General features: G+C 69.6%; 54 protein-coding genes and 2 pseudogenes (1 of these 56 only partly in view). 16 read left to right on the forward strand and 40 right to left on the reverse strand.

Features of this window, described 5'->3' with window-relative positions; all coding sequences use genetic code 11:
- Together EXE46_RS16845 and EXE46_RS09760 are read left to right on the forward strand one after the other, a co-directional pair.
- Positions 1 to 99 (forward strand): annotated as a pseudogene (locus tag EXE46_RS16845) (IS1595 family transposase); the annotation flags it as partial.
- A 37-nt stretch (positions 100 to 136) separates the two neighbouring features.
- Entirely contained in the window at positions 137 to 1,234 is a 1,098-nt protein-coding gene (locus tag EXE46_RS09760; protein ID WP_158413942.1) for an AAA family ATPase, read from the forward strand.
- A 209-nt stretch (positions 1,235 to 1,443) separates the two neighbouring features.
- Here EXE46_RS09760 and EXE46_RS09765 read toward each other — a convergent pair whose 3' ends face one another.
- From EXE46_RS09765 to EXE46_RS09775, 3 genes are all read right to left on the reverse strand, one after another.
- Positions 1,444 to 2,097, reverse strand: coding sequence for a dolichyl-phosphate hexose transferase (locus tag EXE46_RS09765; protein ID WP_241981530.1), 654 nt, complete (start codon positions 2,095 to 2,097; stop codon positions 1,444 to 1,446).
- 227 nt (positions 2,098 to 2,324) lie between these two features.
- On the reverse strand, positions 2,325 to 3,980 hold the full coding sequence (locus EXE46_RS09770) for a GMC family oxidoreductase (RefSeq protein ID WP_137688208.1): 1,656 nt from the start codon (positions 3,978 to 3,980) through the stop codon (positions 2,325 to 2,327).
- The gene (locus tag EXE46_RS09775) at positions 3,977 to 4,537 is read right to left on the reverse strand and encodes a gluconate 2-dehydrogenase subunit 3 family protein (protein ID WP_137688209.1); all 561 of its coding nucleotides are present in this window, start codon (positions 4,535 to 4,537) and stop codon (positions 3,977 to 3,979) included. The genes EXE46_RS09770 and EXE46_RS09775 overlap by 4 nt, the downstream gene beginning before the upstream one ends.
- A gap of 122 nt (positions 4,538 to 4,659) precedes the next feature.
- Between EXE46_RS09775 and EXE46_RS09780 the strand changes: the two genes are divergently transcribed.
- Positions 4,660 to 6,270, forward strand: a complete 1,611-nt coding sequence (locus tag EXE46_RS09780; RefSeq protein WP_137688210.1) for an iron ABC transporter permease — start codon at positions 4,660 to 4,662, stop codon at positions 6,268 to 6,270.
- Between the two features lie 121 nt (positions 6,271 to 6,391).
- Here EXE46_RS09780 and EXE46_RS09785 read toward each other — a convergent pair whose 3' ends face one another.
- The 6 genes from EXE46_RS09785 to EXE46_RS09805 all read right to left on the reverse strand — a co-directional run bounded on the left by EXE46_RS09785 (position 6,392) and on the right by EXE46_RS09805 (position 11,385).
- Positions 6,392 to 7,447, reverse strand: coding sequence for a sulfite exporter TauE/SafE family protein (locus EXE46_RS09785; RefSeq protein ID WP_137688211.1), 1,056 nt, complete (start codon positions 7,445 to 7,447; stop codon positions 6,392 to 6,394).
- Positions 7,437 to 7,601, reverse strand: a complete 165-nt coding sequence (locus tag EXE46_RS17160; RefSeq protein WP_199234150.1) for a hypothetical protein — start codon at positions 7,599 to 7,601, stop codon at positions 7,437 to 7,439. The genes EXE46_RS09785 and EXE46_RS17160 overlap by 11 nt, the downstream gene beginning before the upstream one ends.
- A 381-nt stretch (positions 7,602 to 7,982) precedes the next feature.
- Entirely contained in the window at positions 7,983 to 9,158 is a 1,176-nt protein-coding gene (locus EXE46_RS09790) for an inorganic phosphate transporter (RefSeq protein WP_137688212.1), read from the reverse strand.
- Positions 9,159 to 9,170: 12 nt separating this feature from the next.
- Entirely contained in the window at positions 9,171 to 9,629 is a 459-nt protein-coding gene (locus tag EXE46_RS09795) for a YeeE/YedE family protein (RefSeq protein ID WP_137688213.1), read from the reverse strand.
- Complete coding sequence (locus EXE46_RS09800) at positions 9,626 to 10,183, reverse strand: YeeE/YedE family protein (protein ID WP_137688214.1); 558 nt, start codon at positions 10,181 to 10,183, stop codon at positions 9,626 to 9,628. Before EXE46_RS09800 ends, EXE46_RS09795 begins: the two co-directional genes overlap by 4 nt.
- 8 nt (positions 10,184 to 10,191) lie before the next feature.
- Complete coding sequence (locus tag EXE46_RS09805) at positions 10,192 to 11,385, reverse strand: MBL fold metallo-hydrolase (protein ID WP_137688215.1); 1,194 nt, start codon at positions 11,383 to 11,385, stop codon at positions 10,192 to 10,194.
- Positions 11,386 to 11,633: 248 nt separating this feature from the next.
- On the opposite strand from EXE46_RS09805, the gene EXE46_RS09810 reads away from it, so the two are divergent.
- Positions 11,634 to 11,879: a sulfurtransferase TusA family protein gene (locus EXE46_RS09810; RefSeq protein WP_137688216.1), complete on the forward strand. Its 246-nt coding sequence runs from the start codon at positions 11,634 to 11,636 to the stop codon at positions 11,877 to 11,879.
- Between the two features lie 2 nt (positions 11,880 to 11,881).
- Positions 11,882 to 12,466, forward strand: a complete 585-nt coding sequence (locus tag EXE46_RS09815) for a DsrE/DsrF/DrsH-like family protein (protein ID WP_137688217.1) — start codon at positions 11,882 to 11,884, stop codon at positions 12,464 to 12,466.
- Positions 12,467 to 12,515: 49 nt separating this feature from the next.
- Here EXE46_RS09815 and EXE46_RS09820 read toward each other — a convergent pair whose 3' ends face one another.
- From EXE46_RS09820 to EXE46_RS09840, 6 genes are all read right to left on the reverse strand, one after another.
- Complete coding sequence (locus tag EXE46_RS09820) at positions 12,516 to 13,169, reverse strand: DUF1641 domain-containing protein (RefSeq protein WP_137688218.1); 654 nt, start codon at positions 13,167 to 13,169, stop codon at positions 12,516 to 12,518.
- 2 nt (positions 13,170 to 13,171) lie between these two features.
- Entirely contained in the window at positions 13,172 to 14,317 is a 1,146-nt protein-coding gene (locus tag EXE46_RS09825; RefSeq protein ID WP_137688219.1) for an NAD(P)/FAD-dependent oxidoreductase, read from the reverse strand.
- The gene (locus EXE46_RS09830) at positions 14,314 to 14,568 is read right to left on the reverse strand and encodes a sulfurtransferase TusA family protein (protein WP_137688220.1); all 255 of its coding nucleotides are present in this window, start codon (positions 14,566 to 14,568) and stop codon (positions 14,314 to 14,316) included. Before EXE46_RS09830 ends, EXE46_RS09825 begins: the two co-directional genes overlap by 4 nt.
- Before the next feature lie 117 nt (positions 14,569 to 14,685).
- Positions 14,686 to 15,279: a class I SAM-dependent methyltransferase gene (locus EXE46_RS09835; RefSeq protein ID WP_137688221.1), complete on the reverse strand. Its 594-nt coding sequence runs from the start codon at positions 15,277 to 15,279 to the stop codon at positions 14,686 to 14,688.
- 2 nt (positions 15,280 to 15,281) lie between these two features.
- Entirely contained in the window at positions 15,282 to 15,422 is a 141-nt protein-coding gene (locus tag EXE46_RS16850; protein ID WP_158413943.1) for a hypothetical protein, read from the reverse strand.
- Positions 15,423 to 15,507: 85 nt separating this feature from the next.
- Complete coding sequence (locus tag EXE46_RS09840) at positions 15,508 to 16,827, reverse strand: M20 family metallopeptidase (protein WP_137688222.1); 1,320 nt, start codon at positions 16,825 to 16,827, stop codon at positions 15,508 to 15,510.
- Between the two features lie 160 nt (positions 16,828 to 16,987).
- Here EXE46_RS09840 and EXE46_RS09845 point away from each other — a divergent pair, with 160 nt between their 5' ends.
- From EXE46_RS09845 to prf1, 4 genes are all read left to right on the forward strand, one after another.
- On the forward strand, positions 16,988 to 17,428 hold the full coding sequence (locus EXE46_RS09845) for a DUF302 domain-containing protein (RefSeq protein ID WP_137688223.1): 441 nt from the start codon (positions 16,988 to 16,990) through the stop codon (positions 17,426 to 17,428).
- Positions 17,429 to 17,502: 74 nt separating this feature from the next.
- Complete coding sequence (locus EXE46_RS09850) at positions 17,503 to 18,438, forward strand: NAD-dependent epimerase/dehydratase family protein (protein ID WP_137688224.1); 936 nt, start codon at positions 17,503 to 17,505, stop codon at positions 18,436 to 18,438.
- A 761-nt stretch (positions 18,439 to 19,199) separates the two neighbouring features.
- Positions 19,200 to 21,008: an arginine--tRNA ligase gene (gene argS, locus EXE46_RS09855; protein WP_137688225.1), complete on the forward strand. Its 1,809-nt coding sequence runs from the start codon at positions 19,200 to 19,202 to the stop codon at positions 21,006 to 21,008.
- A 75-nt stretch (positions 21,009 to 21,083) separates the two neighbouring features.
- On the forward strand, positions 21,084 to 22,334 hold the full coding sequence (gene prf1, locus EXE46_RS09860) for a peptide chain release factor aRF-1 (protein WP_137688226.1): 1,251 nt from the start codon (positions 21,084 to 21,086) through the stop codon (positions 22,332 to 22,334).
- A 32-nt stretch (positions 22,335 to 22,366) separates the two neighbouring features.
- Here prf1 and EXE46_RS09865 read toward each other — a convergent pair.
- From EXE46_RS09865 to EXE46_RS09890, 6 genes and pseudogenes are all read right to left on the reverse strand, one after another.
- A pseudogene (locus tag EXE46_RS09865) lies at positions 22,367 to 22,811 on the reverse strand (metal-dependent transcriptional regulator).
- A gap of 43 nt (positions 22,812 to 22,854) precedes the next feature.
- Positions 22,855 to 23,340 carry a ferritin-like domain-containing protein gene (locus tag EXE46_RS09870; RefSeq protein ID WP_137688227.1) on the reverse strand — a complete coding sequence of 162 codons (486 nt, stop codon included), beginning with the start codon at positions 23,338 to 23,340 and terminating at the stop codon, positions 22,855 to 22,857.
- A 154-nt stretch (positions 23,341 to 23,494) separates the two neighbouring features.
- Positions 23,495 to 24,733, reverse strand: a complete 1,239-nt coding sequence (sufD, locus tag EXE46_RS09875; RefSeq protein ID WP_137688228.1) for a Fe-S cluster assembly protein SufD — start codon at positions 24,731 to 24,733, stop codon at positions 23,495 to 23,497.
- 1 nt (position 24,734) lies between these two features.
- Complete coding sequence (gene sufB, locus EXE46_RS09880) at positions 24,735 to 26,165, reverse strand: Fe-S cluster assembly protein SufB (RefSeq protein WP_137688229.1); 1,431 nt, start codon at positions 26,163 to 26,165, stop codon at positions 24,735 to 24,737.
- Between the two features lie 52 nt (positions 26,166 to 26,217).
- Positions 26,218 to 27,141 carry an ABC transporter ATP-binding protein gene (locus EXE46_RS09885; RefSeq protein ID WP_137688230.1) on the reverse strand — a complete coding sequence of 308 codons (924 nt, stop codon included), beginning with the start codon at positions 27,139 to 27,141 and terminating at the stop codon, positions 26,218 to 26,220.
- 145 nt (positions 27,142 to 27,286) lie between these two features.
- Positions 27,287 to 30,106 carry a DNA-directed DNA polymerase gene (locus EXE46_RS09890; RefSeq protein WP_137688231.1) on the reverse strand — a complete coding sequence of 940 codons (2,820 nt, stop codon included), beginning with the start codon at positions 30,104 to 30,106 and terminating at the stop codon, positions 27,287 to 27,289.
- Positions 30,107 to 30,208: 102 nt separating this feature from the next.
- Here EXE46_RS09890 and EXE46_RS17165 point away from each other — a divergent pair, with 102 nt between their 5' ends.
- The 3 genes from EXE46_RS17165 to EXE46_RS09900 all read left to right on the forward strand — a co-directional run bounded on the left by EXE46_RS17165 (position 30,209) and on the right by EXE46_RS09900 (position 31,381).
- On the forward strand, positions 30,209 to 30,379 hold the full coding sequence (locus EXE46_RS17165; RefSeq protein ID WP_199234151.1) for a hypothetical protein: 171 nt from the start codon (positions 30,209 to 30,211) through the stop codon (positions 30,377 to 30,379).
- 58 nt (positions 30,380 to 30,437) lie between these two features.
- Positions 30,438 to 30,860: a hypothetical protein gene (locus tag EXE46_RS09895; protein ID WP_137688232.1), complete on the forward strand. Its 423-nt coding sequence runs from the start codon at positions 30,438 to 30,440 to the stop codon at positions 30,858 to 30,860.
- 80 nt (positions 30,861 to 30,940) lie between these two features.
- Positions 30,941 to 31,381: a hypothetical protein gene (locus EXE46_RS09900; RefSeq protein ID WP_137688233.1), complete on the forward strand. Its 441-nt coding sequence runs from the start codon at positions 30,941 to 30,943 to the stop codon at positions 31,379 to 31,381.
- A gap of 224 nt (positions 31,382 to 31,605) precedes the next feature.
- Here EXE46_RS09900 and rad50 read toward each other — a convergent pair whose 3' ends face one another.
- The 4 genes from rad50 to EXE46_RS09920 form a co-directional block, all read right to left on the reverse strand.
- The gene (rad50, locus tag EXE46_RS09905) at positions 31,606 to 34,293 is read right to left on the reverse strand and encodes a DNA double-strand break repair ATPase Rad50 (RefSeq protein ID WP_137688234.1); all 2,688 of its coding nucleotides are present in this window, start codon (positions 34,291 to 34,293) and stop codon (positions 31,606 to 31,608) included.
- The gene (gene mre11 / locus EXE46_RS09910; protein ID WP_137688235.1) at positions 34,290 to 35,627 is read right to left on the reverse strand and encodes a DNA double-strand break repair protein Mre11; all 1,338 of its coding nucleotides are present in this window, start codon (positions 35,625 to 35,627) and stop codon (positions 34,290 to 34,292) included. Before mre11 ends, rad50 begins: the two co-directional genes overlap by 4 nt.
- Complete coding sequence (locus EXE46_RS09915) at positions 35,624 to 36,085, reverse strand: hypothetical protein (protein ID WP_137688236.1); 462 nt, start codon at positions 36,083 to 36,085, stop codon at positions 35,624 to 35,626. The genes mre11 and EXE46_RS09915 overlap by 4 nt, the downstream gene beginning before the upstream one ends.
- 75 nt (positions 36,086 to 36,160) lie before the next feature.
- Positions 36,161 to 36,424, reverse strand: a complete 264-nt coding sequence (locus EXE46_RS09920; RefSeq protein ID WP_137688237.1) for a winged helix-turn-helix domain-containing protein — start codon at positions 36,422 to 36,424, stop codon at positions 36,161 to 36,163.
- A gap of 183 nt (positions 36,425 to 36,607) precedes the next feature.
- Between EXE46_RS09920 and EXE46_RS09925 the strand changes: the two genes are divergently transcribed.
- Positions 36,608 to 37,825 (forward strand): proteasome-activating nucleotidase, encoded by a 1,218-nt coding sequence (locus EXE46_RS09925; protein ID WP_137688238.1) that lies wholly within the window; start codon positions 36,608 to 36,610, stop codon positions 37,823 to 37,825.
- A gap of 79 nt (positions 37,826 to 37,904) precedes the next feature.
- Here the strand turns inward: EXE46_RS09925 and EXE46_RS17615 are convergent, their stop codons facing one another.
- The 12 genes from EXE46_RS17615 to EXE46_RS09980 all read right to left on the reverse strand — a co-directional run bounded on the left by EXE46_RS17615 (position 37,905) and on the right by EXE46_RS09980 (position 50,800).
- Positions 37,905 to 38,036, reverse strand: a complete 132-nt coding sequence (locus EXE46_RS17615; RefSeq protein WP_255509524.1) for a hypothetical protein — start codon at positions 38,034 to 38,036, stop codon at positions 37,905 to 37,907.
- A gap of 87 nt (positions 38,037 to 38,123) precedes the next feature.
- Positions 38,124 to 39,299 (reverse strand): bifunctional oligoribonuclease/PAP phosphatase NrnA, encoded by a 1,176-nt coding sequence (locus tag EXE46_RS09930; protein WP_137688239.1) that lies wholly within the window; start codon positions 39,297 to 39,299, stop codon positions 38,124 to 38,126.
- 121 nt (positions 39,300 to 39,420) lie between these two features.
- Positions 39,421 to 40,323 carry an NAD-dependent epimerase/dehydratase family protein gene (locus EXE46_RS09935; protein WP_137688240.1) on the reverse strand — a complete coding sequence of 301 codons (903 nt, stop codon included), beginning with the start codon at positions 40,321 to 40,323 and terminating at the stop codon, positions 39,421 to 39,423.
- A complete protein-coding gene (locus EXE46_RS09940) occupies positions 40,320 to 40,772 on the reverse strand; it encodes a DUF5791 family protein (protein WP_137688241.1) in 453 nt (150 codons plus the stop codon). The genes EXE46_RS09935 and EXE46_RS09940 overlap by 4 nt, the downstream gene beginning before the upstream one ends.
- Positions 40,773 to 40,831: 59 nt before the next feature.
- Entirely contained in the window at positions 40,832 to 44,095 is a 3,264-nt protein-coding gene (locus tag EXE46_RS09945) for a hypothetical protein (protein ID WP_137688242.1), read from the reverse strand.
- Complete coding sequence (locus EXE46_RS09950; protein ID WP_137688243.1) at positions 44,089 to 44,685, reverse strand: hypothetical protein; 597 nt, start codon at positions 44,683 to 44,685, stop codon at positions 44,089 to 44,091. Before EXE46_RS09950 ends, EXE46_RS09945 begins: the two co-directional genes overlap by 7 nt.
- Complete coding sequence (locus EXE46_RS09955) at positions 44,676 to 45,137, reverse strand: hypothetical protein (protein WP_241981527.1); 462 nt, start codon at positions 45,135 to 45,137, stop codon at positions 44,676 to 44,678. The genes EXE46_RS09950 and EXE46_RS09955 overlap by 10 nt, the downstream gene beginning before the upstream one ends.
- 6 nt (positions 45,138 to 45,143) lie before the next feature.
- Positions 45,144 to 45,641 (reverse strand): hypothetical protein, encoded by a 498-nt coding sequence (locus tag EXE46_RS09960; RefSeq protein WP_137688244.1) that lies wholly within the window; start codon positions 45,639 to 45,641, stop codon positions 45,144 to 45,146.
- Positions 45,642 to 45,726: 85 nt separating this feature from the next.
- On the reverse strand, positions 45,727 to 47,559 hold the full coding sequence (locus EXE46_RS09965; RefSeq protein ID WP_137688245.1) for a type II secretion system protein: 1,833 nt from the start codon (positions 47,557 to 47,559) through the stop codon (positions 45,727 to 45,729).
- Complete coding sequence (locus EXE46_RS09970; protein WP_137688246.1) at positions 47,556 to 49,505, reverse strand: ATPase, T2SS/T4P/T4SS family; 1,950 nt, start codon at positions 49,503 to 49,505, stop codon at positions 47,556 to 47,558. The genes EXE46_RS09965 and EXE46_RS09970 overlap by 4 nt, the downstream gene beginning before the upstream one ends.
- 82 nt (positions 49,506 to 49,587) lie before the next feature.
- Positions 49,588 to 50,052: a hypothetical protein gene (locus tag EXE46_RS09975; RefSeq protein WP_137688247.1), complete on the reverse strand. Its 465-nt coding sequence runs from the start codon at positions 50,050 to 50,052 to the stop codon at positions 49,588 to 49,590.
- A 7-nt stretch (positions 50,053 to 50,059) separates the two neighbouring features.
- The gene (locus EXE46_RS09980; protein ID WP_241981528.1) at positions 50,060 to 50,800 is read right to left on the reverse strand and encodes a hypothetical protein; all 741 of its coding nucleotides are present in this window, start codon (positions 50,798 to 50,800) and stop codon (positions 50,060 to 50,062) included.
- 75 nt (positions 50,801 to 50,875) lie between these two features.
- On the opposite strand from EXE46_RS09980, the gene EXE46_RS09985 reads away from it, so the two are divergent.
- Entirely contained in the window at positions 50,876 to 51,955 is a 1,080-nt protein-coding gene (locus EXE46_RS09985) for a tubulin/FtsZ family protein (protein WP_137688248.1), read from the forward strand.
- Between the two features lie 114 nt (positions 51,956 to 52,069).
- Positions 52,070 to 52,777 (forward strand): phosphoglycerol geranylgeranyltransferase, encoded by a 708-nt coding sequence (locus EXE46_RS09990; RefSeq protein ID WP_137688249.1) that lies wholly within the window; start codon positions 52,070 to 52,072, stop codon positions 52,775 to 52,777.
- Positions 52,778 to 52,810: 33 nt separating this feature from the next.
- Here the strand turns inward: EXE46_RS09990 and EXE46_RS09995 are convergent, their stop codons facing one another.
- A complete protein-coding gene (locus tag EXE46_RS09995) occupies positions 52,811 to 53,440 on the reverse strand; it encodes a riboflavin synthase (RefSeq protein ID WP_137688250.1) in 630 nt (209 codons plus the stop codon).
- A 150-nt stretch (positions 53,441 to 53,590) separates the two neighbouring features.
- Between EXE46_RS09995 and EXE46_RS10000 the strand changes: the two genes are divergently transcribed.
- The gene (locus tag EXE46_RS10000) at positions 53,591 to 53,914 is read left to right on the forward strand and encodes a hypothetical protein (protein ID WP_137688251.1); all 324 of its coding nucleotides are present in this window, start codon (positions 53,591 to 53,593) and stop codon (positions 53,912 to 53,914) included.
- Positions 53,915 to 53,950: 36 nt separating this feature from the next.
- Here EXE46_RS10000 and EXE46_RS10005 read toward each other — a convergent pair whose 3' ends face one another.
- Positions 53,951 to 55,315, reverse strand: a complete 1,365-nt coding sequence (locus EXE46_RS10005; protein WP_137688252.1) for a Xaa-Pro peptidase family protein — start codon at positions 55,313 to 55,315, stop codon at positions 53,951 to 53,953.
- Positions 55,312 to 55,626: the 3' portion of a UvrD-helicase domain-containing protein gene (locus EXE46_RS10010; RefSeq protein ID WP_137688253.1), read on the reverse strand. The gene runs 1,530 nt beyond the window's last position; only the last 315 of its 1,845 coding nucleotides appear in the window; its start codon lies beyond the right edge, outside the window; its stop codon occupies positions 55,312 to 55,314. Before EXE46_RS10010 ends, EXE46_RS10005 begins: the two co-directional genes overlap by 4 nt.

The raw sequence follows: 55,626 nt of genomic DNA on the forward strand, positions 1-55,626 counted from the left end.
AGACTCACACCATATCTCCGAGCGTTTCAGCTCCGTCGTGAAGTGTTCCGAAAACCGGGGAAAGAAGCGCTCAAAACCATCCTCGAAACTGCGCTATGACTCACCAACAATCTCCGCCACAAGAGCGTTATTTTTATTGGTTGAAGACGAGATCGAGGAGCAATTCGGAGACTCAAACATTGTTAATAAATCTGAAGACGATTTAGTTGTCTTATACGATAGTCCTGAGGCATATCTTCATCCACAGCTCCAATTGAATTTCTTAAATTATATTAAAGACTATTTAAACCAAAAGTCGGATTCGAACCGTAAGGTACAGATCATCATGTGTACACACTCGAAAATGATCATTGATAATACTCCTGACGATTCACTTTACTTCCTATTTTATCCAGATCAAGTTGAAGAAAATCAATTACGCTCTGCTTCGGAGGTTCCAGACGAACTTCGTAATTTAATCAGTAAAGAAATGGGTTTAACAGCGTTGTCATCTGGTGAAGATATACTACTAGTGGAGGGCAGAGACGATAGGGAGGTTATTCAAAGAATTGATGATGAAATCGAAAAAGAACTCAGTGTCATTGAAATGGGGGGAAAAGACCCGATCGTAAATCTGGATGAGACATTTAATAAAATGGTCCCAAAATTAGATGGAGTTGATCTGTACGCAATTGTGGATCGTGATAGAGGTATGAAATTGAATAAACAAATACCAGATAATATACACGTTCTTCCAGTCACCTCTGTAGAGAATTTAATCCTAAAACCAGATGTTATATTTGAGACAGTTCAAGACATTCTCGGTCGAAAACTAAAAACAGAGGGATACGAATCACCACAAGATATTGAAAACTTGTTATCCAATATTGTATTACACGAGAATTTCATCGAAAAAGAGGCACACACTAGATGGAACGAACAGTTTGGTGAATTACATCTTAGCTATAGAAGTTTTGAAAAATCAAAAGGATTTGATGATATTGGTTCATTCGCAAAAAATGAATTGGGAAATAAATTAGATGATGTGAGTGAGTTTTCAGAGATCCGGAAGGAAGTTGAACAGCTAGCAGAGAATGGAAACATTGATCAACTTCAGGGCAAGGAGATACTCAAAGAACTGTCCAATCAATTTAATATAAAGACAGAGCGCTTGCTCCGTATGTGTGCGAGAAGGTTGGATGTGGAAGATCTCCCTGATGAAACGAGAGACTTCATCCAAGAGGCCAAATCATAATACTTGGCACATGACGTGGTATAATCTCGTGGACTTCCCTCCTCGAAATCCAAGCACAGAGTATCCGTAGTCCACTCCGCCGCTCTTAGTATCGTAATTGTTCAGCGCCGCCGCTCACAAGTGTGAAAACGTCGCCGGCGGCGGTCCACTGTGCCCACAGTGTACCTCCGGACCGCCGTCCGACGACGGCGTCGAGGGGAGAAGTGCCCTCAGAAGCGCCGCAGCTGCTCTTCGAGACAGACGGTGACGATCGACTTCGCGATGGCGGCGCCGCCGCCGATCGGGTCGAGCTTCGTGTCGCCGAGGCGCTCGGCGTAGGCGATCGGGCGCTCCCGCACGTCGTACCCGCGCATCAGGGGCCGGATGAGGAGTTCCGCCGAGAGGCCGGTGTTCTCCGTCCACCCGATCTCCTCGACGACCTCGCGGCGGTACGCGCGCATCCCCGTCGTGGTGTCGTGGACGCGCTCGCCCATCAGCAGGCTCGCGAGCGCGGCGAACGCGTGGTTCCCGAACCGGTTGAACGCCGGCATCGCCTCGGCCCCGTGATAGAGCCGGTCGCCGCTCACCACGTCGGCGCCGTCGTTGACCTCCGCGAGGAACTCCGGCAGCGCCTCCATCGGATAGGTGTCGTCGCAGTCCGTCGTGACGACCACGGGGCGGTCGGGCGTCAAGATCGCCTCGCGGACGGCGACGCCGTACCCCTGCGGCTCCTGTTCGATGACCTGCGCCCCGTGTTCGCGGGCGATCTCCGCGGTCCGGTCCGAGGAGCCGTCGACGCAGACGACCTCCGCCTTCCCGTCGGTCACCTCGTCGATGTCGTCGAGGACGGTCGCGATCGCCTCCTCCTCGTTGTACGTCCCCATCACGACGCTGAGGTCGTCGAAGGTGTACTCGTCGCCCCGGGCCGCCTCGTCGGCGGCGGCGCCGACCGCCGCGTCCGACCCTTCGGTTTGGTCCGTCTTGTCGGCCGAGTCCGCCCCGACCGACGCCGCCGACCCGTTCGTCGCGTGTGCTGAGTCGCTCATTACCCGTCTCTCAGTCCGGACGCACTTGAGTTTTTAGGTTTACCTAAAATAGTGGCAAACGACCGTCAGTTCGTCTCTGAGAGCCGGGCGTCCACGTCGTCGGCGACGCGGAGCGCGAGCGCGGCGATGGTGAGCGTGGGGTTCATCGCCCCGCTCGTCGGGAAGACGGAGCTAGACGCGATCCAGCAGTTGTCGAGGTCGTGGGTCCGACAGTCGGCGTCGACGACGCCGCGCTCGGGGTCGTCGCTCATCCGCGTCGTGCCCATGTGGTGGTAGGCGGGTCCCGTCGCGTCCGGCCCGGCGACCCACTCCACGTCGGCGCCGAGCTCCTCTAAGATCGCGACTTGGACCTCGTTCGCCCGCTCGATCGTGTCGAGCGCGCGGTCGCCGACGGTCCACTCGATCCGCGGCACGGGGTTGCCGCGGTCGTCCGTCCGGTCGTCGGCGAGGGTGATCCGGCTGTCGGCGTCGGGGGCCTGCTCGACGAGTCCGCCCATCGCGACGTGGGTCCCGTACCCGTCGCGGAGCCGCTCCAGCAGGGAGTCGCCCCAGTCGTCGCCGGTGAGCGCCATCTCCACCGGCGAGGGTCCGGCGTAGTTGAAGAACTCCAGCTTGAACGGCGCCTGCGTCTCGTCGGCCTCGTCGTAGAACTGGTCGCAGGCGCTGGTGTAGAAGCCGACGTGGTTCTGTCTGGTCGGCTCGTCGAGCGTGCCGCCCGCGCCCGCGAACAGGTGGTCCATGAAGAACTCGCCGACGTGGCCGCTCCCGTTCGCGAGCCCGTCGGGGTAGCGGTCCGAGGCCGACAGCAGGAGGAGCCGCGGCGTCTCCACCCCGCCGGCGGCGACGACGAACGCGTCCGCCGCCTGCCGGTGCCGCTCCCCGTCCGGCGTCGCGTAGACGGCGCCGGTCACCCTGTCGTCGCTGTCGTGTTCCAGCCGCTCGACCGGGGCGCGGTCGATGACGGTGGCCCCCTGTTCCTCGGCGCGCTCGACGTGGACCGTCGCGTCGTACTTCGCGCCGCTCGGACAGACGGGCTGGCAGGTGCCGTAGCCGACGCAGGGCGAGCGGTCGTCGTACGGCTCGGAGTTGCGCGCGTTCGGCACCGAGTGCATGTCGATCCCCAGCTCCTCGCAGGCCTCGGCGAACAGCGAGTCGCTGTAGGAGGGCTCGAACGCGGGCATCGGGTGGGGCTCCTCGCGAGGCGGCGCGTAGGGGTTGTCCGACGCGCCCGCCACACCAAGCTCGCGTTCCGACTCAGCGTAGTAGGGGCGCAGGTCGGCGTAGTCGATCGGCCAGTCGGGGCCGACGCCCCGCGCCGTTCCGGAGTTGAAGTCGTCCTCGTGGAGCCGCATCACCATCCCCTGCCAGTGGAGCGTCGACCCGCCGACCCCCTTCACGCGGGCGTGGTTGAGGGGGTACGAGCGGTCGCCGGCGTTCTCGTAGGCGTCGCGCGCGCCGCCGCCACCCCATACGTCCGGTCGCCCGTAGAAGGGGCGTATCGCGCGCTCCTGTCTGGCGAGGCGGTCCGCGGGGTCGAACCGCGGCCCGGCGTCGAGGACGACGACCTCGTGGTCGGCCGCCAGCCGGTCGGCGACGAGCGCTCCGGCCGGGCCGGCCCCGACGACGCAGACGTCCGCGTCCGGGACCGGCGTGCGGTTGACGTCGCGGCCGGCGTCGCCGCCGTCCGACCGCTCGTTCCCGACGCTCTCGGCGCCGCTCACGGCGGCCCCCGCCGGTAGCTCTCGGCGCCCCCGGCGTACCCCTGCGGGTTCTCGATGCCGACCAGCTCGCCGCCGGTCGGCGAGGCGTACAGCGCGAGCAGCAGCTCGTTGACGACGAAGAAGCGGACCCGCTCCGCGGTCGTTCCGTCCGGATTCTCGTCGGCCACGTCCGCGCCGAGCTCCCGGAGCAGCCCGTCGCGCTCGGCGGGCGAGAGGTCGGTGACGGGGGAGTCGTACCACGATCGGGCCGCCGACTCGACCTCGGCGGCCGCGGCGCGGACCCCCGCCGCGTGCGCCGACCCGTCGAGGCGCCCGTCGAGGAAGCCGCCGACGAACGCGTCGACGCCGGAGACCGCCTCGGGGTAGACGACTCGGGCGACCGCGGTCATCGCCTCGCGGACCGCCTCGTCGGAGAGCGCCGCGCCGTCCGACGAGGGGTCGGGGCCTCCCGCTCCGCTGTCGGCTCCCCCGGTCGTTCGACGGACACCGAGCGCGACGCCGCCGGTCGCGCCGATCGCGGCCAGCGCGGCCGCCGCGTCGCGTCGCGTCAGTTCCATGGAGTATTTTAGGTAGCCCTAAATTCTTATATCCGTCGGAGCGCGGTCGTTCCCAACGGGCGATCGGAACCCCTAACGCCGGGCGCGACCACGCTCCGACAGACAGCCTCCGTCTCCGCACAATGACCCTGCGAAACCGGCTCCGCGACCGCTTGACCGACGGCGACGACAGGCTCCCGCTCGGGCTGACGCTGCTCTGCGCGGCGATCGCCGCCACGCTCGTGTTCCCGCTGGCGTGGCTCGTCATCGAGGCGGTGGCGGTCGAGCGCGAGCGCGCGGTCGGCCTGCTCTTCAGCGCCGGGACCGCCGACGTGCTCGCCAACAGCCTCCTGCTGATGGCGGGCGTCACCGGCTTCTCGATCGCGATCGGCGTGCCCCTCGCGTACCTCACGGCTCGGACCGACCTCCCCTTCCGCCGGTTCTGGTCGGTCGCGGCCGCCCTCCCGCTCGTCGTGCCGAGCTACGTCGGCGCCTTCTCGTTCGTCTCGGCGTTCGGCCCGCAGGGCGAGTTCCACGAGGTGCTCGCCCCGCTGGGCGTCGAGCGCGTCCCGGAGATCGGCGGGCTCTCCGGCTCGATCCTCGTCATCACGCTGTACACCTACCCGTACGTCTACCTAACGACCCGGGCGGCGCTCCTGTCGTTCGACACGACCCTCCTCGAAGCGGCTCGGACGCTGAACCACGGGCGGCTCGCGGCGTTCCGCCGCGTGACGCTCCCGACCATTCGCCCCGCGATCGCCGCCGGATCGCTGCTCGCGGCGCTGTACGCGGTCTCGGACTTCGGCACGCCGTCGATAATGCGGCTCCCGGTGTTCACTCGGCAGATATACGTCGAGTACAACGCGTTCGGTCGCGACTACGCCGCGCTGTTGTCGCTCCAACTGCTCGTCGTCGTCGTCCTCGTGCTGGCCTTGGAGTGGGCGGTCCGCTCGAACCGAGAGACGAGCGGCGACGACGCGGGCCGCACCGACGACCGGGTGTCGCTCGGGTGGCTTCGCTGGCCGGCGACGCTGCTCCCGGCCGGGGTGTCCGCGTTCGCCCTGTTGGTCCCGCTGTGGATTCTCGGACTGTGGCTGGTCAACTCCGAGGCCGGCCGCCGGCCCTCGCTCGCCTTCGAGCCGATACAGGTGCTCAACTCCGTGTCGGTCTCGGCGGCCGCCGCGGTCGTCGCCGCGCTCGCCGCGATCCCGATCGCGTACTTCGCCGCGAACCACGACTCGCCGCTCGCGGTCGTCTTCGAGCGGGCGACGTACGTCGGCTTCGCGGTGCCCGGCATCGTGCTGGCGCTCGCGCTGGTGTACTTCGGCTCCGGCTACGCGCCGTGGATCTACCAGACGCTCCCCCTCTTGGTGTTCGCGTACGTCGTCCGGTTCCTCCCGCAAGCGGTCGGGTCGACCCGGACGTCGATCCTTCAGGTCGACCGTCGGCTCGTCGAGGCCGGGCGCACCCTCGGCGAGTCGCCGACCGGGGCGTTCAGACGCGTGACGTTCCCGCTCACGCGCTCGGGCATCGTCGCCGGGGCCGCACTCGTGTTCCTCACGACGATGAAGGAACTCCCGGTCACGCTCGTGCTCCGCCCCACCGGGTTCGACACGATCGTCACGCAGATCTGGCGCGCACAGGAGACCGCGCTCTACCAGTACGCGGTGGTGCCGACGCTGATCCTGCTGGCCATCTCCGGGCTCTCGATGGTCGTCCTCCTCGCGCAGGAGGACGGTCAAGAGGGACTGTGAGGACCGAGGCCGACGGCGCGGCGCCGACCGCTCGACGGCGCGCGACGGACCGATCGCTCCCGTTTTGTCATCTGTTTTGGAACAACTGAACAATACCGCGGACGCGACGGCGGAACGTCGGTCAGTCGGCGGTCGACGTCTGCTGTTGCCGCGTCACGCGGAGCGAGGTGACCGTCGTGTAGAGGACCGCGAACGCGACGACGACCGCCGCGCCGATGACGAGCACTAAGCCGAGCAGTTCGAGCGTCGCGTTGCCGAGGTACGAGCCCACCTCGCCGATACCCACGGCGACGGAGCCGACCAGCAGCATCCCGCCGAAGTACACCTTGATCTCGTCGGCGTCGACGACGGCCGTCGCGGCGGACCCGACGCGCGCGCCGAGCGCGCTCCCGAACAGCAGCGGGACGACGATACCGAGGTTCACGCCGCCGCCCTGACCGTAGAGGTAGCTCCCGAGCCCGCCCGAGAAGACGATCTCGAAGAGGTCGGTGCCGACCGCGACGGGCACCGGAACGCCGATCGCGTAGATCATCGCGGGCATCCGGATGAACCCCCCGCCGACGCCGAGGAACCCGGAGAGGACGCCGGTCGCGAAGGCGACGGCCGTGATCACCCATGCGGAGACGCGGACGTCGCCGCGGAGCGTCACCATCGGCGGAATCCGGACTGTCTGCTGAATCTTCTTGGCGATCTCGGGGATCTCGTACTCGTCGAGGTCCTTATCGGCGGTCTCGTGGTCGACGCCGCCCCCGCCGCCGTTGAGGGCGTCGCGGGTCACCATCGCGCCGACGCCGCCGAGCAGGACGACGTAGGCGACGCTGATGACGCCGCCGGCGAGCCCCAGCGATTCGAGGTAGTAGACGCTGGCGCGCCCGGCCTCGATACCGATCGTCGTCCCGGTGATCATGATCACGCCGAGCTTGTAGTCCACCTGCCCGAGGTCGTGGTGTTTCAGCGTCGCGATGACGGCCGTCCCGAAGACGAACGCCATCCCGCTGCCGACCGCGACGGGCGCCGGGTAGTCTAACATTAGCAGGGCCGGCGTGACGAGGAACGACCCGCCCATGCCGAAGAACCCGAACAGGACGCCGACGACGAGGCCGAACCCGGCGAACAGGGCGAGCATCTCGGGGCTCGTCCCCAGGAAGCCGGGTCCGCTGAGGAGGCTACCGAGCACTCGCGTCACCTCCGACGACGAGCCGCATCAGATGGGGGCCGACGAGCCGTTCGAGGCCGCCGTACCCCACGTACAGTACGAACGCTTCGAAGAGGATCGCGCCGATAAGCAGGGCCGTCTCCGGGTCCCACGTGGGTATCTCTAGTCCCGCCATCGACGCTCCCTCCGACTTCCGAACACGGAAATTCGCTTCTGGCACATTTCTGCTCACTCCCCTCTACCTGCTTCGTGCCTATAACGGTTTTGGGCTCGCTGTACAATACTATATTCCGGTAACCTCGGTCGGAGTACCGATAACTTACAGAGAGGATATGGCCTCCGCGAGGACTCCGCGAGGGACCGCGATCGACCGGTGGGCATCGCGGACCGGCCGGCGAGCGTCGCGGACCGGCCGGCGGGCGTCGCGCCCGACACACCTGACCTATCGAACGAAATCGCGTTGTCGCGGTGTCACGCGCTGGCCGCCAGCGACGGAGCCGCCGGCGACGCCGCCGCTTCGGACAGTTCTAAGCGATCGGCGCCGCGGCGTCCCCGGCTATAACAGGAGGAACGCGACACCGTACGCGAGCGCGAACGAGAGGCCGAACGACCCGGCCCACGCGCCGACCGTCGTGAGGATCTTTCCGGCGTCCACCGCGTCGCGCCCCCCGACCGCCGCGCCGCTGCCGATGATGGCGCTGACGACGATCTCGTTGAACGAGACGGGGACCCCGAGCAGCACCGCCAGCTGCGCGATCAGGAACGACGGGACGAGCGCGGAGATGGAGCGACGCGGCCCGAGCGAGGAGTAGTCCTGCGAGAGCGACTTGATCATCCGGGGCGCGCCGGTCCACGAGCCGACGAGCATGCCGAACCCGCCGCCGACGAGGACGGCGGTCGTCGAGGCCATCCCCACCTCGTCGAGCAGCGGTAACAGGGGGCCGACCGCCAGCCCGACCTGACTCCCGCCCGCGGAGAACGCGACGAGCGACCCGAGCGAGAGCAGGACGCGCCGGAGCCCGCCCTGTTCGTCGCGGCGCACGTCCCACCGGACGACGGATGCGACGGCCAGCGCCGCGAGGCCCGTGATCGCGACCGCCGACGCGAGCCCGTCGACCGAGAGGGTCCGCTGCGCGAGTCCGCGGACGGTCCCCGGCGCGGGCCCCTCACCCAGAAAGCTGAACCGGACGTTCACGAGGACTGCGCCGACGAGCCCGGCGAGCGCCGCGACGGTGTACCGCTCGGGAACTCCGGGCCGCGGGAGGACCGAGGCGATCCCGAACGCGATGCCGCCGCCGACGAACGGCGTCAGCAGCCAGACGGCGCCGATCTGCCCGTACTTCGACGGGACCGGCGTCCCCCCGAGCGCGAGGCCGACGCCGATGACGGCGCCGGTCACGGTGAACGCGGTCGCGATCGGGATCCCGGTGATGATGCCGACCGCCATCAGCCCCGCACCGAGGAGGAGTACGAGGATGACGCCGGCGACCGGGAGGCTGATCCCGCCGACGAGGCCGCTGCCGACGGCTTCCGAGACGTTGCCACCTTGGGTGACGGCGCCGGCGAAGCCGAAGACGCCGACCAGGAGCGCGGCCCGCATCGTCCCGATGGCGTTCGCGCCGACCGCGGGGGCGAACGGCGTCGCGCCGCTCGACCCGGCGCCGATCACCCACGCCATGAACAGGCTGGCGAGCGCTGCGCCGACGAAGAGCGCGATAAGAGCGGGGTCCATCGTGCGGGCGTGTCAGTCCGCGCCCGCCGCGGCGGCGTCGCGGGTCTCGCTCCGGCTCCGCCAGTACCCCTGCGCGTACGCGCCGAGGAACATCCCGCCGAGCGCCCAGAGGATGGTGACGTTGCCGACCCCGAGGCTGGCGTACGCCGCCCCCGGACAGATGCCGGAGAGCCCCCAGCCGACGCCGAAGACGGCGCCGCCGACGAGGACGTTCCGGTCGAACGGCTTCAGCCGCCGCTCGTAGCGATCGCCCGTGAGGGGCGCGCCCTCCCGGAGCCGGGGCAGCAGGGCGAACGCGACCCCGGAGACGATCGCGGCCCCGAACATCACGAACGGGAGCCCCAAGTCGTCGAACTGGAGGAAGTTCAACACGACCTCCGGCCGCGCCATGTGGCTGAATCCGAGCCCGAACCCGAAGATCAGCCCGCCGACGAACACCAGGGGCTTGAACAGCGGGTGCCGACCGCTCATGGACTCACCCCCAGCGCGGCGACGACCTGTGCGGTCCCGATCGCCACGGTCAGGAACGTCGCGACGCCGACCAGCGACGTCTTCGACGCCGAGCCGACGCCGCAGACGCCGTGGCCGGACGTACACCCCTTCCCGATCCGGGTGCCGATACCGACCAGTATTCCGCCGAAGAACAGGCGCCACGGCTGGACGTCGGTCGCCCAGAGCGTCACGCCGGCGACCTCGTACAGGCGGCCGGTCGTCCCGGGCTCGTACAGCGAACTGGTGACTACGCCCGACTGGAACGTCGCGGCGAACGCGAGTCCGCCGAGGACGATCCCGGCCGTGAACACGAGCCGCCAGTCGCGCGAGGCGACGTACCGCCGGAACCGCGGCTGGTCGGAGACGTACGACAGCGTCGACTCCAGGAACGTGCTCGCCCCGGCGGGGATGCCGGTACCGGCGTAGATGACGACGGTCCCGAGGCCGACGAGCAGTCCGCCGACGGCGTACCGGCCGATCCCGTTGGGGAACAGATCGGCGATCGCCTGAAGCAGTACTGGGTCAGCAACCATCGGCGTCGTCAGTCACCCGCGAGCGAGTCCTGGCTGGCGGCGCAGTTGTTCGGGCCGAGTTCGAGGGTGAACGCCTCCTCGTCGTCGACGGCCTCCTGGCCGAGGTTCGTCGCAATGATGTCCTCGTAGTTGGCCGGGCGGGGGGGCATGTCCGAGAGGATCAGGTCGACGAACTCGTCTTCGGCCATCGTGAGCGCGTCCATCTCCCCGACGAGCTCGCCGACCGGCGCCGTGTAGGTGCCGTCGGCGGCGGGGTCGGCGGCGTCGCTGAAGTGCGCGCCGCCGATCAGGGTGTCGTCGGGCAGCGTCAGCACGCGCTCCTGAAGCGACTCGTACAGCATGCGCGCGGCGTCGGGGGCGCCGTCGTCGCCCTCTTCGAGGTCCGGGCGGGCGACGCTCTCGACGAACAGCCCGTCGCCGGTCGCGAGGAGGCTCTCGTCGACGAGGTAGGAGGTCATCCCGGTCGTGTGGCCGGGGGTGTAGACGGCCTCGATCGTCGCGTCGCCGACCGCGAACGCGTCGCCGTCGGCCGCCGTGGTCAGCTCGTCGGCGTAGGTGACGCCGCGGTCGACCGCGGCGTCGGGGATGACGCCTTCGACGCCCTCGGCGTCGAGGTCGCGCACGCCCGAGATGTGGTCGGCGTGGACGTGCGTGTCGATGGCGTACGTCAGCTCGACGCCGAGGTCGTCGGCGTCGTCGAGGTAGCGGTCGGTGAAGGCCCGAAGCGGGTCGATGATCGCGGCCTCGCCGTCGTCGTAGAGCAGGTAGCCGAGACAGCCCGAAGAGGGGCGCTGGTACTGGAGGAGCGTGCCGGCGCCGTCGTAGCGGTCGACCTCGACGGCCTCGTAGATGCTCGCCCAGCCGTTCATCCCGTCTTCGAGGTGGTCGACGTCGTAGCCGCGCTCCGCGAGCGTGCCCGCGACGTACTCGCTGGCGCCGCCCTTCGCGCAGAGGACGGTCACCTCGCGGTCGTCGGGGATCCGGTCGAGGACGTCGTCGTCGACGTCGTCTTCGAGGAACTCGAAGTACGGAACGTTGATCGACGTGACGTTCTCGCCGTCGATGCGCCACTCGTCGTAGTCCGACTGCATGCGCGCGTCGAGGATCGCGACGTCCTCGCCGGCGTCGATTCGATGTTTGAGCGAGTCCGGGTCGACGGAGTCGACGTCGACGTCCGGAGTCGGAAAGTCGTCGGCATTCATGTTTCGCACTCGGTTGTACCGGGTCGACGCACAAAAGTATTTTCATAGTATTTCCTTTTCTAAGCAATACTACTACCCGGTCAAACCGTCAGAAAACCTTCTACTGCCTTCTGGTGCGGTTTGTAAACCGCCTAAACCGGTTTTACCTTATACAGTAGTTGGCGCTCTTCACAAGAATCGACAATCTTTTACTGTACCAGGGGGTATTGTGCGCTAGCTCCAATACAGACGACCGGAGCAGATATCCCATGAGTGCCGAATTCGACATCGCGGAGACGCTCGACGTGAAAGGCGCATCGTGCCCCATGCCAGTGGTGAAGACGAAGTCCGCTATCGACGGCCTCGACGCGGGCGAGGTCCTCGAAGTGCTGGCGACCGACCCCGGAAGCATGAGCGATATCGAGGGCTGGGCCGCCGGCACCGAGGGCGTCGAGCTCGTCGACCAGACGGAGGGCGACGACGTGTACAAACACTACGTCCGCAAGACGGAGTAACGATGAGCACGGACACGCCCGACGCGTCGGCCGAGGACGCGTCGACCGACGACGCACCCTCGCGCGCGGAGCTGGCCGCGCGCGTCGACGAGCTCGAGGAGGCGCTCGCGGAGGCCACCGACGACGGGGACAAGAAGATGAGCATCATCGCCACGAAGGGGACGCTGGACATGGCGTACCCGCCGCTCATCCTCGCGAGCACCGCGGCCGCGTTCGGCTACGACGTGACCGTCTTCCACACGTTCTGGGGGCTCGACATCCTCCACGAGGAGCGCTCGAAGAGCCTCAAGCTCAGCTCCGTCGGCAACCCCAACATGCCCGTTCCGAACGCCGTCGCCGCGCTCCCCGGGATGGACCGCGTGACGACGAAGATGATGGAAAAGCGGATCGCGGACAACGACACCGCCACGATCGAGGAGCTCCTCGAGACGAGCCTCGACATGGGCGTGGAGTTCCAGGCCTGTCAGATGACCATCGACCTGATGGGATACGACGAGGCCGACTTCTACGACGGCGTCACCACGGGCGTCGGCGCCGCGACCGCCCTCCAAGACATGGCCGACGCCGACATCCAACTGCTCGTCTGACCACCGCCGACCGTCCCCCGGTTCCGATTCTCGAACGACTGTTCCGCCGTTATCGCGACTCCGCAGCGGTGCCCTCGCGGTCGGCGCGCTCGCGACCGATCGCGCCCGCCACCGCCAGCAGGTAGCCCAGCCCGTACTGGACCTCCGGATCGCGCACGCCGCGGAGCAGTCCGACGGCACCGACCCGCTCGGGCGGCTCGCGCTCCGCCTCGCCGACGCCCGCGAGCAGCGTCTCGACGCCGTCGCGGGTGTCGTCGTCGGCCGCGGTCTGCGCCACCTCACCGAGCGCGGCGCCGGTGCCGGCCAGCGACCGCACCATCTCGTCGTCGAGGGCCGCGGTCGCCAGCGAACCGACCTCGGCGATCTCGGCCAACTCGTCGAGGGTGCCGCTCCGCTGGAGTTCCAGCAGCGTGTCGAGCGCCGCCCGAAGGTCGTCGCCGTTCTCGCCGACGGCCTCGGCCAGCGCTACGGTCTCGTCGGTGGCGAGGCCGTCGGCGGACTCCGCGAGCGTCGACCCCGTGGCCGAGAGCTCGCGGACCATCTCGTCGTCGAGCGCGCCCTCGCCCAATGAGAGCACGTCCAGCAGCTCGTTGACCGCGTCGAGCCGCTCCACGAACGCGGCGACCGCCTCCGGGTTCTCCGCGATCGCCGCTTCGAGGTCTGTCGGCTCGGCGGCGTCCGTCTGGGCGTCCGTCTCGGACATGGTCAGAGCAACCCTCGCGCGGTGAGCCAGTACGACTCGTTGTACGCCAGCTTCGACCAGTGGAGCTTCTCCGAGGGGGGCGCGGGCGACGGCGGGCGCTCGTAGTCGAACTCGACGAACGAGGCCGCGTCCATCCCCGTCTCGATGAAACACAGCGTCTTGCCGTCGTACGTCGCCGTGGCCGGGCGGCCGCGGACCTCGCTCGCGAGCCGCTGTCCGACCACGCCGGCTTGGTAGTGCGCCACGCTGCCCGCGTTCGGGACGCCGGTGTCGGCGGTGTCGCCGAGCGCGTAGACGTTCTCCGCGTTCTCGGCCTCCAGCGTGTGCTTGTCGACGTCGACCCAGCCGTCGTCGCCGAGCCCGGCCGCCTCGATCAGGTCGATGCCGCCGTGGGGCGGGATCGCCACGAGGAGGTCGTAGTCGAGCTCGGTCCCCTCCATCGACGCGAGCGTCTCCGCGTCGGGGTCGACCGACTCGGCGTTGAAGAACGTCTCCACCTCGATATCCCGCTCCTCCATGATGGGCCGGGCCCACTCGGCGATGTGGGGGTTCCCGTGGACGCGCTGGATCGGGTAGGTGTAGGTGACCTCGACGTCGTCGCGCAGGCCGCGCTCGCGGAACCAGTCGTCGGCCATGAAGACGAACTCCAGCGGCGCGGCCGGACACATGTGCGGCGTCCCGATCACGCTCAACACGAACTCGCCCTCGGTGAACGACAGCAGCTCGTCGCGGAGGGCGGTCGCGCCCGACTCGCTGTAGTAGTCGTGCCCGCCCGCCGCGAGACCGGGAATCCGTTCGGGTTCCAGCGTCGACCCGGTCGCCAACACGAGGCGGTCGTACTCCATTGGCGGCCCGTCGCCGTCGAACCGGAGCCGCTGCGACTCGGTGTCGACCTCGGTCACTCGGTCGATCCGGAGGTCGACCGCGTCGTCGATCAGTTCGTCGAGCGCGCGGCGACCGTCCGCCGGCTCTCGCTGGCCGAACGGCACGTACAGCCACACCGGCTTGTACACGTGCTCGGGGTCGTCGTTGATCAGGGTGACCTCGACGTCGCCGGCGTCGAGTTCGGGTTCGAGCCGGTCGGCGAGGTCGTTGGCGAGCACCGACCCGCCGGTCCCGCCCCCCACGATGACGACGCGCTCGGTCATGCTTTCTCCACGTAGAACGCGCTGTGGTCGTCGAGCTCCTCGACGGCGAGCAGCTCGTTGCCGGCCTCCTCGGCCCACTCGGGGACGTCGGTGAGCGACCCGTCGCTGTCGCTCAGCAGTCGGACGACGTCACCCGAGTCGGCGCTCCGAATCGCGCCGATGAGGTCCATCAGCGGGCCGGGACACGCCGCGCCCCTGGCGTCGACGGTGTCGTCGGGCTCGATGTCGGTTGCGGGTTCGGTGTCGGTCATGGCTGTCTCACACGCGGTGGTTACCGACGCGCGGTATTAGTCTTGTGCGTATATTCCACTATTCTGAAAATACTGATGCCCGCCGACCCACCGACGGCCGCGGCGGCGGTCGCGCGGCTACCGTTCGAACACGAGCGCGTAGTGGTACGGCGGCAGATCGACGCGCCCGTTCAACTCGAACGGCGCGGCGCGACTCACGGCGCCTTCGGTTTCCTCGGGACCCATCCGAAGATCCGTGGGCGGTCCCCGGGATTCGTTCCCGACTGTCGTCGCCTCGCGCGGGCGGTCGTGCCAGTTGACGACGATCAGGCGCCCGCCGGGTTCGACCGCTTCGAACGCCTCCTCGACGAACCCGGACCGGTCGTCGACGCCGTGGAAGGTGTTCGCCACGACGAGCGCGTCGACCCGCTCCGGGAGCAGATCGGTCAGGTCCCGGGCGTCGCCGCGGACCGGAACGACGTTCTCGATCGCCTGTCGCTCGGCGAGCGATTCGAGCTCGTCGAGCAGCGCCGCGTCCAGGTCGACCGCGTACACCGGTGCGGGCTCGACGATCCGGGCGGCGGGGAGCGCGAAGTAGCCGCTCCCGCAGCCGACCTCGGCGACCGACCGACCGGCCCCGATACCGAGGTCTCGGAGCGTCGCGCCCGGCGTCGGCCAGAGCTTTCCCCACCAGTCCCAGTCGGGCTGGCCGGTGTTCCGAAAGCGCTCCATCGTCAGCGCGAGCCGGCCGCGTCGGCCGTGTCGGCGTCAGACGGGCGGTGCGAGGGGGAGCGTCGGTCGCCTCCGACGACCGCGGACCCGCGCTCGTCGCCCGCGCGGGACCGTCCGCTCGCCGCATTAGTATTGTACTTCATACCCACTAATGGAACAGTCCGGTATCTAAGTCTTTCCTCCCCGCTTCGGCTCTCCGGCGAGCGCGCCCTCCCGCTCGCCTGCGGACTACTCCCGGTCGATCTCGGTCCGCCACGCCGCCGGAAGCCGGGCGTAGACGACCGCGTTGCCGACGAGTGCGTCGACGGGGACGTGCTCATCGGGCGCGTGGAGCGTGTCGGTCCCAAGCGCGAACTCCACGGTCGATATCCCGGCGTTTCGGAGCTTCTTGGCGTCGCCGCCGCCCGTCGCGCTCCGCCGGAAGACCCGGTCTCCCGTCACGTCCGCCGCCGTCGACGCGACGGCCTCGACGAGGGGGCCGTCGGGATCTTCTGCGGTGCCGACGCTCCAGGACGCGTCCGCGACCGTGATCCCCTCGCAGTCGGCGACGCACTCGCGGATCCGTGCGAGCACCTCGGGCGTGTCGACCCCGGCCGTCAGCCGCACGTCGATCTCGGCGCGCGCGGACCCCGGGACGGCGTTCACCGCGTCGCCGCCCTCGAAGACGCCGAGGTTGATCGACGGGTACCGGAAGAGGTCCCGGGCGGCCGCCTCGCCCATCGACGGCGCGTAGTACGCGACCGACTCCTCGACGATCGGCTCCGTCTCGGCGCCGATCGCCAGCCGCTCGGAACCGAACCGGTCGCGCAACGTCTCGACGGCGTCGTAGAGCCGGTCGACGGCGTTGACCCCGAGCGTCGGCCGGGAGCCGTGCGCCGCCTCGCCCGCCGCTTCGAGCGTCAGCCAGATGCTGCCTCGGTCCGCCACCGTGACCGAGTGACGGCCCCGCTCGCAGGTCGGCTCCCCGATCACGCACGCGTCCGCGTCGAGAATGTCCGCGCCGAAGCTCTCCGCGTCGAGCGCCCCCGCGTCGAGCAGCGCCGGAAGCCCGGCGTCGCCGCCGACCTCCTCGTCGCTCACGAACGCGAACAGGAGGTCGACGGGCGGTTCCGTGTCGGTCGCGGCGAACGCCCGGATCGCGAACAGCATCGACGCGACGGCGCCCTTCATGTCGGTCGCGCCCCGCCCGTAGACGCGGTCGTCGTCGCGCTCGCCGAGCGGGTCGCGCGTCCACGCGTCGGCGTCGAACGGCACCGTATCGAGGTGTCCGTTGTACAGCAGCGTGCGGTCGGACTCGCCGGGAACTCGCACGAGGAGGTTCGCCTTCGCCGGGTCGACGGCGAACCGCTCGACGTCGACCGGAAGCGGGTCGAGGTACCGCTCGATCGCGGCGACGATCTCGCGCGTGTCGCCGGGCGGGTTCGACGTCTCGACCGCGAGCAGGTCGAGAGCCAGCGAGACCAACGCCTCGCGGTTGGTTCGCACGTACTCGGCGGGAGCCTCGCCGCCGGTCGCCGTCGGTGGGGCCGCTCCCGTGTCTTCGGCCATACGTCTCCGTTCGTCGCCCGGCGATTTATTTATTTTGTATATATTAAACAATACTGTGCTGCCGGGGGACAGCCTCGAAGCGATACGACCGGCGGCCGCGCTCCGATATCGACGCGATATCCGAAGGGATTTTGTTACGTAAGCACAAGACAACACACGAATGACGCTCCCAATCGACCCGAGTCAGATCGACCCGGAGGACGTCGGCGAACAGCAGGCGACGCTCGAAATGGACCACGAGGCGGCGATCGAACACGTCCGCGAGGTGTTCACCGACGCCGGGTTCGGCGTCCCCGTCGAGTTCTCGCCGTCCGAGATGCTCAACGAGAAGGTCGACGCGGGTCGCGACCCCTACTACGTGCTGGGCGCGTGTAACCCCGAGGTCGCCGACCGGGCGCTCGACGCGACGGACAACACGCTCGGCGCGCTCATGCCGTGTAACGTCGTCGTCTGGGAGGAAGAACCGGGCACGCAGCGCGTCTACCACGTCTCGATCATGCGCATCGCCCGGCTCGTTGGGATGGCGCCGGACGACGACGAGATGGCGGACATCGTCGCCCACACCGGCGAGCTCGTCGACGAGGCGTTCGAGAACTTATAAACTGCGACGCGCTCGACGCCGCCGATCGCGTTGCGATTCCACACCTACTTACCCGCGACCGCCGACGGGCCGGTATGAACCTCGCCGATTCGCGCGTCCTCGTGACGGGCGGTGCCGGCCTCGTCGGAAGCCACCTCGCCGCCGCCCTGCTCGACCGGGGTGCGACCGTCCGGGTCGCGGACGACCTCTCGAAAGGGACCCGCGACCGCGTGCCCGCCGGTGCCGCGTTCGTCGAGGCGGACGTGACCGACCCGGACGCCGTCGCCCGCGCGGTCACTGCCGACCTCGATATGGTCTTTCACTTCGCGGCGTACACGGACACGAACTACGACGACGACCGGGTCCTCTTCGAGGAGAACACCGAGATGACGTACAACCTCTTAGAGCGGATGCGCGAGGTCGGCGTCGACCGCTTTGCGTTCACCTCCTCGTCGACCGTCTACGGTGAGGCGCCGCGGCCGACGCCCGAGGATTACGGCCCGCTCGAACCCATCTCGATCTACGGCTCCTCGAAGCTCGCGGACGAGGCGCTCATCTCCACGCACGCTCACTCGTACGGGATTCAGTCGTGGGTGTTCCGGTTCGCGAACATCGTCGGCCCGCGCCAGCGCGGCAACGTGATCCCGGACTTCATCGAGAAGTTAGACGAGTACCCGAGCGAACTGGAGATCCTCGGCGACGGCCGACAGGAGAAGTCGTACATGTACGTCTCGGAGTGCGTCGACGCCATCCAGCACGTCGTCGAGACTGCGGACGACGCGTACAACGTGTACAACCTCGGGACGCGGACGACGACTTCCGTCACCGACATCGCCGACATCGTCAGCGAGGAACTGGGCGTCGCCCCCGAGTACAGCTACACCGGCGGCGACCGCGGCTGGACGGGCGACGTGCCGAAGATGCGGCTGTCGATCGAGAAGCTGGTCGAACTGGGGTGGGAGCCCTCGATCGAGAGCGACGAGGCGGTCAGACGGAGCGCGCGTGAACTGATCGACGAGATCGTGGAGTAGCCTCGCGAGCGCTACACCTCCGGACTGATCTCGTCCGGGGTGAACCCGTGGAAACACCTGAAACACCGATAGAGGCGTGCGGTCCCGGGAGCGTCATCGGACCGCGGATACCCGTGGGTTCGCACTCTCACCACGAGGTAGGTGCTTCCGCACCCGGGACAGGAGGGCCCGTCGAACACGGCCCTGAGATCGGTGCGCACGGACAAAAAACCGGGCCCGTGGATCGACTCGGACAGAGCTGGGTAGACTCCCGAAGCCCCAGTCGCTCGGCTGTACGTTGCTGTCCTTGTTTATAAGCGGCCGATCGACACAGACACCGCCGAAGCCCCAGTCGCGAGGCGGGCAGACGCTTGCTGCGCTCCTCGCTCGCGTTGCTCGCTGCGGTGCTTACGTCGCCTCTGCCCGCCTCGCGACTGCCCCTTCGAGTCCCGCCCCGCACAGCACCACCGGAAGACGGTCCTGCTCGCTCACTGCGTTCGCTGTCGTTCGAAAATCGAAGATTTTCGTGATAACGAGAATCTCTGATTCTCGAACCACGCGGGCTGCGACTTCCGCACTCCCGTTCGGTCCCTCCGGTCGCTCACGGGACCGCAGCCTCACACCTCCCCAGCCTCGTCGCGCGTGCTCCTCGCGGCCGCCACCGGCGGCCGCTCGCAGGCACGCGCCACCGCACCTCATCTCCAAATTGTGTTGCGTCTCCCGTTCTCCTGACGCCGAGCCGCTTCGGAAGGGCCTTTTAACCCGCCCGTCGAACGGACGGTATGTTCAGGCAGTTCCGGTCGGAGGTCGAGGCGGCGCTCGCGGACGCGCTCGACTCGCTCGACCTCCCGACCGACGACCTCGGCATCGAGCGCCCGCCCGACGACATGGACGCGACGCTCGCCTCCAGCGTCGCCTTCCGACTCGCGGGCGAGGTCGGCGACGCGCCGCCGAACGTCGCGGCGACGGTCGCCGAGGCGGTCTCGGTCGCCAACGCCGACTACATCGCGGGCGTCGACACCGCGGGGCCGTACGTCAACTTCCACGCGAACGAGCGCTACCTCGCGGACACGCTCGATTCGGCCGCCGTCGAGGCCGACTACGGCGCGCTCCCCGACCGCGACACGTCGGTCGTGGTCGAACACACCAGCGCGAACCCGACCGGCCCGGTCCACGTCGGCCGCGCGCGCAACCCCATCGTCGGCGACGCCGTCGCGAACCTCATGGCGTACGCGGGCTACGACGTCGACCGCCACTACTACGTCAACGACGCCGGCCGGCAGATGGCGGTGTTCACGTGGGCGTACGAGCGGTTCGACGAGTCCGACCTCGACGAGGAGCCGGCCCGCGACCGCGCCGAGTACGACCTCGTGCGCTACTACCGCAAGGGGAACTCGTTCTTGGAGGAGGCCGACGCCGACGCGGTCGAGGCCGCGGAGGCGGAGATCCAGTCGATCCTTCAGGGGCTCGAAGCGGGCGACGAGGAGACGTACGAGCGCGTCGGCGAGGTCGTCGACGCGGTGCTCGGCGGGATGAAGGACTGTTTGGCGCGCCTCCCCGCTGAGTTCGACGAGTTCGTCAAGGAGACGCGGTTCATGCGCGACGGCTCCACCGACGAGATCGCGGCGCGGCTCAAGGAGACCGACAACGCCGTCTACGAGGAGGACGCGTGGCAGCTGGAGCTCGACGACTGGGGGATCGACAAGAACCTCGTCTTCCTCCGCTCGGACGACACCAGCCTCTACACCACCCGCGATCTGGCCCACCACGAGTGGAAGTTCGCGAACTACGACCGCGCCGTCACCGTCCTCGGCGAGGACCACAAGCTCCAGGCCGACCAGCTCGACGCGACCCTCGAACTGCTCGGCAACGACACCGACCGGCTCGGCCACGTCATCTACTCGTACGTCAACCTCCCCGACGGGAAGATGTCGACCCGGCAGGGGACCGGCGTGATGCTCGACGACCTCCTCGACGAGGCGATCGACCGCGCCCGCGACGCCGTCGAGTCCCGGATGGACGACCGCATCCGCGACGATGACCTCACCGACGAGGACGTCGAGCGCATCGCGCATCAGGTCGGGATCGGCGCGGTCCGGTACGACATCGTCTCGAAACAGCCCGCGAAGGCGATCACCTTCGAGTGGGAGGACGCGCTCGACTTCGAGGCCCAGTCGGCCCCGTTCGTCCAGTACGTCCACGCGCGCTGCGCCGGCATCCTCGACGAGGCCGCGGCCGCCGGGATCGACGTGCCGGGCGTGACGGCCGACGCCGACGGCGCCGTCGACCCCGACGCGCTCGACGTGGACGCGAGCGCGCTCGAAACCGACGCGGCCCGCGAGCTCCTCCGCGAGGTCGCCCGCTTCCCAGCGGTGATCGAGGGCGCCGCGGACGACCTCGAACCGCACACGGTCGCGACGTTCACCCGCGAGTTCGCCGACGCCTACAACGCGTTCTACCGCGAGTGCCCGGTCGTGACCGCCGAGACCGAGCCCCTCCGCGACGCGCGGCTCGCTGTCGTCGCCGCCGCCAAACACACGATGGCGAACGCGCTCGACGTGCTGGGCGTCGAGGCGCCGGAGTCGATGTAGGCCGGCGAGACGGCCGCTTCCGGCCGTATCGATAGGTCAAAGCTTACTTACACGCACGCGACCGTATTCAGGATAATGAGTAGCGACGCACAGGAGGCGAACGAGGACCGCCGGAAGTACGAGTTCCGCAAGGTCATCGAGGAGCTCAAAGACTACGAGGGCTCCGGCACCCAGCTCGTCACCATCTACATCCCCGAAGAGAGGCAGATCTCCGACGTGGTCGCTCACGTCACCCAGGAGCACAGCGAGGCGTCGAACATCAAGTCGAAGCAGACTCGGACAGCCGTCCAAGACGCGCTCACGTCGATCAAAGACCGGCTGCGCTACTACGACACGTTCCCGCCCGAGAACGGGATCGTGATCTTCTCCGGCGCGATCGACAGCGGCGGCGGGCAGACGGACATGGTCACCCGGACGCTGGAGTCGCCCCCGCAGCCCGTCGAGTCGTTCCGGTACCACTGCGACTCGGAGTTCCTCACCGAGCCGCTCGAACACATGCTCGAAGACACCGGGCTGTTCGGGCTCATCGTCTTGGACCGCCGCGAGGCCAACGTCGGCTGGCTGAAGGGGAAACGCGTCGAGCCCGTCAAGTCCGCCTCCTCGCTCGTCCCCGGCAAACAGCGGAAGGGGGGGCAGTCCGCACAGCGGTTCGCCCGTCTGCGCCTCGAAGCGATCGACAACTTCTATCAGGAGGTCGCGGGGATGGCCAACGACCTGTTCGTCGACAAGCGCCACGAGCTCGACGGCATCCTGGTCGGCGGCCCCTCGCCGACGAAAGACGAGTTCCTCGACGGCGACTACCTCCACCACGAGCTCCAGGACAAGGTGCTCGGCAAGTTCGACGTCGCGTACACCGACGAGTCCGGGCTGAAGGACCTCGTCGACGCGGGGCAGGAGGCGCTCGCCGACCAGGAGATCGTTCAGGACAAAAACGACATGGAGGAGTTCTTCGAGAAGCTCAACACCGGCCAGGAGGCCACCTACGGCTTCGATCAGACCCGCCGGAACCTGATCATGGGCTCCGTCGACCGCCTGCTCATCTCCGAGGACCTCCGCTCGGACGTCGTCGTCTACGACTGTCCGAACGACCACGAGGAGTACGAGGTGGTCGACGCCCGCCACTCGACGCCCGACCACGAGTGTAGCGAGTGCGGCGAGACGGCCGCGGTCGAGGAGCGCGAGGACGTCATCGAACACCTGATGACCATCGCCGAGCAGCGGGGCACCGAGACGCGGTTCATCTCGACCGACTTCGAGAAGGGCGAGCAGCTGCTCGACGCCTTCGGCGGTATCGCCGGGATTCTGCGGTACTCGACCGGCGTCTAAAACGATTCGCTGACGGCTTTCCACGACCGCTCTTACTGCTGTTCCGGCTCGACCGGTGCCGCCGCGACCTCCAGACACGCGCAGGCGTCCGTCTCGGGGTCGAAGCAGTCCGGGCACTCCGGCTGGCGGTCGATGATGGTGTCGAGCCGCTCGGCGACCGTGTCGTCGATGACGGCCTCCAGCTCCCGGGCTTCCGCCTGGAAGTCCTCGACCGCGAGGACGTTCGCGAGGAAGCGCTCGATGATACAGTAGGTCTGGAGCGCGTCGCGGGCGCGAACGATAACCGTCGTCGGTCAGCTTGACGCCCTTGTACTTCTCGTGTTCGGCGAGCCCCCGCTCTTCGAGCTTGCCGATCATCTCGTTGGCGCTGGCCGGGCTGACGCCGAGCGCGTCGGCTATCGACCCGGTCGAGGCGGGACCGTCTTCTTCGTCCTGTACGACGTATATCGTCTTGAGGTACTGGTCTGCGGTGTTCACGGCTGTCCTCCGTCGGCGCTCGTCGGCGACTCGTCTGCCCGGTTCATCGGCGCTCCATGACCTCCGTGACTTCCCGTACGCCCTCGGCCTCCTCGTCGCGGATCGCCGTCAGGGTCGCGATCAACTCCTCGCGGTCGATCGAGAACGTCGCGTCGGAGCCCTCGATCGCCTCGATGAGGTCGTCGTAGAACTTGTACGCCGTCTCCTCGTTGCACAGCTGGTCGTACAGCACGTCGTCGAAATCCTCCGGCCGCGTCCGCCCGTAGCGGGCGTCGACCAGCGACTCGATCTCGTCGAACGGGACGCTGTCGACGCCGAGCCCCTCGATGAGCGCTTCGAGCCGCTCGCGGTGGTCGGCCGACTCCTCGGCGGCGTCCGCGAGCAGCGCCTCCACCTCCTCGTCGAGCTCGGCGTCCAGCTGCTGGTAGTGGCGGTGCGTTCGCGCTTCGACGACCTCCTCGAGCACGATTCCGATCTGGAGCAGCCGCGCGAGCTGGTCGTCGGAGGCGACCCGCTGGCTCACGCTCACCGCGACCACCCGAGACGGCACGAGACGCGGGTTCGCATACCCCGGACTCGGGCGTCGTCGGTCTTAAGCCGTTCCCCTCGCGCGCCGGTCGCTCCGCGGGCGGGTCGGGGCCGGAAAAATCCGTTCGGCGGGCGAACCGCGAGCGCCGACCGGTCTACTGGAGGCGCTCGAAGACGAGTTCCTCGACGTCGTCGCGGAACTCGTCGACCGCGATCTCCTCTAAGACGGGCACGAAGAAGCCCTCGACGAGCATATTCCGGGCCGTCCGCGAGTCGATAGAGCGGCTCTCGAGGTAGAACAGGTCCTCGGCGTCGACCTGTCCGACCGTCGCCGAGTGGGACGCCTCGGTGTCGTGGTTGTGGATGATGAGCTTCGGCGACGCGTCCGCCTCGGCCTCGTCCGACAGCATCAGCGTGTTCTCGCGCTGGTAGCTGGAGGTGTTCCACGCGTCCTCGCCGACGTCCTGAACGCCCTCGTAGACGGAGCGGGCGACGTCGTCGAGCACGCCGCGGGTGACCAGGTCGGCGGTCGTCTGCTCGGCCTGGTGCCACACGCGGGCGTTGATGTCGAAGTGCTGGTCGTCCGTCCCGAAGAACGTCCCGACGATCTGGCTCTCGGAGCCGTCGCCGTTGAGCTCGGTCTCGATGTCGGAGCGGGTGAGCTTCGAGCCGAAGTTGCTCTCGATCCAGTCGACCGTCGCGTACGTGTCCGTCACGCCGCGCTTCAGCGAGTAGGTGTACGCGTCGGAATCGAGGTTCTGGAGCGAGCCGAACTGGACGTTCGCGTTCTCGCCCGCGACGACCTCGACGAGGTTCGAGAAGTACCGGTCGCCGTCGACCGTTCCCGAGGCGGCGGCCTCGCCCTCGCCGTCACCCGACGTGATCGATTCGAGGATCGTCACCGACGACGACTCCTCGGCGACGACGAGCGTCTGGCTGAACAGCGAGCGGGAGTTCATCTCCGCGCGCACCGTCACGTCCTCGACGTCGACGCCCTCGGGGACGTAGACGAACGTGCCGGTGGTGAACAGCGCGACCGAAAGCGCCGTGAGGTAGTTGTGTTCGGGGTCGAGGACGGAGCCGAAGTTCGCCTCGATCACGTCGCCGTACTCGGCGAGCGCCTCGGTGAACGGGAGGACGACGACCTCGTCGTCGCCCGCGGTCCGCTCGGTCTCGTCCGACTGGTTCAGCGGGTCGACGAGCGCCTCGAAGTCGAGCGCCTCCAGGTCGGTCCAGCGGCGCCCCGGCGTCTGGATGACGTCAGGGAGATCCGCCGTCTCCAGCGCGGACAGCGCGTTCAGGCGGGTTTCGAGGAGCCACTCGGGCTCGTCGCGTTCGTCGGCGATGCGTCGTACCGTGTCCTCCGAGAGGCTCTCGATTGCTTGCGTGCTCATGTTATCCGAGCGAACCCTCCATCTCCAGCTCGACGAGCCGGTTCAGCTCGACGGCGTACTCGATCGGCAGCTCCTCCGTGATCGGCTCGATGAACCCTGAGACGATCATCTGTTTCGCGTCGTCGTCGTCGAGACCGCGCGACTGGAGGTAGAAGATGTCCTCGTCGCCGATCTTGCCGACGGTCGCCTCGTGGGCGACGTCGACCTTCGACTCGTTGATCTCCATGTACGGCATCGTGTCCGACGTCGACTCGTTGTCGAACATCAGCGCGTCGCACTCCACGGCGGTCGAGGAGTTCTCGGCGCCGTCCGCGATGTGGACGAGCCCGCGGTAGTTGGTGCGGCCGCCGTCCTTCGCGATCGACTTCGACTCGACGGTGGACTTCGTGTTCGGCGCGTTGTGGTACACCTTCGCGCCGGTGTCGATGTCCTGCCCCTCGCCCGCGAAGGCGATAGTAATGTGGTTGTCGGAGGCGCCGCGACCCTTCAGGATCGTCGACGGGTACAGCATCGTCGCCTTCGACCCCATCGAGCCGGAGATCCACTCCATGCGCCCGCCCTTCTCGGCGATTGCGCGCTTGGTGTTGAGGTTGTACGTGTTCTTCGACCAGTTCTGGACGGTCGAGTACTGGACGTGAGCGTCCTCGCCGACGAACACTTCTACGCCGCCGGAGTGGAGGTTAAACGCCGAGTACTTCGGCGCCGAACAGCCCTCGATGTAGTGGACCTCGGAGCCCTCCTCGGCGATGATGAGCGTGTGCTCGAACTGGCCCATCCCCTCGGAGTTCATCCGGAAGTACGCCTGGACGGGCATCTCGACCGTGGTGTTCTCCGGCACGTAGACGAACGAGCCGCCGGACCAGATGGCGCCGTGAAGCGCCGCGAACTTGTTGTCGCTCGGGGGGACGCACTTCGTCATGAAGTGCTCGCGGACGATCTCCTCGTGCTCTTGGACCGCCTTGTCCATGTCACAGAAGATGACGCCCTTCTCCTCCCAGCGCTCCTGCATGTTCTGGTAGACGATCTCGGACTCGTACTGCGCGCCGACGCCCGAGAGCGCGTTCTTCTCCGCCTCCGGAATGCCGAGCTTGTCGAAGGTGTCCTGGATCTCCTCCGGGAGGTCCTCCCAGCTCTCGGCGCCGCCGCGGGTCTCGATGTCCGGGCGGATGTACGGCACGATCTCGTCGATGTCGACTTCCGAGAGATCCGGCTGGCCGGGCCAGTCGGTCGGCATCGGCATCTCCTGGAACTGCTCTAACGCGCGGAGGCGGCGCTCCAGCATCCACTCCGGCTCGTCTTTGTCCTCCGAGATGACGCGGACCGTCTCCTCGGTGAGGCCCTTCTCGCTTTTGAAGGCGGAGTTCTCCTCCTTCTTGAACTCGAAGCGGGCCTCGGTGTCTGTCTCCTTGAGGTCGTCCTGTTGTGAACTCATAGTGTGTTGTTACGGATTCCCGTGTTTACGTGTGTCGCGTGCCCGCATTCGGTTACGCCGCCTCGAAGGCGTCCTCGCGGACCCAGTCGTACCCCTCGTCTTCGAGCTTCTCGGCGAGCTCCGCGCCGCCGCTCTTGACGACCTCGCCGTCCAGCATGACGTGGACGTGGTCGGGCTCGACGTAGTCGAGGATGCGCTGGTAGTGGGTGATCTGGAGGATGCCCGTGCCCTGCTCGTCGCGGAGCGCGTTGATCCCCTTCGAGACGTCCTTCAGGCGGTCGATGTCGAGCCCGGAGTCGATCTCGTCGAGCACGGCGACGCTCGGCTCCAACATCGCGGCCTGGAGGACCTCGTTCTGCTTCTTCTCGCCGCCGGAGAAGCCGGCGTTGAGGTAGCGCTGCATGAACTTCTCGTCCATGTCGAGCAGCTCCATCTTCTCCGAGAGGATCTCCTGGAACTCGGCGACGCCGATCTCGCCGTCGTCCGCCGGGCCCTCCATCGGGGAGGTCTCGTAACCCTCGTCCTCGTCGTCGTCCGCTTCGGCCTCCGCCTCCTCCTCGTCCTCGAACAGCTCCTCGCGCTCGTCCGCCTTCGCGTTGAGGGCCTGGCGGAGGAAGTTCGTCATGGTGACGCCCTCAATCTCGGCGGGATACTGGAAGCCGAGGAAGATGCCGAGCGCGGCGCGCTCGTTCGGCTCCAGCTCCAGCAGCTCCCAGTGGTAGTCGTCGTCGTCGAGGTCGACGTCGACGTCGTCGACGTCCGCCTCGTCCAAGTGGAGGGAGATCGACCCGTCGGTCACCTCGTAGGCCGGGTGGCCGGCGATCACCTTCGCCAGCGTCGACTTCCCGGAGCCGTTGGGACCCATCAGCGCGTGGATATCCCCGGACTCGACGGTCAGGTCGACGCCGCGAAGGATCCGTTCACCGCCCTCTTCGGCCACTCGTGCCCGAAGGTCGTTGATTTCGAGAGTTGCCATTGTGTTCTCGTGCCTCGTGTCCGTACAGTGGGTATTGCGGGGGTTAACGGTTACGCATCTCCGCCTCAAAACTCGCAGATCGAACAAGAAATTTTCTTCCGATCGAAAACTGCTTTTGACGCTCGGCGTTTCCCCTCGCGGCCGGTCACATGAACGAGCCGAGCCCGGTCTGCTCTTGGCCCGTCTTCACCTCCTCCCACGACATTCCGAGCGCCTCGATGACGCGCTCTATCGGTCCCTGAAGGGTCTTGTCCAGCATCTTCTCCCAGTCGACCTCGAACTCGTCGGGCACCTGGTCGGCGTACTCGAAACAGATCACGTCCGGATCGCGTTTGAACTCCCCGTACAGGGGGTCGCGCTGTGGATCGAGTCCCTCCTCGTCTTCCATCCGCGCCCAGAAGTCGGGGTGGACCTTCTCGATGTACAGCCGCTTCGGCTTCGATCCGCTCCCGAAGTTGGTCCCGAGCATGAGGTTCGCGTACTTCGCGCCGCGGACCTGCGCGGTCGGCGTGTCGTAGGCGTCCAGCTTCTTGCCGATCCCGCCGGGAATCCCGATCTCGTCGAGGTCGACGTCGCCGTCGAGCACTCGCGCGATGACGTCCACTAGGTACGACTTCACCTCCTCTAAGTCCTCGTCGATGTCGTCGCCCGTCACGATCGTCTCGATGACGTTCTGCTGGACCTCCTTCGTGATGCCGGCGATGTCCGAGCGCTTGTACTCGAAGCCGGTGATGTCGATGTCGTCGACGTCTTTCCCCTCCTTCCAGATGATGTGGCCCGCGTACCGCTTCTTCTTGCCCGCCTGGAAGAAGCGCCGGTAGAGCTTCTCGAACTCGATCTCGAAGCGGTGCGAGTCGGCGTTCAGCTCCTCGCGCGCGAAGTCGTCGTAGCGCTCGTTGATGTGGTCCGCTATCTCGAAGGAGGTCTCGATCGCACTTTCTTTCGACAAGTCACCAAGCGAAAGCATGACGCTGTCGGTGTCCCCGTACGTGACTTTCCTGTCTAGCTCTTCGGTCACGCCGGCGGTGAAGTCGATCACCTCGCGGTTGGTCGAGGTGACGCCCGCGCTCATCTCGCGGTCGTACAGCCGGAACCGGTCCCAGCCGAAGACGCCGTACAGGCTGTTCATCAAGACCTTCACAGCTCCCTGTTGGCGGTCGTACTGCTCGTACGCCTCGGTTCCCGGATCGTGCTGGTTTCGAAGCGCCTTCTTCTCTTCGCGCTCGTCGAGCAGCTCGTTCACCATCTCTCGGATGATCCCGTCTGGTTCCTTCCGGAAGTGAACGCCCGTGGGGGTCCGATACGTCTCCCCGTCGTACTCCTCGGGGTCGACCTTCGTCTCCGGCGAGGCGTTGATCGTCACCATCGACATCGGGTAGAGGCTCTTCAGGTCGAGCACGCTCACCATCTCGCGGACACCCGAGATCGGGTCGAACACCGCGCCGCCCTCGAACTCCTCGGCCTGCTGTTGGCCCTTGGAGGGGAGCGCGAAGTTGCCGTACGCCATGTGGAGCACGTACATGTCGACCGCGTCGCCCGGCGTCGTCGCGTCCTCCAGCTTACAGCCGACGATCTTGCGGGCGTCGTCCCAGAAGGCGATCACGTCCTGCGCGCGGTCGATCTCGACGCACAGCTCCACGTCGCGGATGCTGTACTCCAGCAAGCGCTCGGGGTCCTGCTCCCAGAGGTCGCCGATGTCGCCCGTGTAGCGCTCCTTGCCGACGCCCAGCTCGCGCTCGCCGACCGCGTCGAGGCGGTACGACTCCAGCTCCGTGAACATCGTGCGCTTGTAGGCGTACAGCAGGTCGAAGACGACCCGCCCTTTCACGTCCGGGCCGCCCCAGCCCGAACGCCACACCTCGCCGATCCGGGAGAGACGGTCGACGGAGAGGTCGTACTGGCTCCCGTCGTCGAGCACCTCCAACCGGTCGAGGACGTACGGCATGTCGAAGTCCTCGAAGTTCCACCCGGTCAGTACGTCCGGGTCCGTCTCGTCGAGGTAGTCGACGAACGCGTCGAGCATCGCGGCCTCCTCGTCGAACGTCCGAACCTCGAAGCCGATCTCGCCGTCCCCGACGATCCCCTCGTAGTCGGGGAGGTCCTCCGGCGGCGGGATCTCGGCCTCCGGCGCGTCGTACAGCCAGACGACGTACTCGTCGTCGTAGGAGTCGTGGCTGGTGAGACAGATGATCGGCTCCTCGCCGTCCTCGGGGAACCCGCGACGGTCGTCAACTTCGATGTCGAAGGTGTTCACCCGCAGTTCGGCGTCGACGTCCGCGGGTTCGAGATGTCCTTGGTGGACCTGTATCGTTCCATCCTCGTCGTCGAGCCGTCGCTCCTCGACGCGGATCCCGCCGTTGAGTCCGTTGTCGATCAGGAGCCGATTCGGGAAGAGGATGTCCGCCTCGAAGCTGGTCTCGAAGTCGTCGCGGATGTTCCCCACGTCCCGGGGCGTCCGCGTGACGATCCGGGTGAGCGGCTCGCCGCGGATGCTCTCGTAGGGCTCGCCGTCGGGATCCTCCTCGCGCGTCCCGATCACCACGTCGTACTCCTCGACCGGATCGCGGTCGAGGTCGGCGGTGGGGACGTAGAAGTACGGCTCGACGCCGAGCACGCGGAGGTGTTCGACGGCGTCGTGGTCCGGGTCTCCGTCGACGTGTTCGGCCTCCCCGTCGACCTGTTCCGCGGGTCGTCGGCCGAACACGTGGACGACGGGGTACTCGTCGCTGCCGTACCCCTCGACGGCGTAGTCGTTCTGGGTGATCATCAGCTCGACGGTCCCGGTCGACTCCGGGAACTTCGCCTCGTCGATGTCGACGACGTCGCTGACGTGGCCTCGTCCGCCGCCGGCGACGACGGCCGCCTCCTGGGCGGCCAGCTCCTCCCGTTCGGTGTCCGTGTCGCCGTCGGCCTCGTCGCCCGCGTCGCCGCTCGACGAGAAGTCCGACAGCCCCGACTGAGTCATATCCGCCCTTCGGCGGCACCCGGCTAAAAAACTCGGCTTTCGGGTGCGGCGAGGTCTCCCGCCACGGAAAGGCATATATTGTGTGACTTCTTACCACGGTCTATGTCTTCGGACCCACGCTCCGAACCGGTGGCTCGCCCGGCCGACTCCGACGCGGTCGACGCCGAGGTGGAGGCGTACGAAGACGACGGGAACGTGGTGCTTTTCGACGCCACGAACCCCCTCGCGTGGGTCGAAGCGAGCCGAACCGTACGGCTCGCCGACGCGGTCTGACCGACGAACCCCGTCTGACGGACGGAACCCCTTTGACCCGGCGCGGCGTACGACCGGCGTGTTCAGCCTCGACGAGGACGACGAGGGCGAGATCTCCGTCGGCGAGAGCTCCGACGCCGAGCGGGAGATGACGCCCGACATCCCCGAGGCGCCGTCGGTGAAGACGTTCGACGACGGTGGTGACTTCGAGGACGCGAGCGACGTGGATCAGGGAACCCTCCGCGCGTTCGTCGCCGCCGTCATCTACGCCAACGCCGCGGTCCTCCTCGTCGCGCTCGGTCCGATGGTGTGGTTCTTCGAGGGCTGGTCGCGGATCGGTTTGGCCCTGCTCGTCGGCGGGCTCCTGGCGGGCGTCCGGACCTACCAGACGTACCGGGCGTGGAAGCGGTCCCGGGACGAGGCCGAGGCGGACGCCGACTCCGACGACTCGGTGTCAGGGGCGGCCGATCCGGACGCCGACGCGACGTCCCCGGAAGCTTGACATCCTCCCCGCGCTGAGGCGCGAGGCCTTCTCCTCGAATCTCCGGAAGCGTAATGTCCGGCGAACGCCCTTCTCCGACCATGCAGACGGTCCGCGACGGCGACGGCGAGACGTACCTCCTCGTGAAGCGGTCCGCCGAGTCCAGCCGCGTCCGCGATCCGGACACCGGCGCGGAGCGGTACGTCGACAACGACGACCTCCGCGTGGTGGACGGCGAGTCGGCGCTCGCGACCGCCGCCTCCGGCGTGCCGGATCCCGTCCGCCGGACGCTCGGCGCGGTCCGCGGCGACCGGTCGCTCGGCCTGCTCGCCGTGATCGTCGACGAGGGGCCGATCGCGGCGATCGACCTCCTCAACGCCGCCGACATGTGCGAGTCGGACCTCCACGGGACGATCACGGAGTTCCGCGCGGCGGGACTGGTCGACGAGGCCGATGTCGCGGGGCGACGCGGCTACGATGCGACCCCGGTCGCGGTTGAGGCGCTGGGGCTGTTGCGGGGCGAGTCCGAGGGAGGCGAGTAGTCGGTTCATAAGCTCGAACCGCGGCAGTTCGGGGCGGTTCGCGGCCGTTTGCGGCCTCGATTTCTTCGTTCGGCCGAGCGTGTGCCTCGCGCCTCCCCAGCCTCGTCGGTCGCCCTCCGCGTTGCTCCGGGCGACCGACTCCCTCGCGGTCCGCTCGCGCCCGGCGGGCGCTCGCGGGCGCGCCGACGTGGAAGGTGCGGAGCGCCGTCAGAGAGACCGCCCGTTCAGTCGTCCGCGAGCGACGCGACGTCGAGGTCCGCCGCGTCCTCCCGCCGGACGGTCGAGCGGTTCGAGCGCGGGTCCTTCTCGACGGTGACGAGTTCGTCGGCCGCGCCGACCAGCTCGTCGTCGTGGCTCACGATGACGATCTGACGCACGCCGAACCCGCGCATCTCTTCGACGAGCCGGACGAGCCGCGAGACGTGGCCGGAGTCGAGGAAGACGGTCGGCTCGTCGAGGATGAGCGGCGGGGTCGGCGCCGCGCCCTCGATCCCCTCGGAGAGCAGCCGGTAGATCGCACAGCGCAGCGAGAGGTTGAACAGCGCGCGCTCGCCCCCGGACAGCTGCTCGGGGTCGAGCGGCTCGCCGTCCTTCTGGTAGACGGTCAGGACGTACTCGCCGTCCAGCTCGATGTGCGAGTAGGCGTCGTTGCCGTAGACGAGCTCGAACGTCTCGTTGAGGGTGCGCTCCAGCTCCGTGACGTTCCGCTGGCGGAGCTCGGCGCGCAGGTCGCCGTACATCGACTCCAGCTCGCTCGTCTCCTCGTGGAGCGTTCCGAGCGCCGACACCCGCTCGCCGAGCGCCTCGCGCTCCTCGCGGAGGCCCTCCAACTCGCGGAGTTCGCCTTTCACCCCGCCGATCGCGTTCTGGAGTTCCTCGCGCCGCTCGTCGAGGGCGTCGAGCTCGTCGGCGACCCGTTCGAGGTACTGCTCGGCGTCTTCCTTCCGCTTTTTCGCCTTCTCGACCGCGGCCTCGTCGACGGCGTCCGCGAGCTCGTCGCGGCGCTCGCGCTTGTCGGCGAGCCGGTCGCGCCGCTCGTCGTTCACCTCCTCTAGGTTCTCCCGCTTCTCGCGGCGGCGCTCGATCTCGTCTTCGGCGTCCGCGACCGCGGACAGGCGCTCCTCGACCGCCGTCACCGCCTCGCGGGCGGCGTCGAGCTCGGACAGCGACGCCTCCAGCTCCTCGACGCGTTCCGCGGCCGCCTCGGCCTCCTCGCGCTTCTCTTCGGCGACCTCGCGGGTCTCCTCGGCCTCGGCGCGAAGCTCGGCGGCGCGCTCGCGCTTCGCTTCGGCGTCCGTTCGTTTCCGCGCCGCCTCCTCACGCCGCTCTTCGACGCGCGTTTCGAGGGTCTCGACTCGCCCGTCGATCTCGTCGAGGCGGTCCGCCGCGCTGGCGAGCTCGTCGAGCTCCGTGATCCGGTCGTCGAGGTCGCCCTCGCGCTCGCGGGCGTCTTCGAGTTCTGACTCCAGTTCGGCGACTCGCTCGCGGTCCGCCTCGATCCCGGTGGCGTGCGGCGAGTCCTCGACCGGCTGGCCGCACTCGGGACACTTCCCGGCCGCGAGCAGTTCCTCGGCCTCTTCGACGCGCTCGCGGGCGTTCTTCACCTCCGCCGACAGCTCCGCGATCCGCTCGCGGAGCTCGCCGCGCTCGTCGCGCAGCGCGTCGCGCTCGTCGGCGACGTCGTCGCGGTCGACGTCGGCCGCCGCGAACCGCTCGCGGAGTCCGTCAGCCTCCTCGCGCAGATCCTCGATCGAGGACTCGCGCTCGTCGGCCTCGGCCGCCGCCGCCTCGGCCTCGTCGGCGAGGGCGTCGGCCTCGGATTCGATCTCCGCGGCGCGCTCGACGCGGTCGTCGGCCTTCCCGGCGAGGTTCGTCGCCTGGTTCCGGAACGCCTCGGCGCTCACCCGCTCGTCGTCGAGATCCTCACGGATCCCGTCCTCTCGATCGTCGAGCGCCGCGCGACGGTCGGCGACCGCCTCCTCGGTCGCCGCGTCGAGCCCGGCGTCGTCGAGCCGCTCGTCGATCTCCGCCTCGATCTCGTCGATCCGCTCGCGCGTCTCGCGGATCGCGTCGCGGTGGTCGTCGCGCTCGCGCTCGGCCTCTCGGATCGACGCCTCGATCTCGTCGATCTCCGCCTCGACCGACTCCAGCGTCTCCCGCTTCTCCGCGTGGATCGACAGCGTCTCCGCGGCCGCGTCGCGCGTCTCCTTCGCCTGCTCCCGCTGCGTCTCGTACCGGTCGATCTCGTCGGTGACCTCGCCGAGTTCGCTCTCCAGTTCGTTGAGCCGGGCGTGGAGGTCGCGGTCCTCCTTCGCGGCGATCTGCTCGTCGAGCTGGTCGAGGCGCCCCCGTCGGTTTTCGAGGACGTCCTCGACGCCGAGCCGGGCGTCGCCGGCGCGCTCGCGGTACTCCTCCAGCTTCCCCAGCTGGAGCAGGTCGTCGATCGTGTCCTGCCGTTCGCGCGGGGTCGCGTTGATCAGCTTGTTCACCTCGCCCTGCCGCACGTACGCGCAGTTGACGAACGCCTCGGCGTCCATCCGGAGCAGCTCCGTGACGAACTCGCGCACGGCGCGGGCGCCGTCGCGAGTCACGTCGCTTCCGTCGGTCGATTCGAGCGTACACTGGTGGTCGATCCGGCCGTCGTAGGACTTGAGCCGTCTCTCGACGTGGTAGGCGACCCCGTCGTGGGTGAACCACAGCTCCACCTCCGTCTCCTCCTCGCCGTTGGTGATGACGTCGTCGAGAGTGCCGTCGATCGCCTTCGACCCGTACAGTGCGAAGAAGCAGGCCTCAAGGAGCGACGACTTCCCGCTGCCGTTGAGCCCGTGGATCACGGTGACGCCCTCCGTCAGCCGCAAGTCGGCGTCGCCGTACGGCTTGAAGTTCGCGAGCCGGACGCGGTCGAACTTCACAGGTAGTCCTCCATGGAGACCTGTCCGTCGGCCGCCGACGGGTCGGGATCGGTCGCGTCCGCGGGGTCGGATTCGGTGTCCGATTCGTCGGCGTCGGATTCCGGTTGGTCCGACTTCGATTCACCGCCGCCGTCGTCCTCTCTGTCGGCGTCGTCCACGCTGCCGCCGGCGTCGCCGGCTTCGGCGGCCGTCTCGACCGCTTCGAACGCGTCAAGCCCCTCCGTTTCGTCGTCGAGCCGCTCCTCGATCCTGCGTTTCACCGTTTCGCGGACGTTGGCGTCGGGGACGGTGTCCTCGCGGACCGTGCGCTCGACGTCGCGCGCGGCGGTCGACAGCGCCATCTCGTCGAGCCGGTCGCGGACCGCGTCTTCGGGGTCGGCGAAGCTCACGTCCACCTCGCCGTCGGCGTCGACCTCGCGGCGGTCCGTGACGCGCGCGATGAGCGCGCCCTCGTCGGTCGCGAACTCCTCGACGACGGCCGGCGTCACCGGGTCGCCCTCGCCGGTGATCTCGACGTGGACGACCGCCTCCGCGAGGTCGAACTCGCGAACGCGCTCGCGGACCCGCGACTCGCCTTCGCCCTCGCGGAGTTCGACCGAGACGAAGACGAACGGGCGCGTGTCGAGCGCGCGCCGCCGGATCTCGACCCGGTCGTCGCCGCCGGCCCCGTCGGCGTCGAAGACGACGAGGTTGTAGCCGCGCCCCTCGCGCTCGCTCGCGCTCGCGCGCTCGGTCGAGCCCGGATACGTGACCCACGTGTCGGCGACCTCCGCGGTGTCGGGCGTGTGGTTGTCGCCGAGGAGCATCGCGTCGAACGCGACGTCGCTCTCGGTCAGCACGGTCTCCGTGTCCCAGTCAGCGTACCCGAACGGCTCGAAGAGGCCGTGCGCGACGAGGGCGGCGTACTCGACGTCGTGGTCGGCGAAGGCGTACTCGAGGTCGTCGCGCCGCGAGACGGGGACGTGGTCGAGGCCGTAGAAGGCGGTGTCTCCCACGACGACCGGCTCGTCGCCGAGCCGGGTGGCGAGCCCGAGGCGCTCGAAGAGGTCGAGCCACTGGCCGCCCCGCGTCGACTCGTGGTTGCCGACGACCGCGAGGAAGGGGACCCCGGCGTCGTCGAGCCGGCGGAGGACGGAGATGGTCCCCATCAGGTCGCGGAGTTCGGGCCGCCGGTCGTGGAAGAGGTCGCCCGCGTGGACGACGGCGTCGACGCCGTCGTCGACCGCGTCGTCGACCACGGCCTCGAACGCGTCGAGGAAGTCCTGGCGTCTGACCGGCGAGTGGTACTGCGAGTACCCGATGTGGGTGTCGCCGGTGTGGATCACCCGTGTCATCTGTCCGGCCCTTGGCCGGTGTCGGGCTTAGGGATTCCGGGGCCGGAGCGGAAGTGGTCGCGGGCGCAGCGGTCCGCCCCCGGCGGCCCGTCGCCGTCGCCACCGGCGGTCGCCTCGGTGCCGTCGTCCTCGGCGGTCGCCCCGGTGTCGTCGTCTCCGGCGGTCGCCTCCGGACGGTCTCCGACGGCGTCGCCCGCCGCCGCCCGTCGAAACGCCCGGTACGCGGCGAGCGCGTCGCGGCCGCGCTCGGCGGCGGCCTCGTCGCCCGCGCGGTCCGCGGCGTCGACCGCGTCCGCCAGCCGATCGAGGCCGACGGCGTCGACGAACCCGGCCGCGCGCCGGAGGTCGGTTCGCGCGGCGTCCGCCTCGTCGATCACGGCGACGTACGGGCGTCTCGCGGTGTCGGTGCGCGTCGCGAGCGCGGCCAGCGCGCGCTTGACGGCGGTAGTCGAGACCACGGACCGACTGGCGCGGCATCCGATATAAACCGTCGCGGACGGTCGGTGACGCCGAGACTCGGCGGCGCGTCGGGTTCAGATGCCGAGCGAGTACAACCGTTTGCGCGCGTCCGAAAAGGAGAACCGGGAGTCGACGACGCCCTCGTCTTCGAGCCGCGACAGCGCGTACCGGACGGTCCGCGGCGGCAGCAGCGTCTCCTCTGCCAGTTCGCTCTGGGTCAGCGTGTCGTTGTAGTCCAACACCTTCGCGACCAGCTTCGCGCTCGGGGGGAGGTCGCGAACGGCGGCCCAGCGGTCCGCGGTCCCGTCGTCGGCGGTGACGGCGTCGGTCGTGCTCATGCGTGTCCCGATCGTCGTCATGCTAGTTGATAATATTTACTATACACTCTAATTACCTACAAGCATTATTACGTGACGCACTCGCGGCTCCGAGGCGTCGTCGTCCGCCGTCTCGCTCCCGAGACAGGCGCTATCGTGCCCCCACCCGAAGCCTCTTATCCGCGAGACGCTTTAATAAGCACAATGAGCGACACGGTCGACGACGTCGACATGCCCTACGACGAGGGTTCGGCGTCGAAACAGGAGAAGATCGACTCCTTACAGGAGCGGCTCGACGTCTTAGAGTCCCAGAACGAGGAGATGCGCGACAAGCTCCTCGACGCCAACGCGGAGAACAACAAGTACCAGCAGAAGCTCGAACGGCTCACGCACGAGAACAAGAAGCTGAAGCAGTCCCCGCTGTTCGTGGCGACGGTCCAGGAGATCACGCCCGACGGGGCCGTGATCAAACAGCACGGAAACAACCAGGAGGCGCTCACGGAGATCACCGACGAGATGCGCGAGAAGCTCGACCCCGACGACCGCGTCGCGGTCAACAACTCGCTGTCGGTGGTCAAGAAGCTGGAGAAGGAGACGGACGTCCGCGCCCGCGTGATGCAGGTCGAACACTCGCCGGACGTCACCTACGCCGACATCGGCGGGCTCGAGGACCAGATGCAGGAGGTCCGCGAGACCGTCGAGATGCCCCTCGAACACCCCGACATGTTCGAGGACGTCGGCATCACCCCGCCGAGCGGCGTGCTGCTGTACGGCCCGCCCGGGACGGGCAAGACGATGCTCGCGAAGGCCGTCGCCAACGAGACGGACGCGACGTTCATCAAGATGGCCGGCTCCGAGCTGGTCCACAAGTTCATCGGCGAGGGCGCGAAGCTCGTCCGCGACCTGTTCGAGGTCGCTCGCGAGAACCAGCCCGCCGTCCTGTTCATCGACGAGATCGACGCCATCGCCTCGAAGCGCACGGACTCGAAGACCTCGGGCGACGCGGAGGTCCAGCGCACGATGATGCAGCTGCTCTCCGAGATGGACGGCTTCGACGAGCGCGGCGAGGTCCGCATCATCGCCGCGACCAACCGCTTCGACATGCTCGACCCCGCCATCCTCCGCCCCGGCCGCTTCGACCGCCTCATCGAGGTGCCCAAGCCCGAGACCGAGGGCCGCGAGATCATCTTCCAGATCCACACCCGCAACATGAACCTCGCCGACGGCGTCGACTTCGCGGAGCTGGCCGAACTGACGCCCGACGCCTCCGGCGCCGACATCAAGGCGATCTGTACGGAGGCCGGGATGTTCGCCATCCGCGACGACCGCACCGAGGTCACCCTCGACGACTTCCTCGAAGCCCACGACAAGCTCCGGCAGGACGAGGAGACGAGCGCCGACGACTCGCTGGCGTTCGCCTGATCGGACCGACTTCGCCTCGATTCGAAACCCGCAGCCCGATCACTGTTTTCCGACGGTCGGTTTCGGTCGAAGCGCCCCGCTACAGCGCCGCGACGGCCAGGGACGGCACGACGAAGAACAGCAGAAACACCAGGCCGACTGCGAGCGCGTATCCGGCGCCGACGCCGGCGAGCGCGAGCCATCCGTCGTCGAGCGCGTCAGCGACGTCCATGTCGGACGAACCGCGTCCCGGGACTTAAATCCGCACGCTCGGTCGGTGCCGACGGTCCAGCGTCCCGGTCGCACCGCGTCGGCTCGGTCACACGTCGCCGGCCATCGCTCGGAACAGGCCGTCGGCGAGCGCGTCCCGGTCGACGGCCTCCGTCTCTCCCTCTCCGGTCGGGTCGACCTCCGGTTCGATCGTCCCGCCGCCCATCCGGGAGTGCCCCCCGCCGTTCCCGTTGTCGACGTCGTCTAACACCGCCGCGATCGCGTTGCCCATGTGGACCCGGTCGTCGCGCGACCGCCCCGAGAGGTGGACGGTCCCGTCCCGCTCGCCGATCACCACGACGGCGCTGACCCCTTCCAGCTGGATCAGCTCGTCCGCGGCCTGCGGGATCGCGTCGACGTTGTTCACGCCGCCGACGTCGGCGACTGCGAACGATCCCTCGACGCGGCGTCCCGCGATCGCGCGGGCCTTGACCTCCAAGACCTCCGCGTCGACCGCGGGGTTCGCGATCCGGTCGAGCCGGTCCTGGTCGACGCCGGGATAGAGGTAGGCGGCCGCCGCGAAGTCGGGCTCGCTGGCGCCGACGGTGAGGTGTTTCGTGTCGGCCAAGATCCCGTACAACAGCCCGGTCGCGGTGTCCGTCGACAGCGTCAGGTTGCTCCCGGTCTCGCTCGCGTGGTTGTCCGGCGGGACCGGGACCGCGTCGTTGTCCCGGAAGTACTCGGCGACCACCGAGGCGCTCGCGCCGTAGTCGGTCCGCACGTCGGTGAACGACTCCCCGGCGCCGTCCCCCGGGTGGTGGTCGATAACGGCCGTCGGCAACACGCCGTCGGCGCCGGCGAACCCCCGGGGCTCGTTGTGATCGACTAAGACGACCGACTCCGCCGCGAGGTCGCTCACGTGTTCTATCGGCTCCAGTTCGAGGTCGAGGACGGTACGGAACGCCCGGTTCTCTTGGTGGCGGATCTGTCCGGGATACTGGACGGTCGCCTCGACGTCGACCTGGTCCGCGAGCGACGCGACGCCGACGGCGGCCGACATCGCGTCGGGGTCCGGGTTCGGGTGCATCAACACCGCGATCTCGTCTTCGTCGGCCAGCAGTCGGCGGAACCGGACCCCCGCCGTCCGCCGGGCCCGGACGAAGACGAGGACGACCGCGACGGTGAACAGGACGGCGAGCGCCACCCCGACGGCGACCTCGGGATTTTCGCGGACCACGGCTTCCGCCGTCGAGAATCGGTCGCCGGCGGCGCTCATCGCTCCCATGAGTCGATGCCAGTCTCTCCCAGCACATGAAGGTTCGTCACTGTTCCGACCGATCGGAACCGACGAAATCGAACGCACTCGTCCCGGACCGAGCCGACGAGCTCCCTCGTTGGGGGACGCGCTATCCGTTCGCGGCCCGATACGCGCGCACGGCGTCGCGGTACCCCGACCGGAACGTGGGGTGGGCGAACTCGTAGCCGAGTTCGCGGAGCAGCGCGTTCGAACAGCGCTTGCTGGTCCGTATGCGACGCTCCGCCGCCGCGGAGAGGTCGCCCGCCGCGATCCGCTCGTCCTTCGACAGCTTCTCCGGGCGCGGAACGCCGCAGGCGTCCGCGAGCCAATCGGCGAACGCGTGTTTGTCGACCGGCTCGTCGTCGACGACGAGGACGGCGCTGTCGCGCGCGCGGTCCGTCTCCAGCAAGTACCGGATCGACCCCGCGGCGTCGTCGCGGTGGACCATGTTCAAGTAGCCGGCCGTCACCGGCCCCTCTACGTACCGCTCCAGCCGGTAGCGCTCGGGACCGTAGAGTCCCGCGAACCGGACGACGGTCCCGTCGATCCCCCGGTCGGCCGCGTGTTCGGTCGCGACTCGCTCGGCCTCGGCGAGGACGCGGGTCTTCTCGGTCGTCGGCTCGACCGGCGTCTCCTCGTCGACCCATCCACCGTCGTGGTCGCCGTACACGCCCGTCGAGGAGGTGTACACGAGTCGGTCCGGGGGGGAGGCCCGCGAGCCGTACTCGTCGACGACGTTCGTCAGCCCATCGACGTACACTTCGCGAGCCGCCTCGGCACCCTTCCCGCCCGAACTGGCCGCGAAGACGACCGCGTCCGCGTCCGGGAGCGCCGGGAGCGACTCCGGGTCGGTCGCGTCCGCCCGGACGGCCTCGACGCCGGGTCCGACGGCGTCGACCGCATCGAGCCCGCCGTCCGACCGCCGGACGCCGGTGACCGAGTGCCCGCGAGCGTGGAGCTGCTCCGCCAGCGTCAGCCCGACGTAACCGCAGCCGACGACGACGACCCTCATGGCTTCCGGCGCTCGATTACCGCGAGGATCTCGGCGAGCTGTCCGAGCGTCATCGTCGTTCGGCCCTCCAGCGCCTGCTGGACCTCCTGTCCGGTGAGGTCGGCGTCGATCTTCGCGGCGATCGAGTCGACGTCGAGGACGGCCGTCGCCATTCCCATCAGCAGGTGATCGCGGACCTCGGCGACCATCGTGTCGGCGTCGCGATCCGGGTTCGCCGCCGCGAGGACGGCCGTCGCGTCCGCGAGCGAGAGGCCCGCGACATCCCCGCCGCGGACGGCGTTCGCGGACGCTTCAGTCAGTCCGACCTCTCCGACCAGCCCGTCGGGATCGACGCCCGCCGCCGCCTGCGTTACCATCGCCTCGAAGGCGGCGAGCAGGTCATCGGCCGCCGGCTCGTCGGCGTCGACGTCGGGTCCGGCTCCGCGACCGTCGACGACCTCGTGGAACATAGGGTCTCTCGGTCGCGCCGTCTCAAAACGCCTGCGGTCGGCGGCCTCGACGGCGTCCGTCAGTCCCCCTGCGCGGCTTCGCAGTCGTCGCCCGCCTCCGGCGACGCGGTCAGCGGTCCCGGGCACGGCCAGCCGCCGGACGTCTCCTCTCGCGTCCCGTCGACGTCCCCGACGCCGGGGGGACCGGCGGGAACTGCGACGACGACGACCGTCCGCGTGTCGAACGCGACCGGCTCCGTGGCGCCGAGCGTCACCGACTCGCCGTTCACCTCGACGGCGACCTCGCCGGGCTCCCGAACGTACTCGAACGGCCGGTCTGGGGTCCCGACGTCCGCTCGGAGCGCGAACCGGGGATACTCTCCTCGCACCTCGACGTTCCACGCGTTGACGGTCGCCACCCAGTACCCGGGCACGGGCGCGACCGGCAGCCCCGCTCCGACGCTGCGAACGGGCTTCGGAACCCGCTCGTCGGGCACCGACGCGACCGCCTTCTGGGCGCGGGCTTCGATCTTCGACTCGACCTTGTCCCGGCGGATAGTTCGGGACGCCGCCGTCGTCGCGTCGACGAATCGGGCCGGTATCCGGACCGCGTCTCGTCCCGCCGCTTTCCGCACCTCGACGCGGAGGTGTGCCGCGAGTCCGATCCGCTCGGCCCTCGACAGCGATCCCACTCGGGCCGCCTCGGTCGCGACCCGGTTCGGGTACTCGCCGTCGCCGACCGCGACCGCTCTGTCCCCGAGCGAGTCGTACTCGGCCGCGACGTCCTCCACGACCGCGTTCCGCGCCTCGCGCGAGAGGTCGGTCCGGCTCGCGAGCCGGTCTTTCAGCGCGCCGTCGACGCGTCGCAGCGCGTCGTCGACCCGTCCGGCGAGCGCGTTCCGATCGGCGCGAAGGTCGTCGTCGTCCGCCGCCGCGAGCGCCTCGTCGGCCGCGAGGAGCGACCGCCCGGCGACGCCGAGTCGGACCGTGTCGTCGGTCCCGAGGATCCGATCGGCGATGCCGCCGGAGACGTCGCTGTACGGGAGCGTGACGTAGTTCACGTTTCGCGTCGCGAGCGGTCGCGTCGTCGTGCCGTCGACGCCCTCGACGCGCTCGCCGTCGACCGTCGTCCGCGGGAGGTATCCCGGTGACCCCTCCGGGGCGAACGTGACGGCGCCGCCCGGCCCGTCGTCGCCGACGGCGTAGGTTCCCGGGTCGCGGGCGGCCTCGCGGCTGGCGATCACTTCGCCCACGGGAGGCCCCCCGAACGCGTCGTTCACTCGGTCCAAAACCCCGTCAGTCGCCGCTTCCCTGTCTTCGGCGGCCGACTCCAGTTCCTCGATCACGGCGTCGAGATACGCGGCGCGCGCGGCGACCCGCCCGCGGTCGACCGCGCCGTCGTACCTCGCCGGGGCGTCGCGGAGCGCGTCGCGGCGGTCGCGCACGGTCGCGGCGAGATCGCGGTACGGCGTCGACTCGCCGGTCGCTGCGTCGGCCATCGACGCCTCGGTCTCTAAGTCGCGAACGCGTTCCGACAGCGACGAGACGTCCCTCGCGATCCGGGCTCGGTCCGCATCCGACCGGTCGCCGTACACGACCGCCGACCGCCGCTCGTCGCCCGCTTCGACGGCGGCGCGCGCCAGCCGATCGACGTCGGCGTCCGTCTCGATGTCCAGCTCCGCTCTCGCGGTCGCCGGCGTGTCGGCGAGGTCCGGCCCGTCGAGCCCCCGGCCGTCGGCGGCGCCGAACGTCGCCGTCGGCCTGTCGGGGGCGTCGCCGCGGGGCGCGTACGTTCCTGTCACCGATACGCGGACGCGATACCGGTCCGTCGCATCGTCGCTCGTCACGGCGCGGTCGATGCGCACGTCCTGAACCGTCCCGTTCGGCCCGCGCTCGACGATCCGTCGCTCCCACGTCGCGGTCGCCTCGCGCTCGACGACGACCTCCCGCGTCGCGCCCCCGAACGACACCGACTCCCCGGCCGACACCGTCGCGCCGTCCGTCCCCGTTCGGAGGTCGCTCCCGCCGGTCACGCGGACGCGCTCCGTCCGCGACGTGTCGACCCGCCGCCAGGGCTCGTCGCGCAGCGATCGGGGCCGGTCCGGCGTCACGTGACCGCCGTCGGCGACCTGCGTCGTCTCCGTCTCCACGGTCGCTTCGACGCGGTGGCTCGCCCGAACGATCGATCCGAGACCGTCGTGGACGCGGGTCGCGGCGCGGTCGGCCGCGTGTCCGACCTCGACCGACGCGGTCTCGCTCGTCGCGTCTCCGGCCGGGTCGAACGCGGCGTCGACGCCCGCCGTCGCGTTTCTGCTCGCCGTCGCGTCTCCGCTCGCCGCCGCACTCTCCGTCGAGGTCGAATCAACTCCCCCGGCGCCTCCCGTCGGCGTCGGCGCTCCGAGGACGGCGTCCGTCCACGAGGCCTCGTCGACGCCCGTCGGCGAGAGCAGGTCGGTCACTCCGGTTCGAGCCGTCGCTCGCGCGACGCCGCCGCGGGCGTCGGGGTCGCTGGCTCCGAACACGTCCCGCTGGACGCGGACGATCCCGGCGTTCGTCGACAGCTCGACGTGGCGGTTCGCGACGACGTTCTCGACGGGAGCGCCGGCGTACTGGCCGTACCCCCGAGCCCACGCCATCGCGTAGAGGCTGGCGGTGACCTGTCGGCCGAGTCCGGGCCCCTCGACCGGTCCGCGGTTGAGCCGGCGCTCGAACCGCTCCGTTCGCTCGTGAGCGGCCAGCGTCGGCACGGCGACCGTGACCGTCCGGGACCGCGTCCGGTTCACGACGGTCCGACCGTCCCGCGTCGCCGTGGTCGCGACGCCCTCGAACGTCACCCGCGTCGCGGTCCCGTTCGCGGCCGGCTCGACGCGAACTCGTTCGCGGGCGGCGACGAGGTCCGCCGCCGAGTCGACGGTCGGTAGCGAGACGCTCGCCCCGGTGTCGCCGACCTCGGTCTCGATCTCGCGAAGCGCCTCGGCGCCGGCGATCGCGAGTCGGACTCGCAACGCGTCCTCGAACGCGGACGCCTCGCGGATCGCCTCGGCCGCCGGTCCGTCCGGCGCACGCGTCACCGGCTCCGTCGCCGCGTCGTGGGCCGCTTCCCGAGCCGCGCTCCTGAGCGCGGCGGTGGCGTCGGCGTCGACGCGCTCGACGGCGCGCTCGACGCGCCGATCCTCGCCGACGAGCCCCTGATCGGCGAGTCCAGCCGCGTACGCCGAACTCGTCACGAGCAGCAGCACGCCGACGAGCGCGAACGGCACTCGCGCTCGCTCGTCGACGGTGAACGTCCGCGGCCGTCGGTCGACGCTCGATCGGCCGTCGTCGCGACTCCCCACGGTCACCACCTCCGGACGACGATCCGGACCACGGCGCCCGCATCGGCGGTGTCTGGCGCCGATCCGACGTCCGTGCCGCCCGGAAGCGGCTGTCTAACGACCGCGACGCTGACCGTGGCGTCTCGCGGCGGTTCCGGTCCGACGGCGACCGTCCACCGAGTCTCGCCCGCGCTCGACCCGAACGAGGCGGTCGACGATGACTCCCCCCGCGTCCGATACCGCTCCGGCACGCCGGCGACCCGTTCGTCCGTTCGTGTCGGTTCGTCGACGGTCACGTCGACGCGCGTCCGCGGACCGACGCCGGTACGAACCGCGTCGACCGCACGGCGGTCGAACGCCGCCTTCGTGCCGCCGTCCGCGACTCGTTCGGCGACCAGCGCGAGCAGCTCAGCTCGGGTCGCGTGAACGCGGCGCGTGTCGTTCGGCGCGCCCCCGTCGGGATACGTCACGGTCGCGGTCTCGGTGACGAGTCGGTCCGCGGCGTCGCTCGCGGTCGGACCCTCCGGACCGCCGACACCGCTCGCCCCGAGCGTGACGACGCTCGCGGAGACGCAGAGCAGCAGTACGGTCACGTCGAGGACAGTGCTGGTCATCGCCACACCACCGCCCGAAGCGTTCCGCGGACGTTCCGCCCCGGTGCGATCCGGACCGTCACCCGCCGTTCGGCGGTCGCGACCGCCTTCGGAACGCGGACGCCGGGCGGGCCCGGAGCGTCGGGTCCCGACACGGCCAGCCACCGTTCGCCGTCCGCTTCAACTTCGATCGCGGTCTCGGTCCCCGGCGCTTCGATCTCTCGCATCCGGCTCGGATCGACGACGCCGCCGACGGTGACTCGCTGATCGACGCGATCGAGGGCCGCCTCCGCGCGCGCCCGGTCGCCGTCCGGCATCGCGTCCGCGAACGCGCCGGCGTACAGGCCCAGCGCGAGTCCGACGACGACGACCGCGACGAGCGCGGCGAGGGGTTCGACGGCGGCGCGGTCGGCGGTCGAGAGCGGCTTCGTCGGACCAATCGGTTCCGAATCTCTCGTCGGGGTTGAACTGTCCGACACGCGAGATCACCCGACGAGCGTGACGCGGACGCCGCCGTAATGCACCCGTCGAACCGTGAGCCGATCCGGGGCGGGCGTCCACTTCGCGTCCGCCGCCCTCGCGCGGTCGGCCGCCGCCGCGAACGCCGCCGGATCGTCGAACGCGGCGTCCGGCGGGGCGCCGTCGAGGACGCGCCGGAGTCTCGCGTCCGTCGTCGCGTTCGGTGCCGCGGCGGGCGGCCGGACCACCGGCGTGATACGGGGTGCGTCAAGCGCGGCCCGCGCGGTCCCCCGATCGTCGCCGAGGGAGACGGAGCCGCTCGCGAGTCGGATCCGCTCCGCCGCCAGTCCGTGTTCGGCGGTCGCCGGATACTCACCGTCCGCGACCGAGTCGACCGTGCGCGCGAGGCCGTCGGCGTCCGGCGGCGGGGAGGTCGGGAAGGCGGCGGCCACGCCGACGGCCGCGACGCTCACGACGGCCAGCCCGAGCCACGCGTACGTCGCGTCGAGGTGTATCTCGAACATGGCGCGGCTGGCCGCGGCTTCGTATATAAATGGTCGGCGTCGGGGGCCGGATCCGATCGCCGTCGCAGTCCCGGAACCGACCGGCTCAAAACAGGAGGCCGGCGCCGGCGAACGAGACGAGGAACGTCGCGGTGGCCGTCGGCAGCGCGATACCGATCCGATACGCCACCAGCGTCCGGTCGAACCCCCGCTCTAGGCCGGTCGCCAGCCCGGTGAGGAGCGCCGCGAGCAGCAGCACGTACGTCCCCACGATCCGCCCGAGTACCGGTACTGACAGGACCCCCGCGCCGCCGCCCGTCTCGGCCGCGCCGCTTCCCCCGGCCGCGCCACTGGTGCCGGCGGCCGCTCCGCCGCCGGGACCCAGCCCGCCGCCACCGAGCGCGTCTGCGCCCGCCGCCGCTCCGGCGCCCAGACTCCCGACGTCGGCGGCGTCGATACCCGTGGCGAGCGCGATCGTCGCCCCGCCCACGAGGGGCGCGAACACCGCGGCGGTGTTCGAGAGCGTCCCCGTCACGGTCGCCAACTGGCGGCGTGCGTCGCGTTCGAGTTCGCGTAGCGACTCCAGCTGATCCGCGAGTTCCAGCAGCACGTCGCCCGCGGGCCGCCCCTCGCGCGCGGCGACGGAGAGCAGCGCGATCGCGCCCCTGACCCTGGGCGACGGGACGTCGGCCGCCGGGCCGCCACGTCCGAGAAACGCCTCGCGGACGCCGACGCGCAGCGTGTCGCTCCGTCGCCCGGCGCGCTCGAACACCTCGCCGGTCGCGCCGTCCAGCCGCTCGCCGGCGTTCGCGACCGCGGTCTCGACCGCGACCCCCTCCGCCACGTCCCCGCCGATCACGGTCATCGCGTCCGGGAGCCCCCGCTCGACGTCGCGCACGTCCGACAACACCGCCCGGCGCGGTCGCGCGAGGACGAACAGCGCGCTCCCGACGCCGACGCCGATCCCCGCCACCGGCCACGCCCACGGCGCGACGGCTCGCGCGGTGACGACAGCCGCGGCGGCGCCGAGGGCGCACCCGGCGAGGAGTGCGTGGACGCGTCGCTCCGGCACGTCGGGGTGATCGCCGCCGATCCGTGGCGGCGGGAACGCGACCGGTCGGCGGAAGAGCAGCCACGCCGAGGCGGCCACCAGCCCCCCGGGAAGCGCGACGAGGTACAGGCCGGCGACGAGCCGGGGACCGATCGCGACGCCGGCCGCGGCGCCCGCGGGAAGCAGCGCGATGAGCGCGAGCGGGAGTAACACGCCGAACGCGTACAGCGCGGAGACCGGCCCGCGCACCGCGCCGACGAACGAGGCCAGCCGGTCGGTCGTCCCCGAGAGCGTCGCGTCCAGGGCACGGTCGAGACACCGCCCGCGGCGCTCCGGCGGTGCGGTCGCCGCAGTTCGGACGAGGGCCGCGGCGCGATCGATCGCCGGGAACCACGGGCGCCACTCGCGGGCGAACGCCTGGAGACCGCTCGTCGGCCCGTCCGCGCTGCCTCGCTCGTGGCGGGAGAGCGCAGCGGCCAGCGGCCCGTCGCCCGTCCGCGCGGCGAACCGCACCGCCCGCTCCGCCGAGGGGTCGAGCCGCATCCGCAGCACGAGCCGTCCGACCAGCCCCGGCGCCGCGCCGAGCGCCCGCGTCCGACGGAGCGACGCCAGCCACACCGGCGTCCGGTGGACGGCGTGTACCACGCCGACGAAGGCGGCAATCCCCGCCGGTGCCGCAGTGACCGCGCCGCCGACGAGCGCGGCGACGGCGGTGACGACCGCGCCGGCGGCGGCGCCGATCCGGTATCCGACGGCCACGACGCGCTCGGCTGAGACGTCCCACCCGAGGAACGCGACCGCTCGTCGCAGCTCCTCCGAGGCGTCCGCCTCGTCGCCGGCGGCGGAACGACGCGACCCGCCGGACGGGTTCGATCGGGTTCCCGTCATCGGTCGCCTCCGGCGTACCGTGCCGGCGCGATCCGACCCGTTCGAACCGCGTCGCGAATTCGGTCGCTCCGACGCTCGACGGCCTCGCGAACCGCAGCGTACGGTTCGTCCGGCTCCGCGAGATCCTCGATCAGCCGGCTTTCGCCGCGGTCGATCCGGCCCGTCGCGACGAGCCCGGTTTCGGTCCGTTCGAAGAGCGGATCGAAGTGTACGCCCCCCTCGTGGCCGCCGACTTCGACGATCGACGCGAGGCGGTGGTCGTCGAACACGGCGATCAGGTCGGTCGCGCCGAACGAGGAGCGGTGGACGCCGAGGTCAGTGACGACGCGCTCTTCGACCGCCGCCGGGTCCTCACCGTGGATCGTCCCGAGAACCGTCTCGCCGGCGGCGCCGACCCGCATCGCCTCGTACAGCGCCTGTGCCTCCTCGCCCCGAACCTCGCCGACGCTGATCGCGCCGCCGCCCATGCGGAGCGCCGTCCGGACCGCGTCCGCCGGCGCGAGCTCGGCTCCGTCCCCGACCCGGAGCCGCTGTGCGTCCCGTCCGGCGTCGGCGAGCGCGTCCACCGGGAGCTCCGGCGTGTCCTCGATAACGATCGTCCGCGTCTCGGCCGGTAGCTCCCACAGCAGCGCTCCGAGGGCCGTCGTCTTTCCGGCCGCCCGTCCGCCGGCGATCAGCCCGGTCACGCCGCGCTCGACGGCAACCGACAGCAGCCCGGCCGCCGCGGGCGTGAGGGTATCGACGGACACCAGCCGAGCGAGCGTCCACGCCTCCGGATCGCCGCGCCGGAAGGTAAAGGAGAGACCGTCGCTCGCCGGGGCCGTAGCCGCGGCGACTCTGACGCGCCCGGTCTCGGACTCGATCGTCGCGTCGAGCGTCGGCGTCGCCCGCGAGAAGGCCCGTCCGCTCGACCGCCGGAGCCGCGACGCGAGCGTGGCGGCCCCTTCCGGCGGGAGTCGCACGTTCGTCCGACACCGCTCGCCGTCGAGGACGACGCGCAGGGGGTTCTCCGCGACCGGCGCCGTCACCGTCGCGTCACTCACTCGGTCGTCGGCGAAGACGTGCTCGAACGTCCCGTAGCCGTGCGTGTGCCGCCGCAGGATCTCGGTCAGATCCGCGATCGGATCGTCGTCGTCCGCGGCCGCCCGCACCGCGCGCCCGGGTGCCCTGTCACCGCCCTGTGGATCGTCGAGCAGACGGTCTCTCGCGGCGGCGAGGGTCGCCACCGCGTCCGCGTCGAGATCGGCGGTCGGCGGCGTGAGGTGGTACGTCCTGAGGGCGTCGTCGCCGTCGTAGAGGCGCACCGTCGCCCCGGTCGGGACCGTCCAGCGGTCGACCAGCGTCGCGCCCGGCGGGGGCGCGGCCGCGACGCGCGCGGTCGCGGCCGTCGGACCGACGTGCGCGCGCAGACTCTCGCTCAGATCGCGTCCGTTCTCTCCCGCGTCCGCGTCTCCGGCGAGGTCCTCGGCGGCCGTAAGCAGCCCCGCCTCGTTCGCGATGCGGTTCGCCGCCCCCGCGCGTCCCGCCGCCTCCGCCGCCGCACCGAACGGATCGCGAACGACTCGGTCGGCGAGCCGCTCCTCGTGGAACCCGATCCGTTCTCGGAAGCGTCCCGCGGCGATCAGGAGGTCGGCCGCGCGGTCGGCGTAGGTGCGCTCCCGCCCGCGGTGTCGAGTTCGGATCACGTCGGCGTCGCGGTCGGTGAGCGCCGTGACGACGGTCGCGAGGCAGTCCGGGCTCGCGGCGAGGTCGCCCCGCCCGGGGCAGCCGTTGGCGTCGACGTCGAGCACGGCCCGGCCTTCGACTCCCGTCCCCACCGGTTCGCGGAACGTCGGTTCGCACCGACAGTCCCCGGTGTCGTCGTCGATCCACGGAAGCAGTCGGCGCGGCAGATCGCCGGTTTCCTCGGCATCGCCGGCGATCCGCTCGGTGAGATCGAGGTCCATGGCGTGGGGGGCCGCGGTTTGATATATAAAGGATCGCTCGGACGCTCGTCCGGGTCGTTCGGGTCGTCCCCGTCGCCCCGGCTCATCCGACTCGACGGATCCGGACCGTCGGCCCGTCGTCGTCGACGTACCGGATCCGGATTCGGTTCACTCCGCCCGGCCGCAGCGCGATCGGTCCCCCGCCGAGGTCGACGGCCGTCTCTGCGGGACCCGTTCCGACGCGGAGCGTGCGCGCCGGCCGGCCGTCGATCCGATACGTGAGCGCGACGCCGCCCGGCCGGTCCGGTGATTCGACGAGCGCGACGCGATCGATATCGGCCGCGGCGAACCCCGTCGGCACGCGCAGGAGCACCGTCGTCTGCGCCGCCATCGCGGGATGGCTCACAGGGGTCGAGTCCGCGACGACGGCGCCGATCGCCCGCTCCAGTCGCTCGGTTTCGGCGCCGATACGCTCCGCCGTCGTCGCGGTTCGTGCCGTTTCGACTGCGGGCATCGACGCCGTCAGGAGGGCGATCGCCACGAGGACGGTGAGGGCCACGCGGATCACGGCTCGCTCACAGCGACTCCCTGAGGCGATCCAGCGCGTCCGCCGCCCACGCGTCGCCGTCATCGTCGCCCGCGGTCCCACCGTCCTCGTCGCGGCCGCGGTCGCCGTCGCGCGGTCCGGGCGCCGGGCGGTCGTCCGGTAGGGCGGCGTCGAAGGCGCTCTCCGACGGAACGGTACACTCCGAAGCGACGGCGCGTTCGCCGTCGCTCGCGGCTCGCCCGACGCCGTCGCTTCCCGTATCTCGGTCGCCCGCTCGCCGGGAGCCGCCCGCTCGTCCGGCACCCCTCTCTCGTCCAGCGTCCCCTTCTCTCCCGGCCTCGGTCGCCCGCGCCAGCGCGAGGTCTGCCCGCCGCTCGACCTCGCGGTTGACCGCTCTGACCGCTCCCGCGTAGCCCCGGATCGCCTGCGTCGCCGCCTCCAGCTCCGCGACGCGCGCTTCGAGGTCGTCGAGCCGCGATTCGAGCCGCTCGCGCTCGGCCGTCGCCTCCGCGTCCGCGGCGGCGTCGGCCGGTCGCGCGTCGCTCCCGGTCACCGCGCGTTCGACGGCGCGGAGTCGGGCCTCGATCCGGTCGTCCGGCCCCTTCGTTCCCGCCGTCGCTTCGGTCTTCGCTCCCGCCGCCGCCGCGCCGGTCTCTGCGCTTGTCGCCGCCGCGTCGGTCTCCCCGCTCGTCGACGTTGCGTCCGTTTCGGCTCCCGTCGCGTCCAGTCCCGCGGTCGTCGGTGCGACGTCCTGCGCGTGGTCGGTCATGCGGACCCGTTGCCCGCGGTTTCACTCTTAAAATCGGGGGAAACAGTATTGTCGAGGGGGACGGTACGTCCTCGCATGAAAGCAGTCCTCCTCGGCGTCGGACAGGCGGGCGGCAAGCTCACCACCGCCCTCGCGGAGTTCGACGCCGACGCCGGCTACGGCGCGGTCCTCGACGCGCTCGCCGTCAACACCGCCGCGGCCGATCTCGACCCGCTCCCGCTCGAAACGGTCCTCGTCGGGCAGTCGCGCGTCAGCGGCCACGGCGTCGGCGGCGACAACGAACTCGGCGCGGAAGTGATGGACGAAGACGCCGTCGAGGTCCTCGACGCGCTCGCCCCGAAGATCACCGCCGAGGCCGAGGCGATCTTCGTCGTCGCCGGCCTCGGCGGCGGGACGGGCTCCGGCGGTGCGCCGGTCCTCGTCCGCGAGTTGAACCGCGTGTACGACGTCCCCGTCTACGCGATCGGTATCCTTCCCGGCCGCGACGAGGGGACGATGTACCAGGTGAACGCCGGCCGGTCGCTCAAGACGCTGGTGCGCGAGGCGGACGCGACGATCCTCTTGGACAACGACGCGTGGCGCTCCGCGGGCGAGTCCGTCGAGGGCGGCTACGAGGCGATCAACGCGTCGATGGCGAAGCGCGTCGGCCTCATCTTGGCCGCCGGCGAGGCGGTCGAGGGGGTCGGCGAGTCCGTCGTCGACACGAGCGAGGTGATCAACACGCTCCGCGCGGGCGGCATGGCCGCGGTCGGCTTCGCCTCGGCGCCCGCGGCCGAGGACCCGCAGGAGAACGTCACCACGGTGACGAGCGCGGTCCGCAGCGCGGTGATGACGGGCCTCTCGCTGCCGAACGCCACCGACGCCGACGCCGCCCTCGTCGCGGTCGCCGGCGACCCGGACCGGATCTCGCGGAAGGGCGCGGAGAAGGCCCGCAAGTGGCTCCAGGAGGAGACGGGGTCGATGCAGGTCCGCGGCGGCGACTTCCCGCTCGACTCCGACCGGATCGCCGCCCTGGTCCTCCTCGCGGGCGTCGAACGCTCGCAGCGCGTCGAGGCGTTCTTGGAGCGCGCGCGGCAGGCGGTCCGCGACGAGCGCGAGGAGAAGCCCGACCCGGCGGCGGCGTTCGAGAACGACGAGCTCGACGACCTGCTCTGAGGCGGCCGCGACGATCGAACCGCGACGCCCGAAGCCGGCTCCGAGCCGGGCGACGTGCCCGCTCGCGGGACAGGTTCCGCACCTTTTTGGTTCCTGCCGGTGGAGTCGCTTCCGATGAACAACCCGTGGGACGACTGGGACCACGTGCTGAAGGTCGACCCCGACAAGGACCTGCGGCCGGGGGAGACCTTCGAGGACGTCTGCCGGACCGGGACGGACGCGATCGAGATCGGCGGGACCCTCGACGTCACCGCGGAGAAGATGACCCGCGTCGTCGACGCCGCCGCGGAGTACGACGTGCCGCTGTACCAGGAGCCGTCGAACCCGGGCGTCGTGATCGACTCGCCGGCGCTCGACGGCTACCTGATCCCGACCGTGTTCAACGCGGGGGGCCCCTTCTGGATCACCGGCGCGCACAAGGAGTGGGTCCGCATCGACGACCTCGACTGGAGCCGGACCCACACCGAGGCGTACATCGTGATGAACCCCGAGGCGTCGGTCGCCCAGCTGACGGAGGCCGACTGCGACCTCAGCGCCGACGACGTGGCGGCGTACGCGAAGGTCGCTGAGCGTATGTTCGGCCAAGAGATCGTCTACGTCGAGTACTCGGGCACCTTCGGCGACACGGAGAAGGTCGCGGCCGCCCACGACGCCGTAGACGAGGCGACCCTCTTCTACGGCGGCGGGATCGGCGACTACGAGTCGGCCAACGAGATGGCCGCCCACAGCGACGTGATCGTCGTCGGCGACCTCCTTCACGACGAGGGCGTCGACGCCGTCCGCGAGACGGTGAAGGGCGCGAAGGACGCGCACGACGACTGACGCGCTCGCTCCTCTGAAACTGCGCGTTCCCGCTCAGTCGCCCGCGGCGTACCCGTCCAGCATGTTCTCGACGTACTTCGCGATCACGTCGACCTCCAGGTGGACCGGGTCGCCGACCGACTTCTCCGAGAGCGTCGTCAGCTCGTAGGTCGTGGGGATGATCGCCACGTCGAACTCGTCGCCGCGCTTCTCGGCGACCGTCAGCGAGATGCCGTCGAGCGTCACGGACCCCTTGTCCACGAGGTAGTCGCCGTGGTCCTCTGGGATCGCGAACGCGAACCGCCAGTCCTCGCCGACGCGCTCGATCCCCGTCACCTCGGCGACGGTGTCGACGTGGCCCTGAACGACGTGGCCGTCGAACCGCCCGTCGGCGGGCATCGCGCGCTCGACGTTGACCGCGTCGCCCGCCTCGACCTCGCCGAGGTACGTCTTCGCGACCGTCTCGCTCGCGAGGAACACCTCGAACCACTCGCCGCCCCCGTCGTCGCCCTCGTCGCCGCCGCCCGCGAACTCCTCGACGGTGAGACAGACGCCGCTCACGCTGATCGACTGGCCGTGGTGGAGGTCGTCGAACCCGTCGACGCCGATCCGCAGCCGGAGCCCGTCGTCGGTCTCGGTCCGCTGGCGGACCGTGCCGGTTCCCTCGACGATGCCGGTGAACATACCGGAACTGGGGGCGGGTGACGGATATCGGTTCTGGGTCGACGCGCCGAGCGTTGCCCGCTCGCCGATCGCTGCCCGCTCGCCGATCGCGGGCCGGCCGTCGGCCACGCGCCGCGGTCCTTTTGCCCGCCGGGGATCAACGGAGGGTCGATGCGACTCGGACTGCTCGATATGATCGGACTGGCGGCCTCGCTCGTGTTCGCGCTCCCGCTCGCGAACTACGCCGTCGTCCGGCTGTTCGCCGGCGAGGTGGCGCTCGGCGGGGGCCTGCTGGTCGTCGCCGTCGCGATGGTCGTCCTCCCGCAGTACTTCCTCGACCCCGCCAAGATCCTCCGACGGCTGCTCTCCGGACTCCTCCCGTCCCAGCTCCGCGGCGGTTCCGCCGACCGGGCGTCGGCGGACGACTCGGCCGACCAAAACGACGGGTCCGAGCCGAGCGACGCCGCGGTCGAGGGCGACGCGGCGAACCGGTGACCGGCGGGGCGACCCGAGCCGGCGCTCAGCTCGCGTTCACGCTTCGTCCCCCTCGTCGGTCGGTGCGATCCCGAACGGGTACTCGGCCAGTATCTCGTACCCGTCGTCGGTGACGAGGATCAGGTCCTCCAGCCTGACGCCGCCGACCTCGGGGTCGTAGACGCCGGGCTCGACCGTCACGACGTGGCCCGGCCGAAGCTCGCCGGCGCCCGTCAGCGACGGCCCTTCGTGGAGGCTCACGCCGACGCCGTGGCCGGTGCCGTGGGTGAACCCGGCCTCGCCCTCCCCCGCGTTCGGGTCGAAGCCGTAGGCGGCCAGCTCCGCGGCGGCCTCGCCGTGGACGGTCTTCGCCGGGACGCCCGGTTCGACCTCGGCGAGCGCGGCCTCGCGGGCGGCCTCGACCGCGACGTACGCTCGGCGCTCCCAGCCGCCGTCGCCGTCGACGACGAACGTTCGGGTCGCGTCGCCGTAGTGGCCGTCCGGGCCGCGCGGCGAGACGTCGAGCAGCACCGTCTCACCCGGACGGACGGGGTCGTCGCCGACGTAGTGGAGGTCGGCCGCGGACGGCCCGGCGCCGATCACCGTGTTGCCCGCGTCGCGGACGCCGCGTGCGGCGAGGACCGCGTTCACCTCGCGGCGGAGCCGCTCGGTCGTCAGCGGCTCGCCGTCCCACCGGAGCGGCGGACGGCGCCCGTCCTCCGGGTCGTCTTCGGCGGTGTCTCCGTCGGCGGGATCGCCCGCCTCGACGACCTCGCTCTCGGCGAGGACCGCCTCGGCGCGGGCGATCCCGGCGACCGTCGCGCGCTGGACCCGCCGGAGCCGGTCGACCTCCGCCGGTGTCTTCCGCTCTCTGGCGGCCGCGACCGCGTCCGTCGACGCGAGCTCGTTGCCCGCCCGTTCGAGGTACACCGCGGCGTCGTGGGGGATCGACGCGGGAGCGAGAACGGTGCGATCGCCGCGTTCGGCCGCGACGAGGTCGTCGAGGACGGCGGCCGCGCGCTCGCCGGCGTGGTCGCCGACGTTCCCGGTCCGGACCTCGCGGACGACCCCGTCGTGAACCGCCGAACCGCCGCCGCTCGTCGGGCCGGCGTCCGGGTCACGCGCGCTCGCGACGAACTCGCGTTCCGCCTGCTCGCGGAACAGCGCGGGCGCGCAGAGGACGGCGCGGGCGTCGGAGTCGTCACCGGTCGCTCCGCCCGTCGGAACGACGACCAGCGCGGACGGTCGGTCCGGCCCGGCGAAACGCGTGAGGTAGCGGAGCTCGTCGTCGAAGCGGTCGCCGACGGCGACGAACGCGTCGGCGTCGGCCGCGTGGACCGCCTCGACGACCGGTCCGAGGTCGGTCCGAAGCGGGCGGAGCTCTCCTCCCGCGTCGTCCGAGTTCGCCGCGTCCTCGCTCACGGCTCGGGTTCGGGCACCGCCACCTCGGATTGGACCTCCTCGACGAGCTCCTGTGGCGGCTCCTCGCGGAGTTCGTTGAACAGCAGGACGCTTATCGGGAGCGTCGGCGCGCCGCCGATGAGGCTCTCCATGATCACGAGCCGCTCGCGGGCCCGAGACATCCCGACGTAGAAGACGCGGCGCTCGTTGTCGGTGAGGACCGGGACGGGGCTCGTGGACTTCGTGAACTCCTCGACGCCGTCGACGTCGGTCGGGTCGTCGATGGAGGCCGCCATCTGCTCGACGACCTTCTCCGTGAGGTCTGTCGCGAC

Origin of the sequence: Halorubrum sp. GN11_10-6_MGM, assembly GCF_005435165.1 — an archaeon.
Lineage (GTDB): Archaea > Halobacteriota > Halobacteria > Halobacteriales > Haloferacaceae > Halorubrum.

What these genes read in the sequence shown, in the direction of transcription:
- EXE46_RS09990 (WP_137688249.1), top strand. Translation starts at nt 52,070, where the DNA reads ATGAACAACCCGTGGGACGACTGGGACCACGTGCTGAAGGTCGACCCC.
- EXE46_RS09795 (WP_137688213.1), bottom strand. Translation starts at nt 9,629, where the DNA reads ATGAGCGGTCGGCACCCGCTGTTCAAGCCCCTGGTGTTCGTCGGCGGG.
- EXE46_RS09930 (WP_137688239.1), bottom strand. Translation starts at nt 39,299, where the DNA reads ATGGGAGCGATGAGCGCCGCCGGCGACCGATTCTCGACGGCGGAAGCC.
- sufD (WP_137688228.1), bottom strand. Translation starts at nt 24,733, where the DNA reads ATGAGCACGCAAGCAATCGAGAGCCTCTCGGAGGACACGGTACGACGC.
- EXE46_RS09890 (WP_137688231.1), bottom strand. Translation starts at nt 30,106, where the DNA reads ATGACTCAGTCGGGGCTGTCGGACTTCTCGTCGAGCGGCGACGCGGGC.
- EXE46_RS09835 (WP_137688221.1), bottom strand. Translation starts at nt 15,279, where the DNA reads ATGGAGCGCTTTCGGAACACCGGCCAGCCCGACTGGGACTGGTGGGGA.
- EXE46_RS09830 (WP_137688220.1), bottom strand. Translation starts at nt 14,568, where the DNA reads ATGACCGACACCGAACCCGCAACCGACATCGAGCCCGACGACACCGTC.
- EXE46_RS17615 (WP_255509524.1), bottom strand. Translation starts at nt 38,036, where the DNA reads ATGGACGTCGCTGACGCGCTCGACGACGGATGGCTCGCGCTCGCCGGC.
- EXE46_RS09995 (WP_137688250.1), bottom strand. Translation starts at nt 53,440, where the DNA reads ATGTTCACCGGCATCGTCGAGGGAACCGGCACGGTCCGCCAGCGGACC.
- EXE46_RS09985 (WP_137688248.1), top strand. Translation starts at nt 50,876, where the DNA reads ATGAAAGCAGTCCTCCTCGGCGTCGGACAGGCGGGCGGCAAGCTCACC.
- EXE46_RS09845 (WP_137688223.1), top strand. Translation starts at nt 16,988, where the DNA reads ATGACGCTCCCAATCGACCCGAGTCAGATCGACCCGGAGGACGTCGGC.
- EXE46_RS09850 (WP_137688224.1), top strand. Translation starts at nt 17,503, where the DNA reads ATGAACCTCGCCGATTCGCGCGTCCTCGTGACGGGCGGTGCCGGCCTC.
- EXE46_RS09980 (WP_241981528.1), bottom strand. Translation starts at nt 50,800, where the DNA reads ATGACCGACCACGCGCAGGACGTCGCACCGACGACCGCGGGACTGGAC.
- EXE46_RS09805 (WP_137688215.1), bottom strand. Translation starts at nt 11,385, where the DNA reads ATGAATGCCGACGACTTTCCGACTCCGGACGTCGACGTCGACTCCGTC.
- EXE46_RS09925 (WP_137688238.1), top strand. Translation starts at nt 36,608, where the DNA reads ATGAGCGACACGGTCGACGACGTCGACATGCCCTACGACGAGGGTTCG.
- prf1 (WP_137688226.1), top strand. Translation starts at nt 21,084, where the DNA reads ATGAGTAGCGACGCACAGGAGGCGAACGAGGACCGCCGGAAGTACGAG.
- EXE46_RS09960 (WP_137688244.1), bottom strand. Translation starts at nt 45,641, where the DNA reads ATGTTCGAGATACACCTCGACGCGACGTACGCGTGGCTCGGGCTGGCC.
- EXE46_RS09800 (WP_137688214.1), bottom strand. Translation starts at nt 10,183, where the DNA reads ATGGTTGCTGACCCAGTACTGCTTCAGGCGATCGCCGATCTGTTCCCC.
- EXE46_RS17165 (WP_199234151.1), top strand. Translation starts at nt 30,209, where the DNA reads ATGTCTTCGGACCCACGCTCCGAACCGGTGGCTCGCCCGGCCGACTCC.
- EXE46_RS16850 (WP_158413943.1), bottom strand. Translation starts at nt 15,422, where the DNA reads ATGAAGTACAATACTAATGCGGCGAGCGGACGGTCCCGCGCGGGCGAC.
- EXE46_RS09815 (WP_137688217.1), top strand. Translation starts at nt 11,882, where the DNA reads ATGAGCACGGACACGCCCGACGCGTCGGCCGAGGACGCGTCGACCGAC.
- EXE46_RS09820 (WP_137688218.1), bottom strand. Translation starts at nt 13,169, where the DNA reads ATGTCCGAGACGGACGCCCAGACGGACGCCGCCGAGCCGACAGACCTC.
- EXE46_RS09790 (WP_137688212.1), bottom strand. Translation starts at nt 9,158, where the DNA reads ATGGACCCCGCTCTTATCGCGCTCTTCGTCGGCGCAGCGCTCGCCAGC.
- EXE46_RS09810 (WP_137688216.1), top strand. Translation starts at nt 11,634, where the DNA reads ATGAGTGCCGAATTCGACATCGCGGAGACGCTCGACGTGAAAGGCGCA.
- EXE46_RS09840 (WP_137688222.1), bottom strand. Translation starts at nt 16,827, where the DNA reads ATGGCCGAAGACACGGGAGCGGCCCCACCGACGGCGACCGGCGGCGAG.
- EXE46_RS09965 (WP_137688245.1), bottom strand. Translation starts at nt 47,559, where the DNA reads ATGACGGGAACCCGATCGAACCCGTCCGGCGGGTCGCGTCGTTCCGCC.
- EXE46_RS09825 (WP_137688219.1), bottom strand. Translation starts at nt 14,317, where the DNA reads ATGACCGAGCGCGTCGTCATCGTGGGGGGCGGGACCGGCGGGTCGGTG.
- EXE46_RS17160 (WP_199234150.1), bottom strand. Translation starts at nt 7,601, where the DNA reads ATGGCGGGACTAGAGATACCCACGTGGGACCCGGAGACGGCCCTGCTT.
- argS (WP_137688225.1), top strand. Translation starts at nt 19,200, where the DNA reads ATGTTCAGGCAGTTCCGGTCGGAGGTCGAGGCGGCGCTCGCGGACGCG.
- EXE46_RS09920 (WP_137688237.1), bottom strand. Translation starts at nt 36,424, where the DNA reads ATGAGCACGACCGACGCCGTCACCGCCGACGACGGGACCGCGGACCGC.
- EXE46_RS09935 (WP_137688240.1), bottom strand. Translation starts at nt 40,323, where the DNA reads ATGAGGGTCGTCGTCGTCGGCTGCGGTTACGTCGGGCTGACGCTGGCG.
- EXE46_RS10000 (WP_137688251.1), top strand. Translation starts at nt 53,591, where the DNA reads ATGCGACTCGGACTGCTCGATATGATCGGACTGGCGGCCTCGCTCGTG.
- EXE46_RS09970 (WP_137688246.1), bottom strand. Translation starts at nt 49,505, where the DNA reads ATGGACCTCGATCTCACCGAGCGGATCGCCGGCGATGCCGAGGAAACC.
- sufB (WP_137688229.1), bottom strand. Translation starts at nt 26,165, where the DNA reads ATGAGTTCACAACAGGACGACCTCAAGGAGACAGACACCGAGGCCCGC.
- EXE46_RS09940 (WP_137688241.1), bottom strand. Translation starts at nt 40,772, where the DNA reads ATGTTCCACGAGGTCGTCGACGGTCGCGGAGCCGGACCCGACGTCGAC.
- EXE46_RS09775 (WP_137688209.1), bottom strand. Translation starts at nt 4,537, where the DNA reads ATGGAACTGACGCGACGCGACGCGGCGGCCGCGCTGGCCGCGATCGGC.
- EXE46_RS09885 (WP_137688230.1), bottom strand. Translation starts at nt 27,141, where the DNA reads ATGGCAACTCTCGAAATCAACGACCTTCGGGCACGAGTGGCCGAAGAG.
- EXE46_RS09765 (WP_241981530.1), bottom strand. Translation starts at nt 2,097, where the DNA reads ATGGGGACGTACAACGAGGAGGAGGCGATCGCGACCGTCCTCGACGAC.
- mre11 (WP_137688235.1), bottom strand. Translation starts at nt 35,627, where the DNA reads ATGACACGGGTGATCCACACCGGCGACACCCACATCGGGTACTCGCAG.
- EXE46_RS09780 (WP_137688210.1), top strand. Translation starts at nt 4,660, where the DNA reads ATGACCCTGCGAAACCGGCTCCGCGACCGCTTGACCGACGGCGACGAC.
- EXE46_RS09900 (WP_137688233.1), top strand. Translation starts at nt 30,941, where the DNA reads ATGCAGACGGTCCGCGACGGCGACGGCGAGACGTACCTCCTCGTGAAG.